A 57,671-nucleotide genomic window follows, 5' to 3' on the forward strand; every position below is an offset into this window, starting at 1 on the left:
TTTACATTCTTTGCTGCATCACTTTTGGCTATTACAGTCAGTGATGGTAAGAAAGTACTTGCATATTCAACAATTTCAAATCTTGGTCTTATTACAGCCTGCGCTGGTACTGGTACAACAGAAGGTGTTTGGGCTGCTATCATGCTTGTTTTATTCCACGCTGTATCTAAATCACTTCTTTTCCAGACAGTTGGTGATATTGAGAACTGTATGGGTAGCCGTGATATTGAGGATATGCATGGACTTATCATTAAGCTTCCTAGACTTGCATTTATCATGATCATTGGTATCTGCGGAATGTTCATGGCTCCATTTGGTATGCTCGTATCAAAGTGGGCTGCTCTTAAATCATTCGTAGATTCAGGTTCAGTATGGCTTGTTCTTTTCCTTGTATTTGGTTCAGGAAGTACACTTTTCTACTGGGCAAAATGGCTTGGTAAGATTTGTGCAGTAATTCATCAGTCCTTTGAACTTGATGATATTACTCCTAGAAGTGAGATGATCTCAATCTTCCCACTTACAACAATGATAGTAGTAATGTGCTTTGCATTCCCTTGGATGTCTGGTCATATGGTTCAGCCTATACTTGATGAGGCTTTCCATACTAACATTCCTGATGTTATCGGAACCGGAGATTCAATCGTAATGATGATAATGGTTGCTATGATCTTTATGATTCCTATTGGATCAAGATTCCTTTCAATCGGTAAGAATTCTAAGATGACTATGTCTTATGTAGCTGGTGTCAATGCTGGTGATGACAGACATTATATCGACTCTTTTGGTAAAGAGAGAGCTCTTTATATGTCAAACTGGTATATGATTGATTACTTTGGTGAAAAGAAGCTGCTTAGACCATGCATCTATGTTTCGACTGTACTTGTTGCAGTTATGCTTATTATTGTGGTTGGAGGTGCTTTCTAATGACACTTGGAATGTTTATTAAAGCGTTGATCTATATTTTACTTGCTCCTCTGATTGGAGGCACACTTGCAGGACTTGATAGAATCATTTCTGCTCGTATGCAGGGAAGACAGGGCCCACCTCTTTTCCAGCCTTTTTATGACGTATTTAAGCTCCTTAACAAGCAGACAACTGTAGTTAACAGTATTCAGGTTTTGTTTGTTACTGGATATCTTATTATGACTATTTTCACAGGTGCATTGTTCTTTGCAGGCGGTGATATGCTTCTTGTTTTCTTCGCCCTTTCAATGTCAGAAGTAGTTATGGTTATGGCTGCATTTTCAACCAATGGACCTTACAGTATAATGGGCGCTCAGCGTGAGCTTTTACAGATGATGTGCTATGAGCCTATGACACTTCTTGTAGCAATTGGTTTCTATTATGCAAATGGAAGCTTTATGGTTGATGATCTGATTCAGGCAAAGATTCCAGCAATCGCTCAGATTCCTGGTTTCTTCATTGGATTTGTGTTCATTCTTATCATCAAGCTTCGTAAGTCACCATTTGACCTTAGTACTTCACACCATATGCATCAGGAAATGGTAAAAGGTCTTACAACAGATCTTTCTGGTAATAACCTTGCGTTTGTAGAGATCGCAGAGTGGTATGATCTTGTACTTATGATGGGTATTGTTGGAATGTTCTTCATTACAGCTAACCCAATTAGCAGACTTTGGGCAATACTTGCTTGTGCAGTAGTATTTTTCCTTGAGACACTTATTGATAATCTTTTCCCACGTGTTAAATACATTACAATGCTCAAGGTTACATGGTCAGTTATCCTTATATTTGCAGGAACTAATCTGCTGATTCTTAACGTACTTAAATAAGACGAGAAGGGAAAGTGAGATCTATGAAAATATCTAAATCACCATGGGTGTTACATTATGATGGATCCAGCTGTAACGGCTGTGATATAGAAGTTCTTGCCACAATGACTCCACTTTATGACGTAGAGCGTTTTGGTATTATTAACACAGGTAATCCTAAGCATGCAGACGTGCTTCTTTTGACTGGTGGTGTTAATGCTCAGACAGCACCAGTTATCAGACAGCTTTACAATATGATGCCTGATCCAAAGGTTGTAGTTGCATGTGGTATCTGTGCTTGTGACGGCGGCATTTTCAAGGAATGCTATAACATCTTAGGAGGTGCCGATAAGGTAGTTCCTGTTGATGTATATGTTCCTGGTTGTGCTGTTAGGCCTGAAGCACTTATCGAGGGTGTTGTTAAGGCAGTAGGCATCCTTGAAGAAAAGAAGAAAAAATTAAAAGAGTCCATGAAGGCTGGCTACTGTACAGTAGACTATAGCAAGATGGCTATTCATATGACTGCAGATGACTATGATCCAAGTACTCAGTACGATGCTGTTCTTACTGAGGAAGCACTTAGACAGCAGGCTGAAGAGAAGATCAAGGCTACAAATAAGCCCGCTCCTAAGCCAGTAGCACCTGCAGCACCAGCAGCAAATGTAGCTCCAAAGCCTGCACAGGTAGTAGCTGCAACAGCTGATTCTGAGAAAGGAGACAAAGCATAATGAATACAGAATTTGTTAATGTTAATCCTGAAAACATTATTGATGAATCTCAGAAGCTTAAGTTTGCAGGTTATCATCTTATGCAGCAGTGTGCTACACGAGTTCCTGATGCTTATGAACTCATCTATACATTCGGAAAAGAACTTGAAGTTAAACAGCTCAAGATGACTCTTCCTGAAGATCAGGAGATTTCAAGTATCACAAGTATTTATCCTTGTGCTTTTATTTATGAAAACGAGATGCATGATCTTTTTGGCGTACAGATCAAGATGATCAATATTGACTATGAAGGTAAACTCTATCGTACAGCGATCGAGACACCATTTAAGTAATCGGAGGAACCAATAATGTCTAATAGAAGTGTAATACCATTTGGACCCCAGCATCCGGTTCTTCCGGAGCCAATTCATTTGGACCTTGTAATGGAGGATGAAAAGGTTGTAGAAGCCATCCCTTCAATTGGATTTATCCATAGAGGTCTTGAAAAGCTGGTAGATAAAAAAGATTTTAATGAGATGGTTTATGTTGCAGAACGTATCTGCGGTATCTGTTCACTTGGCCATGGTCTTGGTTATTCTGAGGCTGTAGAGCATATTATGGATATCGATGTTCCTGCAAGAGCAAAATATCTTAGAACTATCTGGTCAGAGCTTAGCAGAATCCATTCACATCTTCTCTGGCTTGGCCTTTTAGCTGATGCATTCGGATTTGAGTCTCTTTACATGGATTGCTGGAGACTTAGAGAGGATGCACTAGATATGTTTGAAGCTTCAACAGGTGGAAGAGTTATCTTCTCTGTAATGAAGGTTGGCGGTATCAGAAGAGATGTAAGTGATGAGATGCTCAAGGATTTCTATCAGAGAATCAATAAGATGGAAGAAGACTTAAAAGCAATCGCTAAGCCATTCCTTCTTGATAAAGCTGTTCAGACAAGACTTCGCGGTGTAGGCGTTTTAACTGCAGAGCAGGCTGATGCTTTAGGATGTGCTGGACCATTCCTTAGAGCTAGTGGAATTGCTAGAGACATCAGATCAACAGGTTATTGTGCTTACGGTGATGTAGATTTCGAGCCAATTATCTCAAATGAAGGTGATTCTTACGCAAGAACAGAATGCCGTATCAAAGAGATATTCCAGTCATTTGATATTATTCGTCAGCTCATTGATAAGATGCCTTCAGGTGATATCGATGTTCCTGCTAAGGGAATGCCAAACGGCGAATATATGATGAGAATAGAACAGCCAAGAGGTGAAGCTCTTTACTATGTAAAGGCTAACGGAACTAAGTTCATAGACAGAATGAGAGTCCGCACCCCCACATTTGCAAATCTGTCAGGTCTTGTAGAGACTTTGAAGGGATGCGAACTTGCTGATGTTCCTATTCTTGTACTTACTATCGATCCTTGCATTAGCTGTACTGAGAGATAATACGTCATATAAATGGAGATGAAAAATGGCAATTGTAAGTTTTAAGAAAACAATTCTTCGTAACCTGGTATCAAAGCCATATACAAGAAAATCAGAAAAAGAATATCCTGAAGGAACAAGAGGACACGTTGAAAATGACATGGATCTTTGCGTATTATGCGGACTTTGCTCAATCAAATGTCCTACACATGCTATCACTGTAGACAAGGTTGCAAAGACCTGGTCTATCAGACCTATGAGCTGCATTCAGTGTAGATGCTGCGTAGATAATTGTCCTAAAAAGTCACTTTCAATGGGCCTTAGATTCCAGGAACCAGGTGATGAAAAAGTAACTAAGACATTTAAACAGTCTGAAAAGGCTATAGCTGCTCAGGAAGCACTTATGAAAGCTGCAAAAGAGCGTGCAGCTGCCGCAGCCGCTGCTAAAGCTGCTCAAGCCGCTCAGGCTGCAGGTAACACAGAAGCACCTAAGGCGGCTCCTGTTACTCCAGCAGCTCAGACTACTAATACAGAAGAAAAGAAAGACTGATGGTTATTTCCATTAAGGTTAAAGGGGCGGTGCAGGGTGTTGGCTATCGCCCCTTTATTGCAAATAAAGCAACTGAATATGGAATAACAGGCTACGTCAAAAACATTGGCGCAGCTGTTGAGATCATAGCATCTGGAAATGAAGATAAAGTGCGCTCTTTTTTAGGTTCTCTTTATTCTGATTATCCTTCAGGTGCTATTATTTTGGATGTCGAATCTGAAACAATTGATCATCCATCTACAAACTATGATGATTTCAGGATTATTGATAGTGAAAGCATCTCTTTATCCGATGAACTTCCTGTATTTTTACCGGATATTGGAATTTGTGATCATTGTTTATATGAGCTTTTAGACAAAAAAGACAGACGATATAGGTATCCCCTTATTAGCTGTGCATCTTGTGGCCCAAGACTTAGCATCATAGAAAGTCTCCCATATGACAGAAACACAACTAAAATGAAAAAGTTTAAAATGTGTCCGAGCTGCCACAAAGAATATCTTGATGGCAGAAGAAAGCATGCACAGACTATTTCCTGTCATGATTGTGGTCCGCAGATGGTATTTTCTCATTTTAGTGATGGCAACCTGTTTTCAGCTTCCGGTAATGAAGCAGTAGATAAGGCGATTGAAGTACTTTCTAATGGTGGGATAATCGGTTTGAAGGGCCTTTCTGGATACCAATTTGTTTGTAAAACTTGTGCAGAACCAGCTAAGAGACTAAGAAGCATAAAAGGAAGAGAAAATAAGCCTTTTGCCGTAATGTTTGCTGATATAAAGCATGTTAAAGAGTATTGTCTTGTCAATGAAAAAGAAGAAGAATTACTTAGGTCTTTTGCAAGACCTATAGTTTTATTAAACAAAATAAAAGATATGCCTTATGAAGTATGTAGAGACAGTCAGTATATTGGTGCGTTTTTACCTTCATCTGGTATTCACAGGCTTTTGTGTGACGCTGTAGGTCCAATCATCTGTACAAGTGGCAATTTATCTGATGATAATATCATTATAGATGATGAGATATTTAAAGATGCTTTTTTGAAAAAGATAGATGGAATGCTGTTTCATAATAGAGAAATAGTGATGCCTCAGGACGATTCGGTTTGTTTTGTGATAGATACTGGAAATAACGAATATTCTGTTCAATATATCAGAAGAGCTAGAGGCTATGCACCACTTCCGTTATTGATAAAGCCTGGATACAAGAAAAAAAACTCTTATCTTGCAATTGGCGGAGATCTAAAGAGCACTTTTGCTCTAGCCAAAAATGATAGGATCATTCCTTCTCAGTATATTGGGGATCTTGAAAGTACAAATACTTACATATCCTATAAAAAAATAATTGATCAGTATCTTAAGCTATTTGAATTTAAGCCAGATCATATTATTTGTGACCTTCATCCTTTGTATTTTTCAACTAGGTATGCTAAGGAACTTTCAGATGAAAAGAATCTGGATATTTCCTATGTTCAGCATCATTTTGCCCATTCTCTTTCAGTAATGGCAGAACATTCACTGCTTTCATGTATCGGAATTTCTTTTGATGGAACAGGATATGGAACAGACGGTAAAGTATGGGGCGGGGAGATATTACATTGTAATGGCAGTGATTTTTCAAGAAAATGTCATTTGTCATATGTGATGCTTTCAGGCGGAAATAGTGCTCCAAAGAACGCTGAACTGGTAAAAAAATGCTATGAAAAAGCTCTTAACTACGATATAGATGATAAACTTGTTGAGGCAGCTTTATCAAATAAGATAAATGTTTTTGAAACATCCAGTATGGGAAGACTTTTTGACTGTGTTTCTGCGCTTTTGGATATAAAAAAATACAACTCCTTTGAAGGTGAATGCGCAATTCTTTTAGAGAATATAGCTGAATCTTCGAATAAAGAAAACTATCCAGACTTTGAGTTTAAGATATTAAAAGATCATGATGGAACATATATAGCAGACCAGCTTGATCTCTTTGATCAGATAAAGAGGGTTTACGCAGAAAAAAGCTATGAAATATCTGATATAGCCTATGGATTTCATATGGCAATCGTATCCTTTGTAAAAGAAATATGTTGTATAATAAGACGTGAAACTTCAGAAGATAAGATTTGTTTATCTGGCGGAGTATTTAATAACAGGATACTTCTTAGAGAATGTATCAGGATTCTTAGAGATAATGATTTTAAAGTATACTGGAATAACCAGGTTCCTTGTGGTGATTCCGGTGTAGCTACAGGTCAGGCCTATTATGGACTTATCTGTAAAGGTTTAGAAAGGCGTTAAAATGTGTGTTGCAATACCTGGAAAGGTAATCAAGATTGATGGAACAAAGGCTACAGTTGATTTTAGCGGTAACATAGTTACTGCAGAGGCTGGCCTTGTAGATGTTAAAGTTGGCGACAGAGTTTTAGTTCATGCTGGATGTATCATTCAGACTATGGATGACAAGCTTGCTAATGAAATGGAAGAATTATTTAACGAAATAGAGGATCTTACAGTTTAATGGCTAATAAGAATTTTCAGGAAATTATAGATTTTCTAAAGAATTATGATGGCGAAGAAGTCAGGATCATGGAAGTATGTGGAACTCATACTGCCGCAATTTCGGAAAATGGTATTCCATCTATGCTTTCGCCTAAAATTTCTCTTATATCCGGTCCTGGCTGCCCTGTTTGCGTAACAGTGACAGCTGTAATAGATAAACTTGTTGAACTTTCATTAAGACCTGATACAACTGTTTTGACATTTGGGGATCTTATAAGAGTAAAGGGCACAAATAAGTCCCTTGCTGACGCAAAAGCTGAGGGTGCTAATGTTCGAATGGTCTATTCACCAATGGAATCAATAACTCTTGCCAAAGAAGATCCTGATCACACCTACGTTTTTGCTGCTATTGGATTTGAAACAACAACTCCTGTTTATGCGATGGTCCTTAAAGAAGCAATTGAACAGGATATTAAGAATTTAAAGCTTTTGACATCACTAAAGACTATGCCGGAAGTTATCAGATGGGTAGTTAATAATGGCGGCGGGATTGATGGCTTTATAGCTCCGGGACACGTGGCTGCTATTACTGGAAGTGATGTATTTAAAGAGCTTTCTGATGAACTGGGAATACCTTTTGTAGTTTCAGGTTTTGAAGGAAAACAGCTCCTTATGACAATTTATGCTCTTGTTAATATGAAGGGCAAAAAAGGAATCAAAAACCTCTACAAAGACGTCGTTTTACCCGAAGGTAATTTAAAAGCTAAAGAAATAGTAGATAGGTATTTTTGTCCATCTGATGCATCTTGGAGAGGGATGGGGACGATTCCAGGTTCTGGAATGATGATTAGACCAGAATACAGTTCTTTTGATGCAGGTAGCATGAGCCTTGATGAAGACCATATGCCACCTGGATGCAGCTGTGCCAAGGTTTTAGTTGGAAAAGTAAAACCTTATGAGTGTCCTTTGTTTGGAAAGAGCTGTACTCCTGACAACGCTCATGGAGCTTGCATGGTCTCAACTGAAGGCAGCTGCTATAACTACTTTGTTTCAGGAAGAAGATAAGGAAGGTTTTAATATGAAAGTTACTATGGCTCATGGAAGCGGCGGAGAGTCCACTTCCAAGCTGATTGAAAGCGTATTTGCCAAGCATTTTCACAATGAAATACTTGATAGATTAGAGGATTCCGCTGTTGTAGACGGAAGTTCAAAGATTGCAGTAACAACAGATAGCTTCGTTGTTACACCCATCATTTTCCCAGGCGGAGATATCGGAAGATTATCTGTTTGCGGTACAGTAAATGACCTTCTTATGAGTTCCTCTACACCTAAATATCTTACATGTGGTTGTATCCTTGAAGAGGGACTAGATCTTGATGCCTTGGATAAGATAATTGAATCCATGGCTCTAACAGCTAACGAAGCCGGAGTTAAGATAATTACCGGAGATACAAAAGTTATAGAAAATAAGGGAGGAGAGCCTGGTCTTATCATAAATACATCCGGCGTTGGATTTATCAGAGAAGACGTTGAGGTTCCAGGACCTTTTAATCTAAAGGGCGGAGATAAGATCATTATTTCTGGCAATCTTGGTGATCATCATGCAACTATCCTTGGAGCAAGAATGGGTATCAGTAACAATATCTGTTCTGATGCGGCTCCTTTAGTTGAAATGGTTTCTAAGCTTCTTGATAATGGCGTAAAGGTCCACGCCATGAGGGATGTAACCAGAGGCGGTCTTGGAACAGTATTAAATGAGTTTGCAAGCAGTTCTAAATGCCAGATAAACCTATATGAGGAAGCACTTCCTGTATCAGATGCAGTTAAGGATTTCTGCGGAATTCTTGGCCTTGATGTCATGTATATGGGTAACGAAGGCAAAATGGTATTATCTGTTGCTGCTGAAGATGCTGATAGAGCAGTTTCTCTTATCAGGAGCTCAAAATATGGCGAAAATGCTACTATAATCGGTGATGTTGTCAAAGTAAATGATGATGACGATATAAAAGGTGTAATACTTAATACAAAGATTGGTGGTAAACGTACTATTGGTCTTATGTATGGTGAGGGACTTCCAAGAATTTGTTAAATGTTGTAAAATAATATCTATCCCTTGGAGTGCTTTTGAAAGGATTAAATTTTTAATGGAATTTAAGAGAATCAATAAAGATACAGTTACATGTATTATCACTGAAGATGATATGGACGAGCAGGGAATCAAGCTTGAGGACCTTTTTGAAAAGAAAAAGGAAGCCATGGATTTTCTTCATGATGTAATGAGAAAAGCTCAGGAAGAAGTTGATTATAAGCCAACAGGTTCATTTATGCCTATGCAGATAACAGTTCTTCCAGATCATTCAATTTCTCTTACACTTTCAGAAAATGCGTCAGCTTCATTTGGCGAGATCTTAAAGAACCTTACTGACAAAGCTGGTATCAAGATTCCTAAAAATGTACTTGAAGATCTTGGCGATTCAGTAGATGAAGAGAGAATAAATAGATTAAATGACTATTTAAAGAGTCTTAAGCAGTTTACCAATTCCGTAAAGAACATTATGGAAGAGGTTAATTCAGGTGAGGAACAGGGCAAGATTCCTGTAAATGATGGAGCAACTGTAGAAAAAGATAAATTGCTTTCAGACAAGATTTCTAATGGTGCATCCAGAAGATCTAAGATCCTTGATGACGAAGGCAAAGATATTCCTGATAGTCAAAGACTTTCATTCCATGAGTATATCTTTACTTTTGACAATATCAGAACTGTGATCGATTTTTGTAATAAAGCTCCTAAGCATTTTAAGTTTAAGAGCTCTTTGTACAAGAATCCGACAACAGGTAAGTATTACTTAGATCTTCAGCGACAGGACGAAGATCCTAGAGCATTCGCATCTTTATTTACCATGGCTTATGAATTTGGTCATTTTCAGGCTACAAATCAGCATATTTTAGCTTATATCAAGGAAAGCAGTGATCTTATTATCGCTGAGGATGCAATAGTTCTTTTAGCCAAAGTTTCAGATTAAGTTATGCAAATACTGAACGGTCCGGCAACAGACCGTTCTTTTTTTGTATTTTGACTACTACGAGGTTTTTATGAGATTAAACCAGTATATAGCTTCTTGCGGCATTTGTTCCCGCAGAGAAGCCGATAAGTTAATAGACGCAGGTAAAGTATCTGTAAATGATGTTACAGCTTCTTTTGGCATGAAAATAGAAGAAGGCGACTTGGTTAAAGTTGATGGAAAAGAAATAAAACAAAAATCAGATCACATAGTTCTTGCATATTACAAGCCAAGAGGCATTGTCTGCACAGAAAAAGACTCCCATGCTGAGAAAACAGTTATCGAAGACGTTGATTATTCTGAAAGAGTAACCTATGCTGGAAGGCTTGATAAGGACTCAGAAGGGCTTCTGATCCTTACTAATGACGGTAATCTCATAAATGCTATGATGAAGGGCTCAAACAAGCATGAAAAAGAGTATGTGGTCAAGGTAAACAAAAGTTTTGATGACAATTTTATTGAAAAAATGTCAAAAGGGGTCTATTTAAAAGAACTTGATAGGACCACGAGACCTTGTAAGGTAAAAAAGCTTTCCAATGATTCTTTTAACATAATCCTGACTCAGGGGCTTAACAGACAGATCAGGCGAATGTGCGACGAGCTTGGTTTTAAAGTGGTTTCGCTTAAAAGAGTACGTGTTATGACAGTTAAGCTTTCTGATTATGATCTAAAGCCATCTACATATCACAAGCTTGATGAAAGTGAAATACTTAAATTGTATAAGGCCGCTGGAATTCAGCTTTAAATCATACTATACTTATTAAGATATGTTTATTTTTGGGGGTAAATATGCCATTAGATATTAAAATGGAATACGATGAGCTTGTTAAGACTATCAAGCATCATATGGATCTTTATTATAATCAGGATGAGCCCGAAATTTCAGATTATGAGTACGATCAGCTCATGCTCAGATTAAAGGCAATGGAAAAAGAACATCCTGAACTAGTTATCAGTGATTCTCCAACAAGAATAATTGGCGGCACGGCCAAAAGAGAGGCTGGAGTTAAGATCACACACAATGTTCCAATGCTTTCAATTGAGGATGTTTTCAATAAGGAAGATGTAAAAAGCTGGGTAGAAAAGGTTCATCAGATGCATCCTGATGCTTTGTTTTCTGCTGAGCAAAAGATCGATGGACTTAGCTTGTCTCTTAGATATAGCAAGGATCCTAAAGATAATAAGCTTCACCTGACTATGGCAGAAACAAGAGGTGATGGCCTTATCGGTGAGGATGTCACAGCTAATGCCATGGTAATTTCAGATATTAGGAAGGTCATTGATCTGCCATATGATTACCTTGAGCTTCGCGGTGAAGTCTACATGTCTCATGACGACTTTGAAAAATTTAATGATGAACAGGAAAAGCTTGGAAAGAAAATAGCTGCGAACCCCAGAAACCTTGCTGCAGGCACATTAAGACAGCTTGATCCTGAGGTTACAAGGGCTCGTGGACTCAAGATGTTCGTCTTTAATGTTCAGGACGGACCAGAAGAGCTTAAAAATTCCCATGTTAATTCCTTAGATATTTTAGAAAAAGCCGGTGTTAAAACAGTTTATCATAGATCCTGCAAGTCCTTTGATGAAGTATCTGAAGCGATAGATATTATTGGAAATATGAGAGAAGACCTTGATTTTGACCTTGATGGTGCAGTTATCAAAGTCGATAATTTAAAATGGAGATCAGATTTCCCTGCTGGTTCCAAGTATTCAAGCGGACACATCGCTTATAAGTATCCTCCAGAAGAAAAGATAATCGTAATGGATGAGATACTTGTAGATGTAGGTAGAACTGGTAAGCTTACCTTTACCGGAAGCTTCCACGACAGAGAAACTGGTAAGCCAGCAAGGCTTTGTGGCACAAGCGTTTCAAGAGCAACGCTTCACAATCAGGACTATATCAATGAGATGCAGATAGGAATTGGTGGTGAATATAAGCTCTTTAAGAGCGGCGAGATCATTCCTAAGCTCAACGGTTGCGTTAAGGCTCCTGAGGTCATATATAAAGCTCCTGATGTATGCCCAATCTGTGGTGGACATCTTGTCAGAGAGGAAGATACAGCTGATATCAGATGTATAAATCCTACTTGTCCAGCACAAGTTACAAGAACAATTGCATACTTTACTTCAAGAGATGCCATGAATATCATGGGACTTGGTGATACACTAGTAGATGCATTGGTATCTGATGGGTATCTAAAAAATTATGCGGATATATATCATCTTAAGGAACATAGAGATGAGCTTATTGAAAAAGGTATCATAGGAAAAGAGAAAAATACTGATAAGCTCCTTGGTGAAATAGAAAAGTCAAAGGCAAATGATCCGGTAAGACTTCTTACAGGTCTTGCTATTAGAAACGTAGGTAAATCAACTGCCAGAGAGATCATGAAGCATTTTGATAATCTTATGGATCTTACTAAGGTTACTGTAGATGGATTCTTGCAGATCCCTGATATTGGCGAGACTACAGCTGGTGACCTTTATGATTTCTTCCATAATGAAGAAAATATAGCCATCATCAATGAGATGAACAGTCTGGGACTTAATATGGTGGTCACCAAGGATGAAGACGCATCTGATAAGCTTTCAGGTCTTACAATCGTTGTAACTGGAACACTTCCAACTCTTGGACGTAAAGAGGCAGAAGAGCTCATTACTAAAAATGGTGGTAAAGCTTCAGGCAGCGTATCCAAGAAAACAAGCTATGTTCTTGCAGGTGAAGCCGCTGGAAGTAAACTTACAAAGGCTCAGGAACTTGGAATTGAAATCATTGACGAAGCTAAGTTTTTAGATATGATCAAATAAAAAATGCATGGAGTAAAAGAATATGCCTATTAAAATTCAAAATGACCTTCCTGCCAGAGAAATATTAGAGACAGAAAATATATTTGCAGTAGATGAAAATAGAGCTTTGCATCAGGATATCAGATCCCTCCAGATCTGTATTTTGAATCTTATGCCTTTAAAAGAGGACACGGAGCTTCAGCTCTTAAGGTCAATGTCAAATACTCCTCTTCAGATTGATGTGTCATTTATGCAGATGAGTTCACATCATTCTACAAATACATCACCTAACCACTTAAACAGGTTCTACAATACCTTTGAAGAGCTCAAGGATAACACCTATGACGGACTTATCATTACAGGAGCCCCTGTGGAACAGATGGCTTTTGAAGAAGTAGACTACTGGGATGAGCTCTGTAAAGTATTTGAGTGGTCTAAGACAAATGTAACTTCTACCTTCCATATTTGCTGGGGGGCTCAGGCCGGAATCTACTATCATTATGGAATCGACAAAGAGTACCTTGATAAAAAGAGATTTGGAATATATAAGCATCGTGTAATGAACAGGAAAGTACCACTTGTACGAGGCTTTGACGATGTATTTTGTATGCCACATTCTCGTCATACTGAAACTCCTGCAGATAAGATCCACGCTTGTGATGATCTTGTTGTGCTGGCAGAATCAGAGGTTGCTGGCATTTTCCTTTGCATGAACAGATCTGGAAGCCAGATATTTGCTATGGGTCATGCTGAATATGATAGGCTTACCCTTGATGCAGAATATAAAAGAGATCTTTCCAAGGGACTTCCTATAGATATGCCTATAAATTATTATCCAGATAATGATCCAAACAATAAGCCTGATCTTTTATGGAGAAGTCATGCAAATATCTTATATACTAACTGGCTCAACTACTACGTATATCAGAATACTCCATATAAATGGGGCCAGATTCTTGATGAAGAAAAGAGAGAAATAGCTTCAAAGACACTTACACAGAAAATTTGACGGGAGGATTCAAAATGAAGCTTAGAAATATTTATACCTGTTTTCCAGGTGGTAAACACAAGGTACTGACACTTAGCTATGATGATGGCAAGATTGCTGATAGGAGACTTGTGTCTATCTTTAATGAATACGGACTTAAGGGAACATTTAATGTTAACTCTGATCTTTATGATTATCCTTGCACAGAGCCTTATGATCCAAGAATTCCTTTAAGCGAGTTTAAAGAACTATATAAAGGACACGAAGTTGCTTGTCACACAGCACAACATCCAACAATTGCCAGATGTCCAAAAGAACAGATGGTACTTCAGGTTATCGAAGATAGAAGAAAACTTGAAGAAGCCCTTGGCTATACTGTTAGAGGCCTTGCTTATCCTAATGGCTCTTTTGATGATAATGTAGTAGACGCATTGAAGGCCTGTGGAATTGTTTATGCCAGAACAGTTCATTCAACACTTGGCTTTAGTATGCCAACTGATTTCCTTAGATGGAATCCAACATGTTCACACAGAAATGAAGCCTTGGAAAGACTTTCAAAGGAATTTTCAGAGCTTCATAAAACTCAGTATCTGTACATGATGTACGTATGGGGCCACAGCTACGAGTTTGAAAAAGATGGCAACTGGAATATCATTGAGAAGTTTGCAAAGGATATGGGCGGTCACGAAGATATTTGGTACGCAACCAATATCGAGATCGTTGATTATATGGATGCTGCTTCAAGAATTCAGGTATCAGTTAATGGTGATTTTGCGTTTAATCCAAGTGCTATCAGTGTATGGCTGGAAGTAGACGGTAAGCACGTTGAACTTAAGCCTGGAGTAGTGACTGAGTTGTAATTTTTCATTTAATAAGTTAAAATAAATATGTTAGGTTGTATATTTTTAGACGAAATTTGACAAGGAGATTATTTTATGGCCCTTAATATGGAAAATGATGACCTTGAACCAAAGACTGATCTTAAGAAGAAACCAACCAAGAAGACTAAAGAGATGCTAGAAGAAAACGCTAAACAGATTGAAGAATTAAAAGCTCTTCAGAAAGAGCTTACAGAAGAATTATCACAGCTTGATAAAGAAGACAAAGAACTTGGAGAACGTTCAGCTCTTAAGATGAAAGTTTCTCACAAGAAATTTGGTGAAGGCAAGGTTATAAGCCAGGATGGTAAATATATTGAGGTAAAATTCAGTGATGTTGTAAAGAAATTTGTTTTACCTGGATGTATTGCTGATAAATACTTAGAAGTAAGTGATGAGAGTGTTTATGAGTATTATGTGAAATGTAATGAGATTCACAAAAAGCGCATGAATGCAGAGCTTAAATCTAAGTCTGCTACATTTGCCATTCAGCGTCATGAAGACGCAATAGAAAAGCTTAATGCCAAATTAAAAGTATAACTAAATATTAGAAATTTAAAGGCACGCCATGAGGCGTGCCTTTTTTATTACATTGCTTTATTTTCTTCAACTTTCTTTTGAGCTGTAGAGAGCATAAGCTTGATCCTGTTAAGCTGGTTAACTTCAGAAGCGCCTGGATCATAGTCAATTGCTACGATATTACATCCAGGATAAAGATGTCTCATCTGCTTGATAACTCCCTTACCTACTACATGGTTTGGAAGACATCCAAATGGCTGCGTACAAACAATGTTTGAAGCACCTTCTTTGATAAGCTCAACCATTTCACCTGTAAGGAACCAGCCTTCACCTGTCTGATTTCCGATACTAACGATAGGCTTAGCATATTCAACAAGTTTATAGATGCTTGTTGGAGGATCAAAGTGTACACTCTTTTTAAATGCTTTTGTAGCCCCTGAGCGAAGTCTTTCAATTGCCCAGATGCCAGCTTTACAAAATGCAGCTGTCTTTTTGCTTGTTCCAAGCTCTTCAGCTTTGTAAATCTGATTGTAGAAGCAGTAGAGCATGAAATCAATAAGATCAGGAACAACTGCTTCAGCACCTTCAGCTTCTAGAAGCTCTACAAGGTGATTGTTTGCAGCTGGAGCAAATTTAACAAGAATTTCTCCAACCACACCAACTCTTGGCTTTACTTCATCTGTGATCTCAATCTTATCAAAATCAGCAATGATATCAGCACAGATCTTTTCAAATTTAAAGATATTCATGTGCTTGGCTGATACAAAGTCCTGACAAACCTTAAGCCATTTTGCATGGCAGGCATCAACTGAACCAGGAACCTTCTCATAAGGACGCATCCTATATACGCATCTCATGAATATATCACCAAAGATTGCTCCAAAAGCAGCTCTTTCAAGCATTTCAAGATTGATATGGAAGCCAGGATTTGCTTCAAGCTTTGAAAGGTTAAGTGAAACAACAGGAATCTGCTCCATACCTGCCTTTTTAAGAGCTCTTCTGATAAATCCTACATAGTTTGTTGCTCTGCATCCACCACCTGTCTGTGACATGATGACAGCAGTTCTGTTAAGGTCATATTTGCCTGAATGAAGCTCATCCATGATCTGACCAACAACCCAAAGAGATGGATAACAAGCATCATTATTAACGTACTTAAGACCCATATCAATGGCGTGACGATTGTCATTTTGCATTACAACGAAGTTATAACCGCAAGATCTAAAAGCTGGCTCCAAGATGTCAAAGTGAATAGGAGACATCTGAGGACAGAGAATAGTGTAGTTCTTTCTCATTTCTTCTGTGAAAAGAACTCTGTTAATAGCGCTTGATTTGATAGTTCTTTCTTTATTCTTTTGCTTACGAACTCTGATAGCGGCAAGAAGAGAACGAACTCTGATCCTAGCACTACCAAGGTTATTTACTTCGTCGATCTTAAGACATGTATATATCTTGTCTGATCCTGAAAGGATATCGTTGACCTGATCTGTTGTAACTGCGTCAAGACCGCATCCAAAGGAATTAAGCTGAATAAGATCAAGATCATCCCTTGTCTTAACAAAGCTTGCTGCAGCATAAAGTCTTGAATGATACATCCACTGGTCAGATACGATAAGGGGTCTTTCTGGAGTGCCAAGATGAGATACAGAATCCTCTGTAAGAACTGCAACACCGTATGAGCAGATCATATCAGGAATACCATGGTTGATCTCCGGATCTACGTGGTATGGACGTCCAGCAAGAACAATACCATGTTTGCCGTTTTCTTCCATCCATTTAATTGTTTCTTCACCCTTTTTTTGAATATCAAGCCTTGCTTTAGCCATTTCATCCCAGCCAGCCTTAGCTGCTTTTATGACTTCCTCAGCTGGAATTTCAGCAAATTCTTTTACAAGGGCAGTAGTTGCTGTCTCAAGTGAAGTGAATGCCATAAATGGGTTTCTAAGCTTAACATTACCATTTGTGATGGCTTCAACGTTGTTTTTAATATTCTCAGAATAAGAAGTTACTATAGGGCAGTTGTAGTGGTTAGTTGCACCCTTAACTTCTTCTCTTTCATAAAAAAGTCCTGGATAGAAGATAAAATCTACCTTTTGTTTAATGAGCCATTCAATATGGCCGTGAGAAAGCTTGGCAGGATAGCACTCAGACTCACTAGGAATAGACTCAATTCCAAGTTCATAGATCTGATGAGTTGATCTAGGAGATAAAACTACCTGATATCCAAGGTTAGTAAAGAAGGTAAACCAGAAAGGATAGTTCTCGTAGAAATTAAGAACTCTTGGAATACCTACGCTACCTCTTTTTGCCTTTTCTGCGCTAAGAGGCTCATAGCCAAATATTCTCTTATATTTATAATCAAAGAGGTTAGGAATGTTCTTTTCGTTCTTGACCTTGCCGATTCCTCTTTCACATCTGTTGCCAGAAATGTGTGTACGGCCACCCGTAAATTTATTGACAGTAAGTCTGCAGTGGTTTGTGCAACCCTGACATGTAGTCATGCTGGTTGTATATTCAAGGTTGTTGATCTGATCAATGCTAAGCATTGTAGTCTTGTAATCATCAGTCTCAAAGAAACGATCTCTTGCGATAAGAGCAGCACCAAAAGCACCCATGATACCTGCGATATCAGGTCTTATGGCTTCTGCACCAGAAATGATCTCAAATGCTCTAAGAACTGCATCATTATAGAAAGTACCGCCCTGAACTACAATGTGTTCTCCAAGGTCCTTGGCATCTGAAACCTTGATAACCTTAAATAGAGCGTTTTTAATAACAGAATAAGCAAGTCCTGATGAAATATCAGCTACATCTGCGCCTTCCTTCTGAGCCTGCTTAACTCGTGAGTTCATAAATACAGTACATCTTGTACCAAGGTCTACTGGAGATTTAGCATATAAAGCAACTTTAGCAAAATCCTGAACAGTATAATCAAGAGATTTGGCAAAGGTCTCAATGAATGAACCGCAGCCTGAAGAACAAGCTTCGTTAAGCTGAACAGAGTCAACTGATTGATTTTTGATGTGGATGCATTTCATGTCCTGTCCGCCAATATCAAGGATACAGTCTACCTCAGGATCAAAGAAAGCAGCAGCATTGTAGTGAGCGATTGTTTCTACTTCGCCATCATCAAGTAAAAGAGCTGATTTAAGTAGCGCTTCTCCATAACCGGTTGAGCAGGCTCTGGAAATTTTAACACCTTCAGGCATCAGCTTATAGATTTCCTGGATTGAAGAAATAGCAGTTTTTAGTGGGCTTCCGTTGTTACTTGAATAGAACGAATAGAGAAGATCACCATCTTCACTGATAAGTGCACACTTTGTAGTAGTAGAACCAGCATCGATTCCAAGGAAAGCATTACCCTTATAGCTATCAAGCTTTCTAGTCTTAACCTTGTACTGATCCTGGCGATTTCTGAATTCCTTGTAATCTTCCTCATTTTTGAATAGAGGATCAAGTCTTGAAACTTCAGCATCCATAACGATCTTGTGTGAGAGCTTTGAAACCATCTCATCCATTGAGTAGGATATTTCTTCTTTTGCATTTAATGCTGAACCAATAGCTGCAAAAAGATGAGAGTTGTCAGTTTCAATAGTATGTTCCTCATCAAGCTTAAGAGTCCTGATAAATGCAGCCTTAAGCTGATCAAGGAAGTGAAGAGGACCGCCTAAAAATGCAACGTGTCCTCTAATAGGCTTACCACAAGCAAGACCAGAAATTGTCTGATTAACTACAGCCTGGAAAATAGAAGCAGAGAGATCTTCCTTGGTTGCTCCTTCATTGATAAGAGGCTGTATATCTGACTTAGCAAATACTCCGCATCTAGCTGCAATAGTATAAAGGGAATTGTAGTTCTTGGCATATTCATTTAGACCTGATGCATCTGTCTGTAAAAGAGCTGCCATCTGGTCAATAAAAGAACCTGTACCACCGGCACAGATACCGTTCATACGTTGTTCAACATTTCCATCCTCAAAGTAAATGATCTTGGCATCTTCACCGCCAAGTTCGATAGCTACATCTGTTTTAGGAGCAAGCTTTTTGAGTGAAGTAGATACTGCAATAACTTCCTGAACGAAAGGCACTTCAAGGTGCTTGGCGAGAGTAAGTCCGCCAGAACCTGTTATCACAGGATGTATAGTTACATTCCCGCTTATTTTATATGCTTCTTGAAGAAGATCTGCTAAAGTCTCCTGAATATTAGCAAAATGTCTTTTATAATCTGAAAAAATGATATTTGAATCTTTATCAAGCAGTGCGACTTTGACAGTTGTAGAACCAATGTCTATGCCTAATGTATAGTCTTTAGAAATCATGTAATACCTCTTATTTCTTCTAATAAATGTTGCTCAAGGCAATCTCTATGATTATAAAGCAGGTGTCTATAAAAATCAATCGACGTAGTTTTGTAAACTACTTTAAGTAAAGTAATATTATGTAAGTATTAAATAACGCTAAAATATAACATGAATAATCGAATGAACGTTTGTGCTGTGTTATAATCTATTCAGAATGGTGTTTCTATCCAATGGAGGATTGGAATTGAAAATATCAATGCGCAAATCTAAATATAATATTTTCTGTAGAATTCTTCTGATAAACATTGGCATAATAACTAATGTATTGCTCTCATTTATTACTAATAAATTTAAAATGCCTATATTTTTAGACTCTACCGGAACCATGATAGTAGCATCGATAGGCGGTATATTTCCTGGAATTTTATGCGGCGTTGTATCTAACGTTTTATCTTCGATCTTTTATAGACCAAACATTTATTTTGGCTTTATTAACGCTTTAATAGCAATCTTTACTGCTTGGTTCTTTAGAGAAGAAAAATATAAAAGAGCTAAAAACATCCTTCTATTTATTATCTCGATCGGTGTCATTAATGGCGTATTTAGCGCCCTTGTTAAATGGTTCTTTTTAAAAACTCCAGAAAGTACACCAATCCTAGATTCAATAGAATCTATAACTGACTTTATTGGTGTTAGTGATCTTACTTCTTATTCACTTGTTGAAATATTTATCAATATCTTTGATAAAGCAATATCTATTACTGTAGCTCTTTTTATATTCTATGTGGTGCCGGAAAAAATACGCCTTGGTATCAGAAATTCCGCCTGGAGACAAAAACCTCTTACTGTAGAAGAGACAAAAGAGCTTGGAATAGTCAGTAAGGATAGTAAACATTCATTAAGTGTCAGATTAACATGTATGTTATTTATCTGTGCCATTTCCCTTACAGGTATTATGTGCTGGGTTGGAATCGGGCTTTATTATGATAATTCTAAAGAAGAAAAAGCTGAATCAGCATTAAATGCAGCTAGTTACGCTGCCAGCTATATTGATCCATACAAGATTGATGATTACATTGAAAAAAGTGAATTTTCCCTTGAATATACTCAGACCAAGCTTTTTATTAATACCATTAAAACAAATGCTATTGGCGTAGACTATCTGTACATAGTCAAGATGACAAAAGATGGTTATTATTACGTTTTTGACGCAGATAAAAAAGATGGTACTAGTCATAAAGCTGGAGAATTTGTTCCATTTGATAAGGAACTTCTTCCATATGTAAATGGATTTTTGGATGGAACAGAAATTGGAACCATAGAAACAGATGGATTGTCAGGTTGGGTATTAACTTCATATTATCCAATAACTGATAATAACGGTATCTGTAGAGGCTATGCCTGTGCTGGCGTATCACTTGAATATATGACACAATATATGACTAAATTTATTATGCGCGTAGTCCTTATCATGTCATCCTTCTTCATTCTTATATTTGCTTTTGGTCTGTGGATGGCTGGAACACTAATGGTTTATCCTATCAACAGTATAGAAAAAAGTATTGAAGAGTTCATTGAAGCTGGAGATGACCAGAAAAAGCTTGATGCAGCTGTAAAGAAAATGAGGACTATCAATATACAGACAGAAGACGAGCTTGAAAAAATGTATCACATAATCTGTGACATGGCTTTAAATCAGACTGAGATCATCAGAAATGTCCGCAGAATTTCTGATTCAACCATGAAGATGCAAGATGGTCTTATTGTCACCATGGCGGATATGGTTGAAAGCAGAGACTCTGATACAGGTGCACACGTTCAGAAAACTTCTGAGTATGTAAGAATCATATCAGAAGGATTATATAGAAAGGGATATTATCCGGAAAAGATAAATCCTAAGTTCATATCAAATTGTGTCAGAAGTGCTCCTTTGCATGATATTGGAAAGATAAATATCTCAGATAAGATCCTTAATAAACCGGGCAAGCTCACAGACGAAGAGTTTGCAATCATGAAGACACATACAACTGCAGGTAGAGAGATCATTGAGAAGACTATCAATACTGTTAAGGGAGAAAGTTACCTTAAGGAAGCAAGGAATATGGCCGCTTATCACCATGAAAGATGGGATGGTAAAGGTTATCCCGAAGGCCTTCATGGAGAGGTTATTCCGTTATCAGCCCGCATAATGGCGGTTGCTGATGTATTCGATGCGTTAACTTCTCCTAGAGTTTATAAACAGGCTTTTTCTTTGGATAAAGCTCTTTCTATCATAAAGGAAGAATCTGGAAAGCAGTTTGATCCAAAGTGTGTAGAAGTATTACTTGATTCACTAGATGAAGTAAAGGTTGTTCTTGGCAAATATAACCATAGTGTTTAATGGAGAATATCTGTGAAGAAAATATTGCTGCTTCTATCAATTTTATTTTTCCTTGCAGCTGGTAATAGTAGCCAGTTGATTACTTATGCCAAGGAAAGCGATGAACTGAATGAATACAAGATTTATGGTGGCGGTTTTGCAGCTACAGGTCAAATAGAAGGATCATCTTTTTCTACTAAGGTTTATGACTCTTCAAATGGACTTCCTACATCTGACGCCATGTTTATTCTTGGTGCTTCCGACGGACATATTTACGTTGGAGGTTATAGTGGTGTGTTCAAATATGATGGCAGTTCTTTTGACAGAATAGAAGGAATCGAAGGCCTAACAAGTGCCAGGGCAATATTTGAAGATAGCAAAGGCAGGATCTGGGTAGGAACAAATGATAACGGTGTAGTTGTTGTTGACGGAAACGAAAGCAGACATTTTACTTATAAAGACGGTCTTACTTCCTCATCCATCAGAATTTTTTCAGAAGATAATTCAGGAAATATCTTTGTTGGTACGACTTCAGGTGTTTGCTATATTGATCCTGCGTATGAAGTACATTTACTTACAAGATATAAAATTGCTGATGAAAGAGTCCTTAAAATGGACAGAAGCCCTTCAGGGACAATTTATGGGCAGGCCAAAGACGGACGTATCTTTGCTATAGATGATTGCAAAATTTCTCAAATGTATGATCACAAGGTCCTTGGATTTGAGAAGATAACATCTCTTTTGGCTGACCCACACAATGAAGATATGGTTTATATCGGCACCGAAGGTTCCTATGTATATTACGGAAAATTTGGTGACAAAAAAGAGAATATGAAAAAAATTGATGTATCTCCAATCAGCGAGACCCATTGGCTTTCATATGACTGTGGAAGAGTTTGGGTGTCATCTACAAATATGCTTGGATACATCGATGAAGATAGTAACTTCCATCTTTTTGAAAACCTGCCGCTTACAAGTGGGATTGAAATGACAACCTCTGATTATCAGGGAAATATGTGGGTTGCTTCGTCTACGCAAGGGGTCATGAAGCTTGTCACCAATAATTTCATCAACATAACAGAAAAAGCCGGCCTCCCATCAGAACTTACAAATGCCGCATACAAGTTCCATGGAAATTTGTACATAGGAACTGATAGCGGCTTAAAGATTGTTGATAAAAATGGCAAAAGCTTTGAGAATGAGCTTACAGAGTATATTGGGGACGCTAGGGTCAGAGATATTATATCTGATGAAAAAGGCAATCTCTGGGTCGCAACATACAATCATGATCTGGGACTTGTATGCTATTCTGCAGAAAAAGAAATAAAGTCTTTTGATAAAAGTACTGGAATGCCAGATAATCAGATAAGGACCATCATCGTTTCAAAAGATGGTGGCATTATTGCCGCAACTAACGGCGGAATCGCTATTATTGAAAATGATAAAGTCATCAAAAAATACACATCTAAAGATGGTATCAAAAATCTTGTATTCCTTACTTTGGTCGAGGGAAACGAAGGAATTATCTTTGCCGGATCAGACGGTGATGGAATCTATGCAATTGATGGAGATGATATCAATAAGATAGATAGGGAAGATGGACTTACTAGTGATGTTGTCATGCGAATTGTCAAGGATGAAAAGAGACAACTGCTCTGGATCGTAACCTCAAACTCTATCCAATATATGAAGGACGGAGCGATCTATGAAGTTACTACTTTCCCTTATAATAATAATTATGACATATATTTTGATGATGAAGATAATGTCTGGATATTATCATCTTATGGAATTTACAAAGTAAAAGCAGATGATATGATGCAGGATAATGTAACTGATTACAGGTTATATACACTTGCAAACGGTCTTCCTTTTGCAATTACTAGTAATTCTTTTGGCTATATTGATAATGAAGGAAATCTGTATATTCCAGGAAGATATGGCCTAATAGGCGTAAATATCAATAATTATTATGAAAAGAATGAACATGTATTAATGGGCATAAAGTCTGTCTATTGCGATAAAGAGTATGTTCTTCCTGATAAAGACGGGGTCTATAATATTCCATCTACCAGTCGCCGCGTACAGATAACGCCTTCAGTAATGGACTACACTATGGTCAATCCAACAATTCGTCTTTATCTTGAAGGCGGCAAGGATGATGGAGTTACCTATAATAGAGATGAACTTGTTCCATTGGAATTTACAAATCTTCCATATGGAAATTATAAGGTTCATATTCAACTTTTGAATTCTTCAACAGGTGAAGTAATACAGGATAATGCATATAGAATAAAAAAATCTGCAAGAATCGGTGAACTTATATTCATAAGAGTGCTGACAGTATTGACATTTGCGATCATTGCTGGTCTTATTGTTTGGTGGACGCTTAGAACCACAGTCATCAGTAGGCAATATGCTGAGATCAGAAGAGCAAAGGAAGAAGCAGAAAAAGCAAACGAAGCAAAGACGAGATTTCTTGCAAATATTTCTCATGAAATAAGAACGCCTATCAATACCATTTTGGGTATGAATGAGATGATTCTAAGAGAGGATTCTGCCAATGTTCCTAAGGGCTATTACATGTCCATGATGAACTATGCCTTTGATATTAGAAACGCCGCTGATTCACTCCTTGGCCTTATAAATGATCTGCTGGATATTTCCAAGATTGAATCCGGCAAGATGCACCTTGTGGAACAGGAATATGATACAGCAGATATGCTGCGTTCTATTATTTCCATGATCAAGATAAAGAGTAATGAAAAGGGCCTTTCATTTGATGTTGTTGTTGATGAGATATTTCCTAAGAGACTTTATGGTGACGCAGGAAAGATAAAACAGGTTGTTTTGAATATACTTACCAATGCGGTTAAATATACGAGTAAGGGAGGTTTCTGCCTTAATGTATCTATGTATGAAAGAAATGGAGCTAAGGCACAGATAAGGATTTCTGTAAAAGATACAGGAATGGGCGTTAAAGAAGAAGACATGGAAAAGCTCTTTACTGCATATGAGCGTCTTGATGAAGAAAAGAACAGTTCTATTCAGGGAACTGGTCTTGGTCTTAATATTTCAAAGAAATTTGCAGAGCTCATGGGTGGAAATCTATGGTGTGAGAGCGTTTATGGAGAAGGTTCAGAATTTATTTTTACCTTTGAACAGATAATTGCTGATGAATCTCCTGTTGGTGCTTTTGTTTTAGAAGAAAGCAAGGCAAGCGGACACTATGTTCCTAAGTTTGTAGCTCCTGATGCAGATATCCTTGTTGTTGACGATAATCCTATGAATCTTAACGTATTCAAGGGATTGTTAAAAGCGACCAAGGTATTTGTTACAACTGCTGATAGCGGAGAAGAAGCAATCGATAAGCTTAAGGATAATGATTATGATGTGGTATTCCTTGATCATATGATGCCTGGTCTTGACGGAATAGAGACACTTGCCATTATAAGAGAATTTAAACCTGACATCCCTGTTTACGCCCTTACCGCAAATTCAGTTGCTGGTGAAGATTTCTATTTATCCAAGGGATTTAATGGATTTTTGGGAAAGCCTGTTGATGGTGAATTACTTGAAAAGACAATTATGAAACATCTTCCTGAGAGCAAGATGGAACAGCCTTCAGAGGAAGATGTTCCAGCAGAGCTTACAGAGATTCCGGAAGATATGTCTTGGATCTATGACGTAGAAGGTATAAATGTAGAAGAGGGTATAAAGAATTCTGGCGGTGTTTCAGGCTTTTTGTATGCACTTGATCTTTTCCTTGAAACTATCGATGAAAATACAAAGCTTATCAAAGACGCCTATGAAAGCGACAATATAAGACTTTATACTATCAAGGTTCATGCTCTTAAGAGTTCCTGCAGGATCATTGGTGCTCTTGATCTTTCTAATTTTGCAAAGAGTCTTGAAGATGCCGGAAATCAAAAAGATATAACGTTTATCAGTGCTAAGACAGATGACTTCCTAAAGCAGTATAATGAATATAAGGATAAACTATCCAGAATAATCGCCAAGCAGGATGATAACACAGAAAAGGAAATGATAACTGAAGAAAACCTTAAGGATGCCTACGAAGCTTTGGCAGAACTTATACCTCAAATGGATTATGATTCAGTAGAGATGATAGTTAATAATCTTACTAAATATCTTCTTCCTGAGGAAGATGCAAATAAGATAAGTGAATTAAACAGATTACTAAAGAAATTTGATTGGGAAGGCATGGAAGATCTTATATTAAAGTAAAGGGGAAACATCATGGAAAACACATCAATATTCAAAAAGGTAGTCTTTACAGCAGAAAAAGAATCATTTATTTTAAGGGCACTTATCGAAAAGGTCTGCTCAAACAGAGTTGACGGTCAATTTGTTCCCTTTACAGTTAATGATCTAAATGCAGTAAAGGATGCAGCAACGCTTTTTGTTCTTTACCTGGATGACGGAATCAAGCAAAAAGAGGATACACTTCATTTCCTTATCGATATGGTGTCTCAAAATGATTATAAGATCCTTCTTGTAGGTGAGGAAGCAGAGATTGATTATACGACTAAGCAGATGAATGCAGATCTTATCTATAAGAAATTCGTAAGACCTGTAAATAATGATGAATTTATCACTGCTATAAAGGCATTTTTTGATAAATCAAATTCTGGTGAATTCCAAAAGAGTATCATGATCGTCGATGATGATCCTCAGTATTTGTCACTTGTCAGACAGTGGCTCAAGGATTCATACAGAGTTTTTATGGCTAATTCTGGTTTACAGGCCATTAAATATCTTGGCAAAAATAAGGTTGATCTTATCCTTTTAGACCATGAAATGCCTGTAACAAGTGGACCTCAGGTACTTGAAATGCTAAGAAGTGATCCTGAAACAAGGACAATTCCAGTATTTTTCCTTACTGGTAAAAGTGATAAAGAAAGCGTAATGGCAGTTGTTTCCTTAAGACCTGAAGGTTATTTTCTTAAGGATATCAAGAAAGAAGAGCTTTTGGAAAAGCTCAAGGAGTTCTTTATTATGCACAGCGCATAATTTAAGGAGATGCGATTTATGTTTGATTTCATAAGAACGTATCAATTAGATATTATGTTAGCTTTGTCTGCAGCGTGTCTTTCTTTCGCTGTCTTACTTTGTTTTACCCAATCTTTGGATAAAAGACGAAAGACTATTCTTTTCTATATGGAGCTGAGCGCCACACTCCTTCTTTTATTTGACAGGCAGGCATACCTTTATTCAGGTGTATTGACCAAAACCGGCTATATTATGGTCAGGGTCAGCAATTTCTTTGTATTCTTCATGACAACTGCTGTTGTCCTGATCTTCAATTACTACATCATAAATCTTATCAATGATTATGATAAGAGTTACAAGATTCCAAAAAGACTTCAATTTGTTACTATTGGCTGTTTGATCCAGTTGCTTTTAGTAGTAGCTACTCAGTTTAATGACTTTATTTACTATATCGATGAAAATAATGTCTATCACAGAGGTGAGGGATTCTTACTCTGTTATATTTTGCCTGTTGTTTGCCCGTTTATTCAATATTCTGTCATTGTTAGATTTAAAAGATTCTTTAGTAAACTGATCTATACTTCTCTTATTTTATATATTACAGTTCCTATAACTGTTGGTGTGATCCAGATTTTTACTTATGGAATTTCCATAGTAAATATGTCGCTGGTTGCTGTTTCTATATCCCTTTATATATTTACTTATCTTGATATTAATAGAACGGTTGCCAGAGCTCATCAGATAGAGATTGGTAAGCTAAAAGAAGATGAGCTACGCATGAAAAGGCTCTTTAATCAGACAGCTAATTCTTTTGTTAAAGCAATGGAACAAAAGGGTATCTACGAGAAAGGTTATATATTCAATCTGGCTAATCTTGCAAGAGCAATTGCTGAAGGTGAAGGAAATGAGCCGGATAAATGTGATGAAGTTTATTATGCAGCTCTTTTATATAATGTTGGAACACTCTGTCTTCCTGATGTAGTGATTCTAAATAAGACTGCGCCAAGTCCTGCAGACGAACTTTTGATAAAAGAAATTCCTATTCTTAGCAGTAATATATTATCAGGCATTGATGAATATCCATTCCTAAAAAATGCCGCTAAATATTGCCACGAAAACTATGACGGCAGTGGCTATCCAGATGGCTTGAAAGGCAATAATATTCCACAGGCTGCAAGGATAATAGCTGTAGCAGAATCATATATTAAAATGACCGGAGGCGGCGATGATGAGGAGGCCCTTCCTTATATCATCATGAGGGAAGAGTTTATTAAGAATGCTGGAATCATCTATGATCCGATCTATGCAAATATCATGATCCATCTTATGGATAAAGAAAATTTAATTAAGGCTGATAAAAGCGTTAGAGAAACTGAAATCAAGTGCAAACTGTATAAGGAAAAGGTTTCGACTGGAATTGAATTAAATGATATGATCACCATAATTCAGTTTGAGGCCGAACCTATGGAACATGAAGAAGGGGAGTTCTCTACGCCTTCAATAATTGTATTTGATTCCTATGATATGCATCATCACACTAATCCAAGAGCAGTTAAAGCTTATCGATACCAGGAATATGCAGAGATATGGCCTGATGGAAAATATGTTTCTACTTCCGCAAGGAACATGGAAGTTAAGGTTATTGAACACAAAAACAGGTCTAAATATGATGCATTTGGAATGTATGAGATAACAGCTTCAAAATATGATGATCACATTAAAATTGATATGACAAACAGCTGTTGCACTGTATCTGCTATCATATCACTCTATGATAATTCAAAATCAGCTTATATAGGACTTACTGGTGAAAACTGTTATATCAAGAATATTGCTTATAAGAAGACTGATACCAGGATTGATTCACTTTCAATTGCCAAGATTTCTGATTCTCTCATTTATACTGACAGACTTGAATCAGATATACCAAATATTCAAATAGACAAGACCAGATCAGCTTATACAAAGAGCGTTCTGATAGATGAAGAGTTTAGGATAGATTTTCATTCCCTTAGCCTTCCTTCATCTAATCTTGTATGGCATTGTCCTTATGTAGTTATTTTCTATTCAGATGATGGGAAGGTTTTCGGAGAAGGATATAAAGAATTTGCCCTTATTAAGCTAAACGGTGAGATTTCCGGAAATAGTTCTTTGGCAGATAACAACTTTAACATGAAGAAAAAAGAAAGCTTCCCTGGCTGGGATAAATGGAGAGAGATCAATAAAGAAGGCCTTGAATACTCGGTTCTTTTCATGAAGAGGGGTAATAAGGTCGAGACAGTTACAGAAACTCTAGGCATATCTATTGATAACACAACAATTCTTCGTGATCATAACGACAAGGTATACGTAGCCCTTACAGGAGATGAAGTTGCCCTTACTGACATCAGGATCGTAAGATGATCATTTAGATTCAGAGCCTTGCATAATGCGAAATTGCGTTATGTGGGGCTTTTTTTATTGTCTAAATAATGGTATGATTAAAATGTTGTATAACCTTAATGGAGGGGATAAAGGTTATGGTAAAAAATAAGACCAAAAGTCTAATTCTTTTTATTCTTTGTTTTTTGATTATATTCACTTATTTTCCAATTAATTGTAATGCATCTAGTGCTTATACCAAGAAGGTTCGTGTCGGTTACTATGAAAATGAGGTCTTTGAAGATGGTGCCTCAGATAATGCTGTTAAAAGTGGCTACGCATATGAATATTATCGTAAACTCTCTGAATATACTGGATGGGAGTATGAATATGTTTATGGCGATTTTTCAGAAATCTATCAGATGCTCCTTAAGGGTGAAGTTGATTTTGTTGCAGGTCTCGCTTATACATCAGAAAGATCTAACATTATTCTTTTTCCCGAAAAAGCAATGGGGTCAGAAAAGTATAGTTTTGTAAAGCATGATTTTGATAAGGATATAACTTTAGATCCTCGTTCTTTTAATGGAAAGACTATTGGTGTCCTTGATAGTGCTATCTATGATATTCTAAATAATTATATTTCAAACCATAGAATAAACGCCCAAATTATTACTTATACAGATTACAGCACGCTGCTAAATGCCTTTGACAAAAAGCAGATTGATATTCTTGCCGCTGAAAATGACGGTATCTATGACAGAAGACATGCAGAGTATCTTTTTTCTTTTGGTGAATCAGATTATTACATTGGCGTTTGCCCTGGTAAGCCTTATTTGCTAAAAGAATTAAATGACGCCCAGGAGCAGCTCTTTTTTGAGGAACCAAATTACGTTGCAACCATTAGAAATAAGTATTATCCGGTTACACTTTCGAGTAGAGCCTACAGTAAAGTAGAAAAAGACTGGATTAATTCACATCAGACTATTACAGTAGGTTATCTCAATAATTATCTGCCATATAGTTGTACTGATAAGGATGGTCATGTTACCGGTATGATATGTGAGCTTGTACCGGCATTATTTAAAGAGCTGAATATTCCGGATATTGTTGTCAGATATGTGGGTTATGATTCTTATGAAGAACTAGTCAAAGGCCTTACAAGTGATGAAGTAGATATCGCTTTTCCTGTAGGCGGTGGACTTTATTACTCAGAAGAAGATGGTATTTACCTTTCAAATCCTCTTGTTTCCTCACTAACCGATCTTATATATAGAGTTGATTTTCTTGGAACGCCTGTATCTGATTTTGCTGTAAACAAGAACAATAAGATGCAGTATTACTATGTAAAGACACACTTTCCTGAGGCTTCAATTTCTTACTATTCTTCAATTGAAGAGTGTTTGAATGCAGTGGTTAAAGGCGAAGTTTCATTTACAACTCTTAATGGTATCAGAACCAGCGCCTTCTTAAAAAAGAACGATTACAGGAATTTGTCCTTTAGACAATTAAGCTTTAGTGATGACAGATGCATTGGTGTCAAGATTGGTAATGAAGGCCTGTTAAAACTTATTAACCGTGGTGTCCATGTTTTAGGAGATGAGTATATCCAAAATCTTTCTTACAGATATATGGATGCTATGAGCGTTTATACCTTCAAGGATTTTATAAATGATCATTTCTTTGGCGTATTTATCATCATTATTGTTCTTTTATCTGCAATAATTGCTCTTAGCGTCAGAGACATAAACAGAACCCGCAGAAGGATCAAGGAAAAAGAATCAGAAAAACTTGATATACAAAAAACAAGTTCCGAGAAAACTAATTTCTTAAGTAATTATAGTGAAAATCTAAGATTTTATATCAATGCTACTGAAGGACTTGTGGATCTCATTAAGCATTCAAACAGTAAAGAAGAAACTATTGTTTTTGTCGACAGGATCGATATTTGTGCTAAATGTCTTTCTAATATTGTAAATGATGTCCTGGACCTTAGCAGGATTGAAAGCGGTCAGGTTCTGCTTGAAAATACACCGGTAAACATCTATGAGATCATCAAGGACGTTAGAACTGTTACTTCTGAATCAATGGAAGAAAAGAAGCACATTATCAGTGTAAACTATCGAAATATAAAGCACCCTGATGTTTTGACAGACAGAATAAGACTTACTCAGGTTCTCATAAATATACTTACAAATGCTATTGAGTATACTCCTGCTGAAGGCCTTCTTGTCATGAATGTTGAAGAGATTACATCCTACGATCCTGAGAAAGCAAGATTTATGTTCCAGATAAAAGATAATGGACCAGGAATGAGTATGGATATAATCAATTCCATTTTTGACCCATATGCCAAGGAACGTGCAAATTTCAAGAATTTCCATACAATAGGATTTGGACTTGCCATATGCAAGAAGATAGTTGATATGATGGAAGGAACGATAGATGTCTTTTCTATTGAAGGCAAGGGATCTGAGTTTACTGTCGAAGTTCCACTTCTTATCAACACAGAATCTAAAGCTAAATCAAATGAAAACGAAGCAGAAATTGATTCATATAATTTCTCAGGTAAGAGAGTACTTGTATTGGAAGACAGTCTTCCAAATCAGCTCTTTGCCAGCAAGATCATGAAGAAAGTAGGCTTTGAAATTCAGATAGCACTTGATGAATTTGAGGCCTATGAAAAGATAAAAGCGGCTCATTCTGATTATTTTGACCTTGTGCTTATGAACAGCGATGTCTATAATAATGGAGATAACGAGCTCAGTAAAAGATTAAAAATGATAGATGATCCTGCAAAGGCAGATACACCTATTATTCCTTTTACAAATGATACACCTTCTCTTATGAAGAACATTTCAGAGCTGTTAAATACTTGAAATGAGGTTTTAACTAAATGAACAAATTCCTTAATAACCTTGAGAGGAAGATTGGAAAATATGCTATTCCAAATCTTACTATGTATATTATCGGACTATATATAATTGGATATATGATAAGCATAGTAGGAAATGGAACAGGATTCTTATCATATTTGACTCTTGATCCAAATCTGGTGTTACATGGTCAGATTTGGAGATTATTTACATGGGTGATCATTCCTATGGGAAGATTTAACCTGCTAACTATCATCACTTTACTTTTTTACTACTTCGTTGGTAATACAATGGAGAGGACTCTAGGAACCTTTAGATACAATGTATTTATTTTTGCAGGTTGTCTTTTTATGATTCTTGCTGCGTTTCTTACATATTTCTTTTATGGACTGCAGCTTGGCTTTGGTACAGAAGCTTTTGCATATGAGTTAAATCTTGCTTCTTTACTATTTTCTACAACACATATACAGACAATAGTATTTCTTGCTTTTGCAATCTGTTATCCAAATTTACAGGTACTATTGATGTTCATTATTCCTGTAAAGGTTAAATATCTTGGAATTCTTTATGGCGTGGGAATGGTTATAGAAGTGTTATTTGCTTTATTTGCCCTTGATTATGCTACATTGTTTGCAGTTCTTTTACAGCTTATCAACCTTCTTTTATTCTATATCTCGCTTGGTAAAGCTCATCATTTAAAGCCTTCTGAAGTTAAGAGAAGAAATGAATTTAAGAAAAATACTAAGATCGTACCACCAGGAATCACAAGGCATAAATGCGCAGTTTGCGGCAAGACAGAAATTAGCGATCCTAATGCAGAGTTCAGATTCTGTTCAAAATGTAATGGCAACTATGAATATTGCCAGGATCATTTATTTACACATCAGCATATTAAATAATTTGGAGCAGTAATGGGAAATATTGATAATAAAGAAAAAGAATTTGCAGAAATATTAAAGCAGGTCACAAGATTTGCAAGAGAAAATAAGAACGTAATCTCAAGTGAGCAGGTAAAAGAAGCTTTTTCAGAGCTCGATTTTGATGATAAGCAGTTCGAGATGGTATTTGAATACCTCAAAAATCACAAGATCTCCGTAGATGGAGAAGCTGTTGATACTGATGAGGGTCTTTCTACAGAAGAAAAAAATTATCTTCAGGACTATATTGAAAGCCTTGAAGCTCTTCCAAAATACACAGACGGAGAGAAAAAGGCAATCTCTATGTCAGCAATTGCAGGAGATAAGGATTCACAAAGTAAGCTTATTGAGATGTATCTACCTCTTGTTGTAGATGTTGCTAGAATGTACTCAGATCAAGGTGTTTTTCTTGAGGATCTTATTGGTGAAGGAAATGTAGCCCTTACAAAAGGTGTAACAATGCTTGATGCAGTAGGAGAGCCCGAAGAAGTAGAAAGCTTTCTTTATAAGCTCATGCTTGATGCAATGGAGAACATCATTCAGGAAAATCTTGCTGAGGATGCAGGAAGTCAGAAGGTTTTAAAGCTTGTTCAGGAAGTGGCCGACAAGGCTGCAGAGCTTGCAGAAGACCTTAGAAGAAAAGTTACTGTAGCTGAACTTATGCAGGAAACTGGCTGGGATGAAGACAAAATAAGATCCGCCATTAAATTTAGCGGTGATAATATAGAAGATCTTGATAGCGGAGAAAAAAAGAAAAACTGACATGAACAATATTGTTAATGAAGACGATTTCAAATACTATATGCAGGATCTTGAAAGATATTATTTTGGAGCTCGTTATGATTATAATGAGCTCTTAAATAATGAGATGGTTCCTTTTAAATTTAAGACTATCATTTCAAAATATCTTATCGAAAAGATTGATCCATCAACTACAATAGAAAGCCATCTTTATTATTTAGAAAAAGATTCTTTTGATTATAAGGTGTTAAAACAGTTAAAAGCCAGAGTAAGAACATCTCTTTATAAAAAAAGAGGAGATAATACTAAAGGATATAGGGAAAAGGTATTTACTATAGAACAACTGGTTAAAATTCCCGGAAATGAAAAAGAAGAGATGGGTATAATAGTAAGAGAACTTATTATTGGAAAGCTTTCATTATTTGCTTTTCAGATCTAAAAGAAGAGTGGATTTGTATGTAAGCATACATCCGCTTGCCGTTTTTTTGATACAAAAAAACCACCGATAACTCGGTGGTTTTTATTTTTAAAATTATCAAGCTCTTTCAACTTTGTTTGATCTAAGGCAGCTTGTGCAAACGTGCATTCTCTTTGACTGTCCGTTAACCTTACATGTAACGTTCTGAACGTTAGACTTCCAAACTCTGTTAGATCTTCTATGAGAATGGCTTACGTTGTTTCCGAAATGAACGCCCTTGCCACAAATATCACATTTAGCCATTTTGACACCTCCTTATAAGCCATGTAATCTAATCAATAGCGATATTATTGAGGATTTACATCCGCAACATTGATATATTAGCAGAAACAAAAACGGATTGCAAGCAAAATATACAAAATTTATGGTTTATTTTTTTAGAAACTGCTATTATAATACTATATGTATGCTAAAAAGGTGGTCCTATGGCTACCTGATAAGGAGGACAAATATGAAGACTTCGGTGGTTAACACTCACATGGGAAATATTTCTATTGATAATGAAGTAATTGCCCAGTATGCAGGTGCTGTTGCTATGGAGTGCTTTGGAATTGTCGGAATGGCTAACGTCAACGTTAAGGATGGCCTTGTAAGCCTTCTTAAGATCGATTCCATGACAAGAGGTATTAATGTATCTCTTGATGACAATAATAAACTGGTTTTAGATTTCCATGTTATAGTTGCTTATGGTGTTAGCATTTCAGCTGTTTCAGACAACTTGATTGATAACGTCAAATATAAAGTAGAAGAATTTACCGGGCTTGAAATCGAGAAGATCAATATCTACATCGAAGGTGTCCGCGTGATAGATTGATAAGTATTCGATTTAGGCAAGTCTAGGAGGAATTTTGTTTTGAGTAATAATGTAATTGACGCTAAGATGCTGTCAAAGATGTTTTTATCTGGTGCCAAGAATCTTGAGGCCAAGAAGGAATGGATAAATGAGCTTAATGTTTTCCCTGTTCCTGATGGAGATACTGGTACTAACATGACAATGACTATCATGTCTGCAGCTAAAGAGGTTTCTGCATTAAATGATAGTGCTAGTATGGAAGCTATCTGTAAAGCAATTTCATCTGGTTCTCTTCGTGGAGCAAGAGGTAATTCAGGTGTTATTCTTTCACAGCTCCTTAGAGGATTCACTAAGGTTGTTAAGACAAATGATGAAGTTAATGTTCAGATTTTGGCAGAAGCTTTCGATAAGGCTGTAGAGACAGCTTACAAGGCTGTTATGAAGCCAAAGGAAGGTACCATCCTTACAGTTGCTAAGGGAGCAAGCGAGAAGGCTCATGAGCTTGCTGCAGAAGGAACTGAAGATATTGAGTTCTTCTGTGCAGAAGTTATCAAGTATGCAGAAGAGGTTCTTTCAAAGACTCCTGATATGCTTCCTGTTCTTAAGCAGGCTGGTGTAGTTGATTCAGGCGGACAGGGACTTGTACAGGTATTAAAGGGAGCATTTGATGGTTATCTCGGCAAAGAGATCGACCTTTCAATAAATGAAGAGTCAGCAACTCCTGTTACAAAGAATGAAGTACAGGAAGAAGCAGATATCAAGTTCGGTTATTGTACTGAGTTCATAGTTCTTTTATCAAAACCTCTTAATGTTAAGCAGGAAATTGATTTCAAGAACTTCCTTGAGTCAATTGGTGACAGTATCGTAATGGTTGCAGATGATGAGATCTGCAAAGTACACGTACATTCTAATGATCCTGGTCTTGCTATTCAGAGAGCTCTTATGTATGGCCAGCTTTCTAATATGAAGATTGACAACATGAGAATGGAACACAGAGAGAAGCTCTTCCATGAGAACAACGATGGTTCATGGGCAGAGATAAAGACAGAGATAAATGGAGCAGCAGAGCTCACACCTACATATCTTCCTGGAGATGATATTCCTCTTGGAGACAAGGTTGAGATGATAGATGAAACTGCATCCAATGAACCACGTAAAGAAATCGGTTTTGTAACTGTTTGCGCAGGTTCGGGACTTGCTGATATATTTAGAGGTCTTGGTGTAGATTATGTTATTGAAGGTGGTCAAACAATGAACCCTAGCACAGCTGATATTCTTGATGCTGTAGCTAAAGTCAATGCTGACACTGTTATAGTTCTTCCTAATAACAAGAATATTATTCTTGCAGCTAATCAGGCAGCTATCATGTGTGAAGATGGCGATGAGGACAAGAAGATCGTAGTTGTTCCTTCCAAGACAGTTCCTCAGGGTATCACAGCTATCATTAACTATGTTCCTGATGTTCCTGTAGAAGATAACGTAGCTGCAATGACAGATGCTATTTCTACTGTTAATACTGGTGAAGTTACTTACGCCGTAAGAGATACAGTTATTGATGATGTTCAGATCAGACAGGGCGATTACATGGGAATCGGTGATTCCGGTATCCTTTCAGTTGGATCTGGCATCGAAGATGTAGCATTTGAGATGCTTTCTAGGATGATGAATGAAGATCTCGAGCTCATCAGCGTATATTACGGTGAGGATGTAGAAGAGAAGGATGCAGAAGCACTTAAAGAACGCATTTCCAAGGAATATCCCGGATGCGACGTTGAGCTTCAGTTTGGTGGTCAGCCAATCTATTATTACATTCTTTCAGCAGAGTAATTATTTAGAAATATTCAGCCAGGCTTTTTTGCCTGGCTTTATTTCTATATAGAATTATGAGGTGTGATTTGGGGAAAAGAGAACTTGAAGAAAACATCATAAATCTTAAAGGCGTTGGAGATAAGACTGCTAAGCTTTTTGAAAAATGCGGCATCAGAACATGTGGGGATCTGATAGGCTACTATCCCAGAACCTATGACCTCTTTAGCGAAATAGTTAATGCTTCAGATGTCATAAATGGTGAAGTCAATACAGTAAGGCTTACTATCATTGGTAACGTAGTTAAAAGAAGAGTCAGAAATCTTACTATTATTGCTTTTGATGCTGCTGATCAGACTGGTAAGATCAAGATCACTTATTTTAACGCGCCTTATCTTATGAATTCTCTAAAATCTGGTACCACTCATGTATTTAGAGGCCAAGTACAAAGAAAAGGTTCTTTCTTTACTATGAATCAGCCCAAAATGTACAAGCTTGATGAATATATGGGAATCGTAAGGAGCATGCAGCCTAGATATCCTTTGGTTAAAGGTCTTACAAATACTGCTGTTATGAAAGCTGTTAAGGGAGCACTTTCTTCAGCTGGATCTTTTGAAGAGTTCCTACCAAAAGAGATACTAGATAAATACGAACTCATGGGTTATTCCGAAGCTATTTATAATATTCATTTTCCCAAAAACAGTGATTATCTGGAAAGCGCAAGAAGACGTCTTGCTTATGATGAATTCCTTTTATTTGTCTTAAAGCTGCGTCTATTAAAAAATACACAGGAAGTTTTAAAGAATTCTTTTCCTATGATAGAAGTTTCAGAAGTTAATAGACTATTGGAGCAGCTGCCATATAAACTCACAAAAGCTCAACTAAATGCCTGGGAAGATATCAAAAATGATATTTCGGGTGAAAGCGTCATGAACAGGCTGATCCAAGGTGATGTGGGATCTGGTAAGACTGTGATAGCGCTACTTGCTCTTTTAACAACTGCTGCAAACGGTTATCAGGGTGCTCTAATGGCTCCTACTGAAGTTTTGGCCGCCCAGCACTACGAAAACTTCAAAGAGATAATCCAAAAATATAACTTAAAGAGCATAAAACCAGTTCTTTTAACAGGAGCTCTTTCTGCAAAGGATAAAAAAGAAGCTCAAAGGCAGATCAGTGAAGGGGAAGTTAACTGCATCATCGGAACAAATGCTCTTATTCAGGAAAAAGTTAATTATAAGAACCTAGCCCTTGTAGTTACTGATGAGCAGCATAGATTTGGAGTAAGACAAAGGGAATCTCTTGCTGGAAAGGGAGAAAATGTCCATGTTCTTGCCATGAGTGCAACTCCTATACCTAGAACTTTGGCCATCATATTATATGGAGACCTTCATATCTCGGTTATTGACGAACTTCCTGGCGGCAGACTTCCAATCAAGAACTGTGTTGTAGGTACTGACTACAGGCCAACTGCTTATAAATTCATTAAAGATCAGGTTGAAAAAGGAAGGCAGGCCTATGTGATCTGTCCAATGGTAGAAGAAGGGGAACTTGACGGTGTAGAGAATGTAACAGACTATACTGATAAGCTAAGAGCAGCCCTTCCTTCTAATATTCAGGTGGAAATGCTACATGGCAGGATGAAGCCTTCTGCCAAAGATGAGATCATGGAGGCCTTTGCAAGGAAAGATATAGATGTTCTGGTTTCTACAACGGTAATCGAAGTCGGGATCAATGTGCCAAACGCCACTGTTATGATGATAGAAAATGCTGAGAGATTTGGCCTTTCACAGCTTCATCAGCTTCGAGGCAGAGTAGGTAGAGGAAAAGAGCAGTCTTATTGCATTTTCCTTAATACATCAGAGTCAGATGAGGCAAAACAAAGGCTTGATATCATGAATAAGTCAAATGACGGTTTTAAGATTGCTGAAGAGGATTTAAGACAAAGAGGACCTGGAGATCTCTTTGGAGTTAGGCAGAGCGGAGATTTGAACTTCAGAGTTGGCGACATATACCACGACAGTGACCTTGTAAAAGCTGCTGCTATGGATGCTGATAAGATCCTTTTGGAAGACCCGGATTTAACTAAGCCACAACATGGTGTGATTAGAGATATGCTATATACAAAATCTGCAAATCCGGTTGACTTAATGGCTTTATAAAAGTAATATAGAACTAGTGTTTAAGTTTAAAAATGGGAGGATTGTCGGCCTTTTGTCGACTGCTTTTTAGTATGTCAAAGATAGCAATTATCACAGATAGTAATAGTGGTGTTACTCAGTCTCAGGCTGAGGAGCTTGGAATCTTTGTTGTTCCAATGCCTTTCATGATAAATAATGAAGAGTTTTTTGAGGATATTAATCTAACACAGGAGCAGTTTTATACAAAGCTTGGCGAAGATGCATCAGTATCTACAAGCCAGCCAACTCCTGATTCTCTTATGACTCTTTGGGATAAGGTATTAAAAGAGTATGACCAGATCATTTATATACCAATGAGCAGCGGTCTTTCTGGTTCTTGTCAGAGTGCTTACATGATCGCGCAGGAAGAGTACGAAGGCAAAGTATTCGTAGTTGATAATCAGAGAATATCAGTAACTCAAAGGCAGTCAGCCCTGGATGCTAAGGCCATGGCTGACGCAGGATATTCTGCTGAAGAAATTGTAAAAGTTCTAATGGATACTAAGTTTGAATCTAGTATCTATATCATGCTTGATACATTGTATTATCTCAAAAAAGGAGGTCGTATCACTCCTGCAGCTGCAGCTTTAGGAACACTTCTTAGACTTAAGCCAGTTCTACAGATTCAGGGTGAGAAGCTTGATGCATTTGCCAAGGCTAGAACAAGCAGCCAGGGCAAGACTATCATGATAAACGCTATAAAGGCAGATATCGAGAATAGATTTGGCGGTATGGATGCCAAGGATTTCCACATTGCTTGTGCTTATACTAAGGACCTTGATCTTGCAAATGATTGGAAAAAAGAGTTAGAGGAAGCCTTCCCTGGATTTGATATTCATATGGATCCACTTTCTCTTTCTGTTGCCTGCCACATTGGACCAGGCGCTTTGGCTGTAACAGTCACTAAAAAAGTCCATGTATAATTTTGATATAAAAAGTTTTGAAAAGGGGTAACTTAATGGCTACATACGAACAATATGACGCTTCCAGCATAACAGTACTTGAAGGTCTTGAGGCTGTAAGGAAGCGCCCAGGTATGTACATTGGAAGCGTTTCTACAAGAGGCTTAAATCATCTTGTCTACGAAATAGTTGATAACGCTGTAGATGAGCATCTCGCAGGTTTCTGCACACAAATTCATGTGACATTAGAAGCTGATGGTTCAGCTACAATTGAAGATAACGGTCGAGGAATTCCAGTAGGAATGCACGCTAAAGGCATTACAGCAGAGCGTGTTGTTCTTACTATGCTCCACGCCGGTGGTAAATTTGATAATAATGCCTACAAGACCAGTGGTGGTCTTCATGGTGTAGGTTCATCCGTTGTAAATGCTCTTTCTACCTGGATGAAGGTTCAGATCAGAAAAGACGGATATATATACGAAGATACATACGAAAGAGGTATCCCTACGACCAAGCTAAATAACGGTATGCTTGAACCTGTAGGTACTACAAAGGCTTGCGGAACTACTATCAGTTTTCTTCCTGATGATACTATCTTTGAGAAAACTCGTTTCAAAGAAGATGATATAAAATCAAGACTTCATGAAACAGCATATCTTAATCCTTCACTTACTATCATTTTCCAGGATAAAAGACCTGGAATTGAGGAGTATGTTGAATTTCATGAGCCTGATGGTATCACTGGCTTTATCAAGGATATGAACAAGTCAAAAGAGGCTGTTCATGATGTTGTTTCTTTTAGCGGAGAAAGTGAAGGCATAGAAGTTGAAGTAGCTTTCCAGTATGTAAATGAATTTCATGAGGAAGTTCTTGGTTTTTGTAACAATATCTATAATGCAGAAGGTGGTACACACCTTACTGGCTTTAAGACAATGTTTACAAATATCATCAACCAGTATGCTAGAGAACTGAATATCCTCAAGGACAAAGACAATAACTTTACAGGTACAGATGTCAGAAATGGTATGACAGCTGTTGTATCTATCAAGCATCCTGATCCTAGATTTGAAGGTCAGACCAAGACCAAGCTTGATAACCAGGACGCAGCCAAGATCGTATCCAAGATCACTAACGATGAGATAACAAGATTCTTTGACAGAAATCTTGAAACATTAAAGGCTATAATTGGTTGCGCTGAAAAAGCTGCCAAGATCAGGAAGACAGAAGAAAAAGCAAAGACAAATATGCTTACCAAACAGAAATATTCATTTGATTCTAACGGTAAGCTTGCAAACTGCATCAGTAAGGATGCTTCAAAGTGCGAGATCTTTATTGTAGAGGGAGATTCTGCTGGTGGTAGTGCCAAGATGGCTCGTGATAGAAACTATCAGGCTATCCTTCCTATCAGAGGTAAGATTCTTAACGTAGAAAAGGCCAGCATTGATAAAGTCCTTGCAAATGCCGAGATCAAGACCATGATCAATGCCTTTGGATGCGGTTTTTCAGAAGGATATGGTAATGACTTCGACATCAACAAGCTTCGTTATGACAAAATCATCATCATGGCCGATGCCGATGTCGATGGTGAGCACATTGCCACACTTCTTTTAACATTGTTCTATAGATTCATGCCCGAGCTTATATATCAGGGACATGTATATATTGCTATGCCTCCCCTTTATAAGGCTATGCCTTCTAAAGGCAAAGAGGAGTATCTCTATGATGACAGTGCCCTTATCAAGTATAGAAACACTCATAAGGGTAATTTCACTCTGCAGAGATATAAAGGTCTTGGTGAAATGGATCCTCAGCAGCTTTGGGAGACAACACTTGATCCTGAACGCAGAATGTTAAGAGCAGTAGAAATCGAGGATGCCAAGATGGCTTCTCAGATGACAGAACTTCTTATGGGCGTAGACGTACCACCAAGAAGAGACTTTATTCATCAGCATGCAACAGATGCCGAGCTTGATGTTTGATAAATACAAAGGATAGATAAAATGGAAGACAGAATTATAAGAACAGAATATTCTGAAATAATGCAAAAATCATTCATCGATTATGCCATGAGTGTTATCGTTGCACGTGCACTTCCTGATATAAGAGATGGTCTTAAGCCTGTTCAGCGTAGAACACTATATGATATGTATGAACTTGGCATCAGATATGACAGACCTTACAGAAAGAGTGCCAGAATCGTCGGTGATACAATGGGTAAATATCATCCTCATGGTGACAGCTCTATCTATGATTGTCTTGTTGTAATGACTCAGGATTTCAAGAAGGCCATTCCACTTGTTGATGGTCATGGAAACTTCGGTAACATCGAAGGTGATGGAGCCGCTGCCATGCGTTATACAGAGGCAAGGCTTTCCAAGATCACTCAGGAGAACTTCCTTGAAGATCTTGATAAGAACGTAGTTGATTTCCTTCCAAACTTTGATGAGACAGAAAAAGAGCCATCAGTACTTCCTGTTAAGATCCCTAATTTCCTTATCAATGGTTCTGAAGGTATAGCTGTAGGTATGGCAACCAGCACACCTCCTCATAACCTTGCAGAAGTAATTGACGCTGAGATTGCATATATTCAGGATGATACACTCACTACCAAGGACCTGATGAAATATATCAAAGGACCTGATTTCCCAACTGGCGGCATAGTTATCAATAAGGATGACCTTAGAGAGATCTATGAAACAGGTGTCGGCAAGATCAGGATCAGAGGTAAGGTTGAGACTGAGAAGGGCAAAAACGGTCACATAAATCTTGTTATCACTGAGATTCCTTATACTATGATAGGTATGGGAATTGGTAAGTTCATGGCTGATGTGGCTGAGCTTGCTGAAAAGAAGATAACAAATGACATTATCGATATTTCTAACCAGTCATCAAAAGAAGGTATCAGAATCGTTATTGAGCTAAAGAAAGATACTGATATTGAGAACTTTACAAACCTTCTTTACAAAAAGACTAAGCTTGAAGATACATTTGGCGTAAACATGCTTGCTATTGATAACGGCAGGCCAGAGACCATGTCTTTAAAAGAGATCATGCGTGCCTGTGCTGACTTCCAGTTTGAAGTAGCAACCAGAAAATATACAACACTTCTCAAAAAGGAACAGGATAAGAAGGAGATTCAAGAAGGCCTCATTAAGGCTTGTAATGTGATTGACCTTGTTATCGAAGTTCTTAGAGGGTCAAAAGACCGCGCCATGGCCAAGAACTGCCTTGTAAATGGCGTTACAGATGGAATAAACTTTAAATCAAGAGAATCTCAGGCTATGGCTGCACAGCTTCTTTTCACAGAGGCTCAGGCAGATGCTATTTTAGAGATGCGTCTCTACAAGCTCATTGGACTTGAACTTGATGCCCTTGTAAAAGAGCACGAGCAGACAGTTGCTAATATCTACAGATATGAAGATATCTTAGAGAGCCATGACTCTATGTCAATGGTTATCCAAAATGAGCTACTCAAGATCAAAAAAGAGTATCAGGCGCAGAGAAAAACTGTTATCGATAACAGAGAGACTGCTGTATACGAAGAAAAGCCTGTTGAAGAGATGGATGTTGCATTTATCATGGATAAGTTTGGCTATGCCAAGACTATCGATGCTACTACATACGAAAAGAACAAAGAGACTATCGAAGCTGAGTTTAAGTTCTCATTTATCATGAAGAACACAGGTAAGGTATGCTTCTTTACTAATACTGGTAATCTCCATACTGTTAAGGCTATGGATCTTCCTCAGGGCAAGATGAGAGATAAGGGTGTACCTATTGATAATGTAAGTAATTTTGATACCTCCAAGGAAACTATTGTCCTTGCCGCAAGTCAGTCAGACCTTAACCTATACAGGTTGTTATTTACTACTAAAATGTCTATGATGAAAATAGTAGATGGCGGAGAATTTGATGTTTCAAAGAGAACCGTAGCTGCAACCAAGCTAAGTGATGGCGATGAGGTTGTAAACGTAGAGATCCTTCACACTCAAAAAACAGTGATCTTGCAGTCTAATGAAGGCTATTTCCTTAGATTCTACGTTGAACAGGTTCCTGAGAAAAAGAAAGCCGCTGTAGGTGTACGTGGTATGAGGCTTGGAAAGAATGACTTTGTAAGAGATGTCTATTATCTCAATGACATGGAAGAAAAATCCATAGAACACAACGACAAAGAACTTCATCTTGGACACTTAAAAGTAACAAGCAGAGATACAAAAGGAACAAAGGTGAGATTATGAGAGTAATTGCAGGTAGCGCCAGAAGACTTCGTCTTTTGACTCCTGAGGGAAATGATACCAGACCTACACAGGACAGGATCAAAGAAACTTTATTTAATATGATACAGAATGACGTTCCAGGAGCTGTTTTTATCGATCTTTTTGCTGGAAGTGGTGGAATAGGCATTGAAGCTTTATCTAGAGGAGCTTCTAGAGCATATTTTATTGAAAATGCCGCTAAGGCCTATAAATGTATAATGGAAAACCTTAAGACCACTCATTTCGAAGACGTAGCTACTGTATTCAAGCAGGATGTGGTAATTGCTCTTAGAAATATACATGAAAAAGAAGCAGATATCATTTTTATCGATCCACCATATCAGGCTGGACTTTATGAAAGAACGCTTTCTCAATTATCAAATATGTCTTATGTTACTGAGAACACAATGATCATTCTAGAAAGTGCCGTAGACATGGATTTCTCTTTTGTTTCAGACTATGGTTTTGAAGTTAGAAGAGAAAAAGAATACAAAACTAACAAACATGTATTTTTGTACAGAAAGGAAAGTCTATGAAAGTAGCAGTATATCCTGGCAGCTTTGATCCAGTCACACTGGGACATTTGGACGTGATACAGCGTGCATCAGCCATGTTTGATAAGGTTGTTGTGGCAGTAATGTGCAATTCCGCCAAAACTCCATTGTTTACCCTTGATGAACGTGTTAAAATGTTAAGAGAGTCCGTAAAAGCTCTTAATAATGTCGAAATAGAATCTTTTGATGGTCTACTTATAGACTATTGTAAAAAAGAAAATATTCATATTGTTATCAGGGGACTTCGAGCTATAACTGATTTCGAATATGAACTTCAGATAGCACAGACTAATAAAGAACTTTCACATAGCATGGTTGATACTGTATTTTTGACAACAAGCATTAAGTATTCATACCTTAGTAGCTCAGTTGTTAAGGAAATTGCCAGCTATAACGGTGATATTTCGCCATGTGTTTCTGATTTTGTGGCAGATGCGCTGTACAAAAAATATGGTTTTAGATAAAACTACGGGGGTAATAAAATGACCAGCAGGATTGAACAACTTATTGATGAGATCGAAACATATATCGATAATTGTAAGCCTCAGCCTCTTTCTCAGACCAAGATCATAGTAAATAAAGAGGAAATTGATGAGCTTTTAAGAGAGCTTAGGAGTAAAACTCCTGAAGAGATCAAGAAGTATCAGAAGATCATCAGTAATAAAGAAGCTATCTTGAATGACGCAAGAAAGAAAGCTGAAGAGATCGTAGATCAGGCAACTATCAAGACAAACAAGCTTATTAATGAGCATGAGATCATGCAGCAGGCCTATGCTCAGGCCAATGAAGTAGTTTCTCAGGCTGCGATGCAGGCAAAAGAGATTCTTGATAACGCTATGATCGAAGCTAATAACATGAAAGCTTCAGCTGTACAGTATACAGATCAGTTACTTGCAGGTGTTGAGGATGTTATTTCTCAGTCAATTGATGCAACCAGCAAGAACACTGATGATATTATTGATTCCATCAAGCTTCACAGCGTTGAGATGGTCAAGAATATCAGCCAGAGCAATGACAGCATTCTTTCAGCTCTTACTCAGTATAGTGAGGTTATAAAGTCAAACAGAGCTGATCTCAAGATGCCGGAAGCTTCAAGTCAGACGCCATCTCCAGAGCCACAGGCTGTAGAAGAGGCAGGAATCACTGAACAGGAAGCACTTAATCTAGATATGATCAACTAAGAAAACATTAAGCTGCCGCTTTTATGCGACAGCTTATTTTGAAAAAGGGGATATAAATGAAAAAAGTTTTAGTTTCTTTTGCTATTATTATGAGTTTATTCTCATTTCTATTTTTACCAAGCTTTACTATCAATACAGAAGCCGCAAATAAGCCTGTTGTGATCGTTATCGATCCAGGTCATGGCGGAACAGGTGATAGGAATCTTGGTGCTCAGTACAACGGTTTTTCAGAAAAAGATCTTACATTAAAAGTTGCAAATGCAATGAAAGCAGAGCTTGAAAAGTACGATAACGTAACTGTTTATCTTTCCAGAACTACTGATGGCTTTATTTCTCTCGAGGACAGAGCAGCATTTGCTAAAAGTGTAAACGCAGATTTTGTTTACAGCATTCATTTCAATGCTTCTACAGAGCATAATTTCTATGGTTCAGAAGTCTGGACTTCAGCCTTTGGCTCTTTTTATCAGGCCGGTTACGATTTCGGCCAGATTGAATCAAGTGAACTATCTACACTTGGCCTTTATCAAAAAGGCGTTAAATCAAAGCTTGGCAGCACTGGAAAAGACTACTACGGTATCATCAGAGCAAGCGTAGCAAGAAACATTCCTTGTGTAATCATTGAACATGCTTACCTTGACCATGGATATGATCTTCCTTTATTGAAACAGGCTGATTTTACAAGTAAACTTGGAGTATGTGATGCAACAGCAGTTGCAAAATATTTTAAATTAACTTCTAGTTCTACTGGAATTGATTATTCAGGCTATAAGTTTACATCAGTTAAAAAGCCTGGTGCACCTGTAAGACAGGATCTTACCGATCCAGATTACTGCAATGTTTCTGTGATTTCTTATGACAAATCATCAAGAAATGCACTTGTACAAATGTCTACAAAGGATAGTCAGAGCCCTATAATCTATTTTGCCTACAGCTATGACGGAGGAAAGACATTCTCATACCTTCAGATGTGGGATAGAACTCAGGAAACACAATCCTTTAATGTGAATATTCCAAAGAGCGTTACAAATCCTATTATTGTGTGCAGGGCCTATAATAACTTTGAACTGTTCACACAAAGTGCTCCAGCTGTAGTTCCTGGCTACTAATGATTGATAGAAAGAGTATAAATTGAGATTAGATAAATTCCTTGGTGATCATAATATTGGCACCAGAAAACAAATTAAAGAATACGTAAAAAACGGAAGATGTAAAGTAAATGGCGTAGCTGTCACGAAGTCTGATACTCATATTAATGAAAACGTCGACGAAATCTCTTTTGATGAAATTCCCCTTACATATTCTAAGTTTCATTATTTTATGCTTTATAAGCCTCAAGGCGTTGTTTCTGCAACAACAGATGGCAAAAACAAGACTGTTCTTGATCTTTTAAAGGATGAAAATGTTAAGGGATTGAATCCTGCAGGAAGATTAGATATAGATACTGAAGGATTACTTCTTTTAACTGATGATGGAGGGCTCATTCACAAACTTCTTTCTCCAAAGAAGCATGTAGATAAGACCTATGAAGTCCATCTAAGAAAAGAACTTTCAGATGAAGATATCAGATTATTGGAGGATGGAATCGATATTGGAGATACCAGGGACGATGGAACTCCATATCTTACGCTTCCTGCCAAGATCATAAAACAAGAAAAAGATGTTGAGGGGAGACCTGTCATTCATCTTATAATTCATGAAGGAAGATTTCATCAGGTCAAGCGAATGCTTGAAGCAGTTGGAAATAAGGTTGAATTCCTTAAAAGAATCACCTTTGGTCCTCTTGTACTGGATGAAGGCTTAAGTCCTTCTGAATACAGATCATTGAACGAAAAAGAATTAAAAGAATTAGGATTATAAAATATGGTTAATTTATGCCTTGATGATTATGAAGCTGTAATATTTGATCTTGATGGTTCATTAGTTGATTCCATGTGGATGTGGGAAGCCATTGATCAAGAATATCTAACAGGCTTTGGGATAACACCACCTAAGACATTACAGCAGGATATAGGTGGCAGAAGTTTTGTAGAAACAGCGCAGTATTTTAAAGAAAGATTTGGAATTAAAGATTCCATTGAAAAGATTGGCGATGATTGGAATAAAATGGCCTGGGATAAGTACACTAATGAAGTCCCACTAAAGGATGGAGCATTTTCTTTTATTAAAGCATGTATAGCTAAGGGCTTAAAGCTTGGAATTGCTTCTAGTAATTCCACGGAGCTTATTGAACAGGTTTTGGGATCTCACAACATAAAAGATATGTTTGGAAGTATCAAATCAGGAACAGAAGTGTTAAAGGGTAAGCCTGCACCTGACGTTTATCTTGAAGTTTCAAATGAACTGTCTGTATCTCCAGAAAAATGTCTGGTGTTTGAGGATCTTGTGGATGGCATCAAAGCAGGTAAGAGTGCAGGTATGACTGTAATTGCTGTCAGCGATGATTATTCAAGACATAGCGATGATGCCAAAAAAGACCTGTCTGACTACTATATTGAGGACTACAACGATATCGTTCTTGAGTAAGGGGAATTTATGAAAAAAGTTTACAAAGGCGAATTTGGATATATTGAAAACAATAGAAAAAAAGCAATTATCAGAACTGCTATATTTCTGTCGATAGTACTATTGCTTTTTTTTACTGGTTTAATCTTAAAGCACACGCAAAAAAATGTATTTAGCATTTTAGCAGCTCTTTTTTGCCTTCCTACTGGATGGAGCGGCGTTAATATGATAATGTTCCTTAAGGCTAAAGGCTGTTCAAAGGAAGACTATGATGAAATTGAGGCTCATAAAGGAGACCTCTTGATCCATTATGATCACATTATCACATCATATGAAAAGAACTATTATGTAATGGCATCAACTGTTCTTGATAAAAATATCTGTTGCTATACATCAGATAAGGACATGGATACTTCTGACTGCGAAAAACATATCAAAAAGATGATGGCTGGCAGCGGATATTCCAGCTATAGCATAAAGATTTTTGATGACCTTAAGAGTTTTTGTGACAGACTCGATCAGCTTGAGAAACTTCGCGCTGATAAGGGAATTGACCCTCAAAAGATCGAGGATTCTTGGGAAAACGGAACAGTTGAAACTCCTGCAGGAGTTCTTTTATCTATATCTTTATAACAGGTTTTTATATGAAAGAAATAATCATTGATAATAATCAGTTAGATAAACGGCTAGATAGCTTTCTTAAGGGTTATCTTCCAAATGCGTCTGGCGGATTTATTTACAAAATGCTTAGAAAAAAGAATATTACTCTGAACGATAAGAAGGCTCAGGGCACTGAAAAGTTAAAGCTAGGAGATTCCATTAAGATTTTCTTTGCTGATGAAACTTTAGAAAAATTTATGGGTAAAGAATCAGGAGCTTTCGAGCAGGCTATATCTTTTGACTACAAAAAGCTTGGAGTAGAGGTTATATACGAAGATTCAAATATTGTTCTTTTATCTAAGCCAGCAGGTCTTTTAACCCAAAAGGCCCAGCCTATGGATATAAGCTTAAATGATTATCTTATAGAGTACCTTATTGACACAGGTGCAATAACAAAAAAGTCCCTTGAAACCTATAAACCATCTGTCTGCAACAGACTAGACAGAAACACCAGCGGACTGGTAATATGCGCTAAGTCCCTTGCTGGAGCAAGATGCATGAATAGTCTATTAAAGGACAGAAACCTTGATAAATACTATAGGACAATAGTAGAGGGTAAGCTGTCAGAAAGCTTTACGTTAAAAGGTTATCTCACCAAGGATGAAAAGAAAAATAAGGTTGATATCACTAGTAAGCCTATAAATAGTGATTCAGATTATATCGAAACAGAATATGTGCCGCTTGAATATTTAAGTGATAGGAATCTTACTGTTCTAGAAGTTAAGCTTATAACTGGTAAGCCTCATCAGATCAGAGCGCATTTATCAAGCATAGGCCATCCTATCATTGGAGATATCAAGTACGGCGGACATAAAATAGCAGGGTTAAATTATCAGCTGCTTCATAGTTACAGGATCAAATTTCCTAATGATCTTCCTGAAGAATTTATGTATCTTGCAGGAAAAGAGTATATTTCAAAACTTCCAACTGCTTTTGAGAAAGTACTCGGAAAGGGGTAAGATGCCTACTTGGAAATCAAGAGGTTTAAGAGGTTCAACTTTAGAAGAACTCATAAATAGGACCAATGAAAGATATCTTGAGCAGAACCTTGCTCTTATCCAGAAGATACCTACTCCAATAACTCCTATTAATATTGATAAGGAGTCTCGTCATATTACTCTGGCTTATTTTGATCAAAAAAGTACAGTCGATTACATAGGTGTAGTTCAAGGCATTCCTGTTTGCTTTGATGCAAAGGAATGCGCAACTACAACCTTTACTTTAGAAAACATCCATCCTCATCAGGTTACATTCATGGAAAACTTTGAAAAACAGGATGGTATCGCTTTTTTTCTTATTTATTTCACAAGTTTAAATGAATTTTATTATCTGCCATTTAGAAAGCTAAAAGATTTTTGGGATAGAGCAGAAAATGGCGGAAGAAAGAGCTTTAGACATGATGAGCTCGATCCATCATACATAATATCCTCAAAACCTATTAATGGAGTTCTTGTTCCATACTTAGAATCTATACAAAAAGATTTGGATGACAGAGAAACTTTGGTTTGACATAGGGTGGTTTAAATGTTAAACTCTTTATTATGATACCCAATTAGCACTGTACCGCATTAAAGTGAGGTTGATATGAACAAGGTCTTATTGCATACACCTGATGGTGTTAGAGATATCTATGGAAGAGAGTGTAGCGACAGAAATATTGTCCGCGACAAGATCCATAGAGTAATAAAGAGTTACGGATATCAGGATATAGATACTCCTACATTTGAATTTTTTGATGTATTTGCGGAAGAGATTAATGCTTCTGATGCCAAAGAACTTTTTAAGTTCTTTGATAAAGATGGAAACACACTTGTCCTTAGACCAGATTTTACCCCATCTATAGCAAGATGTGCATCAAAGGTAATGCTTGAAAACAAAGAACCAGTGAGGGTTTGTTATCAGGGAAAGGCTTATCTTAATACATCAAATCTTCAGGGAAAGCTTAAAGAAAACCGAAACATCGGAATTGAGTTCATGAATGAAAACAGTGTCTATGCAGATGCTGAAGTCATATCTCTTTTGATAGAGTCCCTCAAAGCTACAGGTCTTTCAGATTTCCAGATCAGCATTGGCGACGCTGATTACTACAAAGGATTATGCGAAGAAGCTGGTATCGATGATGATACTGAACGAGATATCAGAGAACAGATTACAGGCAAGAACTACTTTGCAGCTGAGAATATCATGGTTTCAAGGGGCGTTCCTGAAAAATACAAGGATCTCATCCTAAAGGTATCTGAATTTATTGGCTCAGATGATGCATTAGATAAAGCTCAAAGTCAGGTTACAAACGAAAGGTCCCTAAGCTCTATCAAGAGATTAAAAGAGCTTTATAAGGTTCTTACAATGTATGGTGTTGAGAAGTACATTTCTTTTGACCTTAGTATGCTTAGTAAATTCAATTATTACACAGGTGTCATATTTAGTGCCTATACCTACGGCGTTGGCGATGCTATAGCTAAGGGCGGAAGATATGATAATCTTCTTGGAAAATATGGTAAGGATGCACCAGCAATTGGTTTTTCAATTGTACTTGATGATCTGATGTCTGCATTATATAGGCAGAGCTGTGATCTAGAGCATGAAAGCGAGGCAACTGTCATTGAATTTAATGATGATTCTTTCAAAGAAGCTCTAAGTAAAGCAAATGATCTTAGAAATAAAGGTCAAAACGTTGTCCTTAAATGCACGAAGTAATTGGAGGCCCTATGAGATATCTTACATTTGCACTTGGAAAGGGAAGACTTGTAGATTCTACAATGGAACTTTTAAATAAGTGCGGTATCAAATGTGATGAAATATTAGATAAAAAAACAAGAAAGCTGATCTTTACAAACGAAGATCTTGGTCTTAAGTTCTTCCTTGCAAAAGGTCCTGATGTTCCTACATATGTTGAATATGGCGCAGCTGATATTGGTATAGTCGGCGCTGACACAATCCTTGAAGAAAACAGAAGAGTATATGAAGTACTTGATCTTGGCTTTGGAAAGTGCAGAATGTGCGTATGTGGTCCAAAAGAGGCTAAAAAACTTTTAGAGCATCGAGAGATGATAAGAGTTGCCAGCAAATATCCAAACATCGCAAAAGACTATTTCTTTAACCAAAAGCATCAGACTGTAGACATAATCAAATTAAACGGTTCAGTAGAGCTTGGACCTATCGTCAATCTATCTGATGTGATCGTAGATATTGTAGAGACTGGTTCTACACTAAGAGAAAACGGATTAGAGGTTTTAGAAGAAATCTGTCCATTATCTGCAAGAATGATCGTAAACCAGGTTAGTATGCAGATGGAAACAGATAGAATTCGCAAACTCATCAATGCTATGAAGGAGAATCTAGATTAAAATGCAGACCCTTAGATTAAATACAGAAACTAAAAAAGAACTACTTGGTAATCTTCTTGGTAGAAATACCGGAAGTTACACTGAATATGAAAAAACAGTCAATGATATAATAGACAATATAAGAGCAAATGGAGATTCAGCTCTTTTTGATTACACTTTGAAGTTTGATAAATGCTCTTTAACAAAAGATACTGTTAAAGTAACCCGCAGTGAAATAGAAGAAGCGTATAAAGAGCTTAGCCCTGAATTTATCGAAGTTATGAAGAAAAGCGCTGAAAACATCAGAGTTTTTCACGAGAAGCAAAAGAGAAACAGTTGGATAGAAACAAATGAAAATGGAAGCATCTTAGGCCAGAGAATACTTCCAATAGAAATATCCGGAGTATATGTTCCTGGCGGAAAGGCTGCTTATCCATCAAGTGTACTTATGAATGTAGTTCCTGCAAAGGTTGCCGGCGTTGAAAGAATCGTAATGTGCACACCACCTTCAAAAGATGGGAAAGTCAATGCCGGAACATTGGTAGCTGCAGATATTGCAGGAGTAACTGAAGTCTATAAAGTAGGCGGAGCACAGGCTATTGCAGCTATGGCTTTCGGAACAGAGTCAATTCCTAAGGTTGATAAGATTACAGGCCCTGGAAACATCTTCGTTGCCCTTGCCAAAAAGGCATGTTTTGGCTATGTTTCAATTGATTCAATTGCAGGCCCAAGTGAGATCCTGGTTATTGCTGACGAAACTGCAAATCCTAGATATGTTGCCGCTGACCTTTTATCTCAAGCTGAGCACGACGAGCTTGCATCAGCAATCCTTATTACAACTTCTGAAGAAGTAGCTAAAAAAGTAAAGGAAGAAATTGAAGGCTTTTTAAAGACATTATCTCGAGCAGATATCATTAGAAAATCTCTTGATAATTATGGCTATATCTTTATTGCTGATAATATGCAGGATATGATCGATGCAGCAAATGCAATTGCATCTGAACACCTTGAGATCATTACCAAAAACCCTTTTGAGACTATGACCAAGATAAAAAATGCAGGTGCTATTTTTCTTGGCGAGTATTCATCAGAACCTTTGGGAGATTATTATGCTGGTCCAAATCATATTTTACCTACAAACAGAACGGCAAGATTTTTCTCACCACTAAATGTTGATGACTTCCTTAAGAAAACAAGTATTATTTCATATTCAGAAGATGCACTAAGAAAAGTTCATAATGATATAGAACTTTTTGCAAAAGAAGAAGGCTTAACAGCGCATGCAAACTCTATTGCAGTTAGATTCGAATAAAAATTACGGCAGTTACCATATTGACTGTTATGGTTAATTGCGTTTTGTAATAATCGCAATTGCAAATAATTGTATAATAATTGCAAGTTAACTTTCTAAATTAACTATAAATTGCAAGTAATGAATTAAAGTTCTTTGTTTTCATGCTATATGTTGAAGAATTATAAAAGGAGACACTATTTATGGGAAGCAGAACTGCAACTGTTGCAAGAAACACGAAAGAAACTAAAATTACAGTTTCCATTAACATTGATGGTACTGGAAAATCCGAAATAAATACAGGTATTGGTTTTTTTGATCATATGCTTGAAGGATTTGCAAAACATGGCTTATTTGATCTAAAAGTGGCCGTTGAAGGCGATCTTAATGTTGACGGACACCACACAGTTGAAGATACCGGAATAGTTCTTGGTCAGGCAATCATGCAGGCTATAGGTGATAAAAAGGGAATAAAGCGCTATGGCAATATGATTCTTCCTATGGATGAAAGTCTTGTTTTAAGTGCTATTGACCTCTGCGGCAGACCATATTTTGTTATGGATGCTGAATTTACAAGTCCAATGGTTGGAGATTTCGACACTCAGCTTGTGCGAGAGTTTTTCTATGCTGTTTCTTATTCTGCAATGATGAACATTCATCTTCGTGTCATAACTGGAATAAATGATCACCACAAGATAGAAGCTATGTTCAAAGCATTTGCCAAGTCTTTAGATGAGGCAACAACCATCGATCCTAGGATCACAGACGTACTTAGCACAAAAGGAGCACTATAATATGTCAAAGATATATAAAATTCTGCCATGCATTTATCTTTATGATGGCAAAGTAGTTAATTCCTTAAAAGATAAAAATGTCATTGATAATGACCCTTTAGCATATACAAAAAGGCTTAATGAGTTTAATGTAAATGACATTTTAGTCTATGATATGTCCGAAGGTATGACAGATGCAGATCACGAGAAAGCTCTTGATATCATCAAGGATATCTGCAACGCTTCTGACGCATCCATAATAGGTACTGGCAATATAAAGCGCATGGAAGATGTTAAAAAACTCTTATATGCTGGTTGCCAGAAGGTTGCTATTAGCTATATAGATAAAAAGAATCAGGACATATTAGCAGAGGTATCTGAAAAGTTTGGAGTAAACAATATTTATGCCTTATATTCAGATGTTTCAATTATTTCTGAATGCAAAGATGAATTAACTTCTTATGTTTCAGAACTCCTTTATTTTTCTGATAAAGAGGATGATCTTGGGAAAAATACTCTTGATCTTCCTATAAATTTAGTAGTTAGTAATTTTAAAGATGACGCAGCATCTTATGAGGCATCAATCAAAAAAGCTGGACTTGAGCTCTTTTCTATGAAACCTGGTTTTAAGTGGGATGAACTTAAGAAAAATTCTGATGGTCTCATTCCTGTAATCGTTCAGGACTATAAAACAGATGCAGTTTTGATGCTGGCATATATGAACGAAGAGGCTTATAATAAAACTCTCGAAACAGGAAAGATGACATATTTTAGTAGAAGCCGAAACGAGCTCTGGATAAAGGGAGAAACAAGCTCTCATTACCAGTATGTTAAATCTTTGTATGCTGACTGTGACCTTGATACTATACTTGCCAAGGTCAAGCAGATAGGAGCTGCTTGTCACACTGGAAAATACTCATGCTTCTTTAATGAGATAGCTAAAAAGGATTATGTCGAAAAGAATCCTCAGAAGATACTTCAAAATGTTTTTGACGTAATAAATGACAGAAAGATTAATCCTAGGGAGGGCTCTTATACAAATTATCTTTTTGACAAAGGAATTGATAAGATTCTTAAAAAAGTCGGCGAAGAAGCAACAGAAATAGTTATTGCAGCCAAAAATCCAAATAGCAATGAAGTAGTTTACGAAATGTCCGATTTCCTGTATCATATGATGGTCCTTATGGCTGAAAAAAATGTCAGCTGGGAGGATATAACTAGTGAACTAGCAAGACGATAAGGAAATGGTATGAATTATAATTTAGCTTTATCCGATGAGATATTATTAGATCTTGAGAAACCAGAAAGATACATTGGAAACGAAGTCAACAGCGTAACTAAAGATAAGAACGCTGTTGATATCAGATTTGCAATGTGTTTTCCGGATGTTTACGAGATTGGTATGTCTCATCTTGGTATTCAGATTTTGTATGGAATGTTTAATTCTTATGATGATGTTTGGTGTGAAAGAGTCTATTCTCCATGGGTAGACGCCGACAAAACCTTCAGAGAAAAGGACATTCCTCTTTTTGCGCTTGAATCTCAGGATCCGATCAAGGGTTTTGATTTCCTGGGATTTACTATCCAGTATGAGATGTGCTATACAAACATCTTGCAGATACTAGATCTTTCAAAGATTCCTCTTTTATCAAAGGATAGAACATGGGACGATCCTATTGTAATTGGTGGAGGACCATGTACCTATAATGCTGAGCCGATCGCAGACTTTTTTGACATTTTCTATATAGGTGAAGGCGAGACCAAGTATAGAGAATTATTTGATCTATACAAGAAATGCAAAAAAGAAAACATGTCTCGTATAGACTTTCTTCATGAGTGTGCCAAGATCTCCGGTATCTATGTGCCTGCATTCTATGATGTGCAGTATAAGGAAGATGGCACGATAGCCTCAATGAAGCCTATCTATGATGATATTCCAAGTGTTATTAAAAAGGAAATGTGTCTTGCCCTTTCAGAGACTTTTTATCCTACAAAGCCTGTCGTTCCTTATATCAAGATCACTCAGGACAGAGTAGTACTAGAGATCATGAGAGGTTGTATCAGAGGATGTAGATTCTGCCAGGCTGGGCAGCTCTATAAACCTTTAAGAGAAAAAGATGTAAACCATCTAAAAGAACTAGCTCTCGAGGCATTAAAAAACACTGGTTATGAAGAAATATCACTTAGTTCCTTAAGTTCGAGTGATTATTCTAAACTTCCGGAGCTTATAGATTTCCTCATCAAGAACTGTAGTGAAAAGAAAGTAAACATTTCTTTACCATCACTTAGGATCGATGCTTTTTCACTGGATGTCATGAGTAAAGTTCAGGATGTTAAAAAAAGTAGCTTAACCTTTGCCCCTGAAGCTGGTACCCAGAGAATGAGAAACGTAATAAATAAGGGACTTACTGAGGAAGATATCTTAAGAGGTTCACATGAGGCATTCTTGGGCGGTTGGAATAAAGTTAAGCTTTACTTTATGCTTGGACTTCCTACAGAAACCGATGAAGATATCTACGGTATCGGTGATATAGCCAATAAAGTTGCTGTAGAATACTTTGAAACCGTACCAAAGGAAAAGAGAAACGGAAGAACAATTGATATTGTTGCAAGTACTTCATTCTTTGTACCAAAGCCATTTACTCCTTTCCAATGGGCTAGAATGAACACAAAAGAAGAATTCCTTGATAAAGCAAATAAGACTAGAAAAGGAATCATGTCTCAGCTCAACCAGAAACATATCAAATACAACTGGCATGAAGCTGACGCTAGTATGATGGAAGGTGTTCTTGCAAGAGGCGACAGAAAGCTTTGTAAGGTTATTCTTAAGGCATATGAAAAAGGTTGCATATTTGATGCCTGGGGTGAATACTTCAAGTTTGATACTTGGATGGAAACCTTTGAGGAATGCGGCGTTGATCCATTCTTCTATACAACAAGAGAAAGAAAAGATGATGAGATTTTCCCTTGGGATATCTTAAATTGTGGTGTAACCAAGGAATTCCTCCTTCGCGAATGGAAGAATGCTTTAGCTGGAAATAAATCTTTTAACTGCAGACAGTCTTGTCTTGGCTGCGGAGCTGCTTCTTACGGAGTAGGTGTATGTAAGGAGGGCAGAACAAATGCATAAATTAAGACTTAAATTTTCAAAGACTGGTCCTATTAAATTTGTTGGTCACCTTGATATAATGAGGTATTTCCAAAAGGCCATAAGAAGAGCTGAAGTAGATATCAAGTATT

At 37.3% G+C, this 57,671-nt stretch carries 48 protein-coding genes (2 of these 48 cut by a window edge); 46 read left to right on the forward strand and 2 right to left on the reverse strand.

Translation table 11 applies throughout. The features are described from left to right. From BUA02_RS13260 to BUA02_RS13335, 16 genes are all read left to right on the forward strand, one after another. Positions 1 to 924: the 3' portion of an NADH-quinone oxidoreductase subunit 5 family protein gene (locus BUA02_RS13260; protein WP_242946512.1), read on the forward strand. Its footprint begins 921 nt before the window's first position; the window shows 924 of its 1,845 coding nt (coding positions 922-1,845); its start codon lies off the left edge, out of view; it ends in the stop codon at positions 922 to 924. Next, positions 924 to 1,793, forward strand: a complete 870-nt coding sequence (locus BUA02_RS13265; protein ID WP_071176123.1) for a complex I subunit 1 family protein — start codon at positions 924 to 926, stop codon at positions 1,791 to 1,793. The genes BUA02_RS13260 and BUA02_RS13265 overlap by 1 nt, the downstream gene beginning before the upstream one ends. A 23-nt stretch (positions 1,794 to 1,816) precedes the next feature. Continuing rightward, complete coding sequence (locus BUA02_RS16195; protein ID WP_072704997.1) at positions 1,817 to 2,500, forward strand: NADH-quinone oxidoreductase subunit B family protein; 684 nt, start codon at positions 1,817 to 1,819, stop codon at positions 2,498 to 2,500. Further along, on the forward strand, positions 2,500 to 2,832 hold the full coding sequence (locus BUA02_RS13275; RefSeq protein WP_072704999.1) for an NADH-quinone oxidoreductase subunit C: 333 nt from the start codon (positions 2,500 to 2,502) through the stop codon (positions 2,830 to 2,832). Before BUA02_RS16195 ends, BUA02_RS13275 begins: the two co-directional genes overlap by 1 nt. Positions 2,833 to 2,847: 15 nt before the next feature. Further along, positions 2,848 to 3,927 (forward strand): hydrogenase large subunit, encoded by a 1,080-nt coding sequence (locus tag BUA02_RS13280; protein WP_072705001.1) that lies wholly within the window; start codon positions 2,848 to 2,850, stop codon positions 3,925 to 3,927. Between the two features lie 25 nt (positions 3,928 to 3,952). After that, entirely contained in the window at positions 3,953 to 4,456 is a 504-nt protein-coding gene (locus BUA02_RS13285; RefSeq protein WP_072705003.1) for a 4Fe-4S binding protein, read from the forward strand. Then, complete coding sequence (hypF, locus tag BUA02_RS13290; protein WP_072705006.1) at positions 4,456 to 6,735, forward strand: carbamoyltransferase HypF; 2,280 nt, start codon at positions 4,456 to 4,458, stop codon at positions 6,733 to 6,735. The genes BUA02_RS13285 and hypF overlap by 1 nt, the downstream gene beginning before the upstream one ends. 1 nt (position 6,736) lies before the next feature. Further along, complete coding sequence (locus BUA02_RS13295) at positions 6,737 to 6,955, forward strand: HypC/HybG/HupF family hydrogenase formation chaperone (protein ID WP_072705009.1); 219 nt, start codon at positions 6,737 to 6,739, stop codon at positions 6,953 to 6,955. Next, positions 6,955 to 8,001, forward strand: a complete 1,047-nt coding sequence (gene hypD / locus BUA02_RS13300) for a hydrogenase formation protein HypD (RefSeq protein WP_072705011.1) — start codon at positions 6,955 to 6,957, stop codon at positions 7,999 to 8,001. Before BUA02_RS13295 ends, hypD begins: the two co-directional genes overlap by 1 nt. Further along, positions 7,907 to 9,025: a hydrogenase expression/formation protein HypE gene (gene hypE / locus BUA02_RS13305; RefSeq protein WP_330393348.1), complete on the forward strand. Its 1,119-nt coding sequence runs from the start codon at positions 7,907 to 7,909 to the stop codon at positions 9,023 to 9,025. The genes hypD and hypE overlap by 95 nt, the downstream gene beginning before the upstream one ends. Positions 9,026 to 9,080: 55 nt before the next feature. After that, positions 9,081 to 9,959 carry an adaptor protein MecA gene (locus BUA02_RS13310; RefSeq protein ID WP_072705017.1) on the forward strand — a complete coding sequence of 293 codons (879 nt, stop codon included), beginning with the start codon at positions 9,081 to 9,083 and terminating at the stop codon, positions 9,957 to 9,959. A 70-nt stretch (positions 9,960 to 10,029) separates the two neighbouring features. Next, positions 10,030 to 10,743, forward strand: coding sequence for a pseudouridine synthase (locus BUA02_RS13315; RefSeq protein WP_072705020.1), 714 nt, complete (start codon positions 10,030 to 10,032; stop codon positions 10,741 to 10,743). A gap of 44 nt (positions 10,744 to 10,787) precedes the next feature. Beyond that, entirely contained in the window at positions 10,788 to 12,806 is a 2,019-nt protein-coding gene (ligA, locus tag BUA02_RS13320; RefSeq protein ID WP_072705022.1) for an NAD-dependent DNA ligase LigA, read from the forward strand. Positions 12,807 to 12,828: 22 nt separating this feature from the next. Beyond that, on the forward strand, positions 12,829 to 13,794 hold the full coding sequence (metA, locus tag BUA02_RS13325; RefSeq protein WP_072705024.1) for a homoserine O-acetyltransferase MetA: 966 nt from the start codon (positions 12,829 to 12,831) through the stop codon (positions 13,792 to 13,794). Between the two features lie 14 nt (positions 13,795 to 13,808). Further along, positions 13,809 to 14,633 (forward strand): polysaccharide deacetylase family protein, encoded by an 825-nt coding sequence (locus tag BUA02_RS13330; RefSeq protein ID WP_072705027.1) that lies wholly within the window; start codon positions 13,809 to 13,811, stop codon positions 14,631 to 14,633. A gap of 75 nt (positions 14,634 to 14,708) precedes the next feature. Then, positions 14,709 to 15,191 carry a hypothetical protein gene (locus BUA02_RS13335; protein ID WP_072705030.1) on the forward strand — a complete coding sequence of 161 codons (483 nt, stop codon included), beginning with the start codon at positions 14,709 to 14,711 and terminating at the stop codon, positions 15,189 to 15,191. A gap of 47 nt (positions 15,192 to 15,238) precedes the next feature. Here BUA02_RS13335 and BUA02_RS13340 read toward each other — a convergent pair whose 3' ends face one another. Then, positions 15,239 to 19,486 (reverse strand): 2-hydroxyacyl-CoA dehydratase, encoded by a 4,248-nt coding sequence (locus BUA02_RS13340; protein ID WP_072705032.1) that lies wholly within the window; start codon positions 19,484 to 19,486, stop codon positions 15,239 to 15,241. A gap of 337 nt (positions 19,487 to 19,823) precedes the next feature. Here BUA02_RS13340 and BUA02_RS13345 point away from each other — a divergent pair, with 337 nt between their 5' ends. The 8 genes from BUA02_RS13345 to BUA02_RS13380 all read left to right on the forward strand — a co-directional run bounded on the left by BUA02_RS13345 (position 19,824) and on the right by BUA02_RS13380 (position 34,171). Beyond that, positions 19,824 to 21,848, forward strand: coding sequence for an HD-GYP domain-containing protein (locus BUA02_RS13345; protein WP_178297673.1), 2,025 nt, complete (start codon positions 19,824 to 19,826; stop codon positions 21,846 to 21,848). A 12-nt stretch (positions 21,849 to 21,860) separates the two neighbouring features. Then, on the forward strand, positions 21,861 to 26,075 hold the full coding sequence (locus BUA02_RS13350) for a hybrid sensor histidine kinase/response regulator (protein ID WP_072705038.1): 4,215 nt from the start codon (positions 21,861 to 21,863) through the stop codon (positions 26,073 to 26,075). 12 nt (positions 26,076 to 26,087) lie between these two features. After that, complete coding sequence (locus BUA02_RS13355; RefSeq protein ID WP_072705041.1) at positions 26,088 to 26,861, forward strand: response regulator; 774 nt, start codon at positions 26,088 to 26,090, stop codon at positions 26,859 to 26,861. A 147-nt stretch (positions 26,862 to 27,008) separates the two neighbouring features. After that, positions 27,009 to 29,243 carry an HD-GYP domain-containing protein gene (locus BUA02_RS13360; RefSeq protein ID WP_242946513.1) on the forward strand — a complete coding sequence of 745 codons (2,235 nt, stop codon included), beginning with the start codon at positions 27,009 to 27,011 and terminating at the stop codon, positions 29,241 to 29,243. Positions 29,244 to 29,359: 116 nt separating this feature from the next. After that, positions 29,360 to 32,077, forward strand: coding sequence for an ATP-binding protein (locus BUA02_RS13365; RefSeq protein WP_072705047.1), 2,718 nt, complete (start codon positions 29,360 to 29,362; stop codon positions 32,075 to 32,077). 17 nt (positions 32,078 to 32,094) lie between these two features. Next, positions 32,095 to 32,973 (forward strand): hypothetical protein, encoded by an 879-nt coding sequence (locus tag BUA02_RS13370; RefSeq protein ID WP_072705050.1) that lies wholly within the window; start codon positions 32,095 to 32,097, stop codon positions 32,971 to 32,973. Between the two features lie 12 nt (positions 32,974 to 32,985). After that, a complete protein-coding gene (locus BUA02_RS13375) occupies positions 32,986 to 33,753 on the forward strand; it encodes a hypothetical protein (protein WP_072705053.1) in 768 nt (255 codons plus the stop codon). A gap of 1 nt (position 33,754) precedes the next feature. Then, a complete protein-coding gene (locus BUA02_RS13380) occupies positions 33,755 to 34,171 on the forward strand; it encodes a hypothetical protein (RefSeq protein ID WP_072705057.1) in 417 nt (138 codons plus the stop codon). A gap of 96 nt (positions 34,172 to 34,267) precedes the next feature. Here BUA02_RS13380 and rpmB read toward each other — a convergent pair whose 3' ends face one another. Further along, positions 34,268 to 34,453: a 50S ribosomal protein L28 gene (rpmB, locus tag BUA02_RS13385; RefSeq protein ID WP_071176099.1), complete on the reverse strand. Its 186-nt coding sequence runs from the start codon at positions 34,451 to 34,453 to the stop codon at positions 34,268 to 34,270. Between the two features lie 208 nt (positions 34,454 to 34,661). On the opposite strand from rpmB, the gene BUA02_RS13390 reads away from it, so the two are divergent. From BUA02_RS13390 to BUA02_RS13495, 22 genes are all read left to right on the forward strand, one after another. Beyond that, positions 34,662 to 35,024, forward strand: coding sequence for an Asp23/Gls24 family envelope stress response protein (locus tag BUA02_RS13390; RefSeq protein ID WP_071176098.1), 363 nt, complete (start codon positions 34,662 to 34,664; stop codon positions 35,022 to 35,024). Between the two features lie 39 nt (positions 35,025 to 35,063). Beyond that, positions 35,064 to 36,830 carry a DAK2 domain-containing protein gene (locus BUA02_RS13395; protein ID WP_072705061.1) on the forward strand — a complete coding sequence of 589 codons (1,767 nt, stop codon included), beginning with the start codon at positions 35,064 to 35,066 and terminating at the stop codon, positions 36,828 to 36,830. 56 nt (positions 36,831 to 36,886) lie between these two features. Further along, positions 36,887 to 38,968: an ATP-dependent DNA helicase RecG gene (gene recG / locus BUA02_RS13400; RefSeq protein ID WP_072705063.1), complete on the forward strand. Its 2,082-nt coding sequence runs from the start codon at positions 36,887 to 36,889 to the stop codon at positions 38,966 to 38,968. A 71-nt stretch (positions 38,969 to 39,039) separates the two neighbouring features. After that, positions 39,040 to 39,909: a DegV family protein gene (locus BUA02_RS13405; protein WP_072705066.1), complete on the forward strand. Its 870-nt coding sequence runs from the start codon at positions 39,040 to 39,042 to the stop codon at positions 39,907 to 39,909. 35 nt (positions 39,910 to 39,944) lie between these two features. After that, positions 39,945 to 41,867 carry a DNA gyrase/topoisomerase IV subunit B gene (locus BUA02_RS13410; protein WP_072705069.1) on the forward strand — a complete coding sequence of 641 codons (1,923 nt, stop codon included), beginning with the start codon at positions 39,945 to 39,947 and terminating at the stop codon, positions 41,865 to 41,867. A 21-nt stretch (positions 41,868 to 41,888) separates the two neighbouring features. Further along, entirely contained in the window at positions 41,889 to 44,126 is a 2,238-nt protein-coding gene (locus tag BUA02_RS13415; RefSeq protein ID WP_072705072.1) for a DNA gyrase/topoisomerase IV subunit A, read from the forward strand. Next, complete coding sequence (rsmD, locus tag BUA02_RS13420) at positions 44,123 to 44,680, forward strand: 16S rRNA (guanine(966)-N(2))-methyltransferase RsmD (RefSeq protein ID WP_071176092.1); 558 nt, start codon at positions 44,123 to 44,125, stop codon at positions 44,678 to 44,680. The genes BUA02_RS13415 and rsmD overlap by 4 nt, the downstream gene beginning before the upstream one ends. Further along, positions 44,677 to 45,162 carry a pantetheine-phosphate adenylyltransferase gene (gene coaD / locus BUA02_RS13425; RefSeq protein WP_072705075.1) on the forward strand — a complete coding sequence of 162 codons (486 nt, stop codon included), beginning with the start codon at positions 44,677 to 44,679 and terminating at the stop codon, positions 45,160 to 45,162. Before rsmD ends, coaD begins: the two co-directional genes overlap by 4 nt. A gap of 18 nt (positions 45,163 to 45,180) precedes the next feature. After that, positions 45,181 to 45,879 (forward strand): ATPase, encoded by a 699-nt coding sequence (locus tag BUA02_RS13430; RefSeq protein WP_072705078.1) that lies wholly within the window; start codon positions 45,181 to 45,183, stop codon positions 45,877 to 45,879. 56 nt (positions 45,880 to 45,935) lie between these two features. Next, entirely contained in the window at positions 45,936 to 46,985 is a 1,050-nt protein-coding gene (locus BUA02_RS13435; protein ID WP_072705081.1) for an N-acetylmuramoyl-L-alanine amidase family protein, read from the forward strand. Positions 46,986 to 47,007: 22 nt separating this feature from the next. Then, entirely contained in the window at positions 47,008 to 47,736 is a 729-nt protein-coding gene (locus BUA02_RS13440; protein WP_072705084.1) for a pseudouridine synthase, read from the forward strand. Between the two features lie 3 nt (positions 47,737 to 47,739). Beyond that, positions 47,740 to 48,402 (forward strand): HAD family hydrolase, encoded by a 663-nt coding sequence (locus BUA02_RS13445; RefSeq protein WP_072705087.1) that lies wholly within the window; start codon positions 47,740 to 47,742, stop codon positions 48,400 to 48,402. A gap of 9 nt (positions 48,403 to 48,411) precedes the next feature. Further along, a complete protein-coding gene (locus BUA02_RS13450; protein WP_072705090.1) occupies positions 48,412 to 49,014 on the forward strand; it encodes a hypothetical protein in 603 nt (200 codons plus the stop codon). Positions 49,015 to 49,025: 11 nt separating this feature from the next. After that, the gene (locus BUA02_RS13455; RefSeq protein WP_072705093.1) at positions 49,026 to 50,000 is read left to right on the forward strand and encodes an RluA family pseudouridine synthase; all 975 of its coding nucleotides are present in this window, start codon (positions 49,026 to 49,028) and stop codon (positions 49,998 to 50,000) included. 1 nt (position 50,001) lies between these two features. Further along, positions 50,002 to 50,550, forward strand: a complete 549-nt coding sequence (locus BUA02_RS13460; RefSeq protein ID WP_072705096.1) for a Holliday junction resolvase RecU — start codon at positions 50,002 to 50,004, stop codon at positions 50,548 to 50,550. A 75-nt stretch (positions 50,551 to 50,625) separates the two neighbouring features. Beyond that, positions 50,626 to 51,738: an ATP phosphoribosyltransferase regulatory subunit gene (gene hisZ, locus BUA02_RS13465; protein WP_072705099.1), complete on the forward strand. Its 1,113-nt coding sequence runs from the start codon at positions 50,626 to 50,628 to the stop codon at positions 51,736 to 51,738. Between the two features lie 11 nt (positions 51,739 to 51,749). Then, complete coding sequence (gene hisG, locus BUA02_RS13470) at positions 51,750 to 52,388, forward strand: ATP phosphoribosyltransferase (protein ID WP_072705101.1); 639 nt, start codon at positions 51,750 to 51,752, stop codon at positions 52,386 to 52,388. Position 52,389: 1 nt separating this feature from the next. Continuing rightward, a complete protein-coding gene (gene hisD / locus BUA02_RS13475; RefSeq protein WP_072705104.1) occupies positions 52,390 to 53,679 on the forward strand; it encodes a histidinol dehydrogenase in 1,290 nt (429 codons plus the stop codon). Between the two features lie 182 nt (positions 53,680 to 53,861). Continuing rightward, positions 53,862 to 54,452, forward strand: coding sequence for an imidazoleglycerol-phosphate dehydratase HisB (gene hisB / locus BUA02_RS13480; protein ID WP_072705107.1), 591 nt, complete (start codon positions 53,862 to 53,864; stop codon positions 54,450 to 54,452). A gap of 1 nt (position 54,453) precedes the next feature. Continuing rightward, positions 54,454 to 55,671 (forward strand): bifunctional phosphoribosyl-AMP cyclohydrolase/phosphoribosyl-ATP diphosphatase HisIE, encoded by a 1,218-nt coding sequence (gene hisIE, locus BUA02_RS13485; RefSeq protein WP_072705110.1) that lies wholly within the window; start codon positions 54,454 to 54,456, stop codon positions 55,669 to 55,671. A gap of 9 nt (positions 55,672 to 55,680) precedes the next feature. Beyond that, positions 55,681 to 57,561 carry a TIGR03960 family B12-binding radical SAM protein gene (locus BUA02_RS13490; protein WP_072705114.1) on the forward strand — a complete coding sequence of 627 codons (1,881 nt, stop codon included), beginning with the start codon at positions 55,681 to 55,683 and terminating at the stop codon, positions 57,559 to 57,561. Next, positions 57,554 to 57,671, forward strand: partial view of a TIGR03936 family radical SAM-associated protein gene (locus tag BUA02_RS13495; protein ID WP_072705116.1) — the beginning only. The gene runs 611 nt beyond the window's last position; 118 of the gene's 729 nt are visible here — the first part of the coding sequence; it begins with the start codon at positions 57,554 to 57,556; the stop codon falls past the right edge of the window. The genes BUA02_RS13490 and BUA02_RS13495 overlap by 8 nt, the downstream gene beginning before the upstream one ends.

The sequence above is a fragment of the Butyrivibrio hungatei DSM 14810 genome, assembly GCF_900143205.1.
Lineage (GTDB): Bacteria > Bacillota > Clostridia > Lachnospirales > Lachnospiraceae > Butyrivibrio > Butyrivibrio hungatei.

What these genes read in the sequence shown, in the direction of transcription:
- BUA02_RS13345 (WP_178297673.1), top strand. Translation starts at nt 19,824, where the DNA reads ATGCCTATATTTTTAGACTCTACCGGAACCATGATAGTAGCATCGATA.
- BUA02_RS13295 (WP_072705009.1), top strand. Translation starts at nt 6,737, where the DNA reads ATGTGTGTTGCAATACCTGGAAAGGTAATCAAGATTGATGGAACAAAG.
- BUA02_RS13460 (WP_072705096.1), top strand. Translation starts at nt 50,002, where the DNA reads ATGCCTACTTGGAAATCAAGAGGTTTAAGAGGTTCAACTTTAGAAGAA.
- BUA02_RS13280 (WP_072705001.1), top strand. Translation starts at nt 2,848, where the DNA reads ATGTCTAATAGAAGTGTAATACCATTTGGACCCCAGCATCCGGTTCTT.
- hisIE (WP_072705110.1), top strand. Translation starts at nt 54,454, where the DNA reads ATGTCAAAGATATATAAAATTCTGCCATGCATTTATCTTTATGATGGC.
- BUA02_RS13310 (WP_072705017.1), top strand. Translation starts at nt 9,081, where the DNA reads ATGGAATTTAAGAGAATCAATAAAGATACAGTTACATGTATTATCACT.
- hisD (WP_072705104.1), top strand. Translation starts at nt 52,390, where the DNA reads ATGCAGACCCTTAGATTAAATACAGAAACTAAAAAAGAACTACTTGGT.
- BUA02_RS13315 (WP_072705020.1), top strand. Translation starts at nt 10,030, where the DNA reads ATGAGATTAAACCAGTATATAGCTTCTTGCGGCATTTGTTCCCGCAGA.
- rpmB (WP_071176099.1), bottom strand. Translation starts at nt 34,453, where the DNA reads ATGGCTAAATGTGATATTTGTGGCAAGGGCGTTCATTTCGGAAACAAC.
- BUA02_RS13370 (WP_072705050.1), top strand. Translation starts at nt 32,095, where the DNA reads ATGAACAAATTCCTTAATAACCTTGAGAGGAAGATTGGAAAATATGCT.
- hisB (WP_072705107.1), top strand. Translation starts at nt 53,862, where the DNA reads ATGGGAAGCAGAACTGCAACTGTTGCAAGAAACACGAAAGAAACTAAA.
- BUA02_RS13450 (WP_072705090.1), top strand. Translation starts at nt 48,412, where the DNA reads ATGAAAAAAGTTTACAAAGGCGAATTTGGATATATTGAAAACAATAGA.
- recG (WP_072705063.1), top strand. Translation starts at nt 36,887, where the DNA reads ATGAGGTGTGATTTGGGGAAAAGAGAACTTGAAGAAAACATCATAAAT.
- BUA02_RS13375 (WP_072705053.1), top strand. Translation starts at nt 32,986, where the DNA reads ATGGGAAATATTGATAATAAAGAAAAAGAATTTGCAGAAATATTAAAG.
- BUA02_RS13455 (WP_072705093.1), top strand. Translation starts at nt 49,026, where the DNA reads ATGAAAGAAATAATCATTGATAATAATCAGTTAGATAAACGGCTAGAT.
- hypD (WP_072705011.1), top strand. Translation starts at nt 6,955, where the DNA reads ATGGCTAATAAGAATTTTCAGGAAATTATAGATTTTCTAAAGAATTAT.
- BUA02_RS13380 (WP_072705057.1), top strand. Translation starts at nt 33,755, where the DNA reads ATGAACAATATTGTTAATGAAGACGATTTCAAATACTATATGCAGGAT.
- BUA02_RS13410 (WP_072705069.1), top strand. Translation starts at nt 39,945, where the DNA reads ATGGCTACATACGAACAATATGACGCTTCCAGCATAACAGTACTTGAA.
- BUA02_RS13340 (WP_072705032.1), bottom strand. Translation starts at nt 19,486, where the DNA reads ATGATTTCTAAAGACTATACATTAGGCATAGACATTGGTTCTACAACT.
- BUA02_RS13335 (WP_072705030.1), top strand. Translation starts at nt 14,709, where the DNA reads ATGGCCCTTAATATGGAAAATGATGACCTTGAACCAAAGACTGATCTT.
- BUA02_RS13405 (WP_072705066.1), top strand. Translation starts at nt 39,040, where the DNA reads ATGTCAAAGATAGCAATTATCACAGATAGTAATAGTGGTGTTACTCAG.
- BUA02_RS13330 (WP_072705027.1), top strand. Translation starts at nt 13,809, where the DNA reads ATGAAGCTTAGAAATATTTATACCTGTTTTCCAGGTGGTAAACACAAG.
- BUA02_RS13490 (WP_072705114.1), top strand. Translation starts at nt 55,681, where the DNA reads ATGAATTATAATTTAGCTTTATCCGATGAGATATTATTAGATCTTGAG.
- hisG (WP_072705101.1), top strand. Translation starts at nt 51,750, where the DNA reads ATGAGATATCTTACATTTGCACTTGGAAAGGGAAGACTTGTAGATTCT.
- BUA02_RS16195 (WP_072704997.1), top strand. Translation starts at nt 1,817, where the DNA reads ATGAAAATATCTAAATCACCATGGGTGTTACATTATGATGGATCCAGC.
- BUA02_RS13285 (WP_072705003.1), top strand. Translation starts at nt 3,953, where the DNA reads ATGGCAATTGTAAGTTTTAAGAAAACAATTCTTCGTAACCTGGTATCA.
- coaD (WP_072705075.1), top strand. Translation starts at nt 44,677, where the DNA reads ATGAAAGTAGCAGTATATCCTGGCAGCTTTGATCCAGTCACACTGGGA.
- rsmD (WP_071176092.1), top strand. Translation starts at nt 44,123, where the DNA reads ATGAGAGTAATTGCAGGTAGCGCCAGAAGACTTCGTCTTTTGACTCCT.
- BUA02_RS13435 (WP_072705081.1), top strand. Translation starts at nt 45,936, where the DNA reads ATGAAAAAAGTTTTAGTTTCTTTTGCTATTATTATGAGTTTATTCTCA.
- BUA02_RS13415 (WP_072705072.1), top strand. Translation starts at nt 41,889, where the DNA reads ATGGAAGACAGAATTATAAGAACAGAATATTCTGAAATAATGCAAAAA.
- hisZ (WP_072705099.1), top strand. Translation starts at nt 50,626, where the DNA reads ATGAACAAGGTCTTATTGCATACACCTGATGGTGTTAGAGATATCTAT.
- BUA02_RS13355 (WP_072705041.1), top strand. Translation starts at nt 26,088, where the DNA reads ATGGAAAACACATCAATATTCAAAAAGGTAGTCTTTACAGCAGAAAAA.
- BUA02_RS13390 (WP_071176098.1), top strand. Translation starts at nt 34,662, where the DNA reads ATGAAGACTTCGGTGGTTAACACTCACATGGGAAATATTTCTATTGAT.
- BUA02_RS13360 (WP_242946513.1), top strand. Translation starts at nt 27,009, where the DNA reads ATGGAGCTGAGCGCCACACTCCTTCTTTTATTTGACAGGCAGGCATAC.
- BUA02_RS13445 (WP_072705087.1), top strand. Translation starts at nt 47,740, where the DNA reads ATGGTTAATTTATGCCTTGATGATTATGAAGCTGTAATATTTGATCTT.
- hypF (WP_072705006.1), top strand. Translation starts at nt 4,456, where the DNA reads ATGGTTATTTCCATTAAGGTTAAAGGGGCGGTGCAGGGTGTTGGCTAT.
- BUA02_RS13275 (WP_072704999.1), top strand. Translation starts at nt 2,500, where the DNA reads ATGAATACAGAATTTGTTAATGTTAATCCTGAAAACATTATTGATGAA.
- ligA (WP_072705022.1), top strand. Translation starts at nt 10,788, where the DNA reads ATGCCATTAGATATTAAAATGGAATACGATGAGCTTGTTAAGACTATC.
- BUA02_RS13365 (WP_072705047.1), top strand. Translation starts at nt 29,360, where the DNA reads ATGGTAAAAAATAAGACCAAAAGTCTAATTCTTTTTATTCTTTGTTTT.
- BUA02_RS13265 (WP_071176123.1), top strand. Translation starts at nt 924, where the DNA reads ATGACACTTGGAATGTTTATTAAAGCGTTGATCTATATTTTACTTGCT.
- metA (WP_072705024.1), top strand. Translation starts at nt 12,829, where the DNA reads ATGCCTATTAAAATTCAAAATGACCTTCCTGCCAGAGAAATATTAGAG.
- BUA02_RS13430 (WP_072705078.1), top strand. Translation starts at nt 45,181, where the DNA reads ATGACCAGCAGGATTGAACAACTTATTGATGAGATCGAAACATATATC.